55 protein-coding genes (2 of these 55 only partly in view) are annotated in these 57289 nt (G+C 67.9%); 31 read left to right on the forward strand and 24 right to left on the reverse strand.

Going from position 1 to position 57289, the window contains the following annotated elements; all coding sequences use genetic code 11:
* On the forward strand, window positions 1-1266 hold the 3' portion of the coding sequence (locus G154_RS24710) for an AarF/ABC1/UbiB kinase family protein (protein WP_023985462.1). The gene continues 60 nt to the left of window position 1, outside the view; the window shows 1266 of its 1326 coding nt (coding positions 61-1326); the start codon falls outside the window, past its left edge; its stop codon occupies window positions 1264-1266.
* 76 nt (window positions 1267-1342) lie between these two features.
* On the opposite strand, the gene G154_RS24715 is transcribed toward G154_RS24710, so the two are convergent.
* The 3 genes from G154_RS24715 to G154_RS24720 form a co-directional block, all read right to left on the reverse strand.
* Entirely contained in the window at window positions 1343-1621 is a 279-nt protein-coding gene (locus tag G154_RS24715; RefSeq protein WP_019511206.1) for a WhiB family transcriptional regulator, read from the reverse strand.
* 159 nt (window positions 1622-1780) lie between these two features.
* Window positions 1781-1966: a hypothetical protein gene (locus G154_RS26630; protein ID WP_131701332.1), complete on the reverse strand. Its 186-nt coding sequence runs from the start codon at window positions 1964-1966 to the stop codon at window positions 1781-1783.
* 132 nt (window positions 1967-2098) lie between these two features.
* Window positions 2099-4192, reverse strand: coding sequence for an ATP-dependent DNA helicase UvrD2 (locus G154_RS24720; protein ID WP_162269053.1), 2094 nt, complete (start codon window positions 4190-4192; stop codon window positions 2099-2101).
* A 90-nt stretch (window positions 4193-4282) separates the two neighbouring features.
* On the opposite strand from G154_RS24720, the gene mrx1 reads away from it, so the two are divergent.
* Window positions 4283-4525 carry a mycoredoxin Mrx1 gene (gene mrx1, locus G154_RS24725; RefSeq protein ID WP_019511204.1) on the forward strand — a complete coding sequence of 81 codons (243 nt, stop codon included), beginning with the start codon at window positions 4283-4285 and terminating at the stop codon, window positions 4523-4525.
* A gap of 38 nt (window positions 4526-4563) precedes the next feature.
* Here mrx1 and G154_RS24730 read toward each other — a convergent pair whose 3' ends face one another.
* Window positions 4564-6411 (reverse strand): sigma-54-dependent Fis family transcriptional regulator, encoded by a 1848-nt coding sequence (locus tag G154_RS24730; protein ID WP_036480635.1) that lies wholly within the window; start codon window positions 6409-6411, stop codon window positions 4564-4566.
* A 187-nt stretch (window positions 6412-6598) separates the two neighbouring features.
* Between G154_RS24730 and G154_RS24735 the strand changes: the two genes are divergently transcribed.
* The 5 genes from G154_RS24735 to G154_RS24755 are packed head-to-tail and all read left to right on the forward strand — an operon-like array spanning window position 6599 to window position 14311.
* The gene (locus tag G154_RS24735; RefSeq protein WP_019511203.1) at window positions 6599-8506 is read left to right on the forward strand and encodes a hydantoinase/oxoprolinase family protein; all 1908 of its coding nucleotides are present in this window, start codon (window positions 6599-6601) and stop codon (window positions 8504-8506) included.
* A gap of 32 nt (window positions 8507-8538) precedes the next feature.
* Entirely contained in the window at window positions 8539-8967 is a 429-nt protein-coding gene (locus tag G154_RS24740; RefSeq protein WP_023985459.1) for an acetone carboxylase subunit gamma, read from the forward strand.
* Window positions 8968-8992: 25 nt separating this feature from the next.
* The gene (locus G154_RS24745; protein WP_019511201.1) at window positions 8993-11122 is read left to right on the forward strand and encodes a hydantoinase/oxoprolinase family protein; all 2130 of its coding nucleotides are present in this window, start codon (window positions 8993-8995) and stop codon (window positions 11120-11122) included.
* 24 nt (window positions 11123-11146) lie between these two features.
* Entirely contained in the window at window positions 11147-13459 is a 2313-nt protein-coding gene (locus tag G154_RS24750; protein ID WP_019511200.1) for a hydantoinase B/oxoprolinase family protein, read from the forward strand.
* Window positions 13460-13519: 60 nt separating this feature from the next.
* Window positions 13520-14311 carry a hypothetical protein gene (locus G154_RS24755; protein WP_023985458.1) on the forward strand — a complete coding sequence of 264 codons (792 nt, stop codon included), beginning with the start codon at window positions 13520-13522 and terminating at the stop codon, window positions 14309-14311.
* Between the two features lie 29 nt (window positions 14312-14340).
* On the opposite strand, the gene G154_RS24760 is transcribed toward G154_RS24755, so the two are convergent.
* A complete protein-coding gene (locus G154_RS24760) occupies window positions 14341-15099 on the reverse strand; it encodes an IclR family transcriptional regulator (RefSeq protein WP_110807134.1) in 759 nt (252 codons plus the stop codon).
* 156 nt (window positions 15100-15255) lie between these two features.
* Here G154_RS24760 and G154_RS24765 point away from each other — a divergent pair, with 156 nt between their 5' ends.
* From G154_RS24765 to G154_RS24775, 3 genes are read left to right on the forward strand one after another with little or no spacing between them, the layout of a single operon-like run.
* Entirely contained in the window at window positions 15256-16041 is a 786-nt protein-coding gene (locus G154_RS24765) for a CoA transferase subunit A (protein WP_019511197.1), read from the forward strand.
* Complete coding sequence (locus tag G154_RS24770) at window positions 16038-16688, forward strand: 3-oxoacid CoA-transferase subunit B (protein WP_019511196.1); 651 nt, start codon at window positions 16038-16040, stop codon at window positions 16686-16688. The genes G154_RS24765 and G154_RS24770 overlap by 4 nt, the downstream gene beginning before the upstream one ends.
* On the forward strand, window positions 16685-17866 hold the full coding sequence (locus G154_RS24775; RefSeq protein ID WP_019511195.1) for an acetyl-CoA C-acetyltransferase: 1182 nt from the start codon (window positions 16685-16687) through the stop codon (window positions 17864-17866). The genes G154_RS24770 and G154_RS24775 overlap by 4 nt, the downstream gene beginning before the upstream one ends.
* A 44-nt stretch (window positions 17867-17910) precedes the next feature.
* Here the strand turns inward: G154_RS24775 and nudC are convergent, their stop codons facing one another.
* Window positions 17911-18834, reverse strand: a complete 924-nt coding sequence (gene nudC / locus G154_RS24780) for an NAD(+) diphosphatase (protein WP_019511194.1) — start codon at window positions 18832-18834, stop codon at window positions 17911-17913.
* Window positions 18835-19926, reverse strand: coding sequence for a TrkA family potassium uptake protein (locus G154_RS24785; RefSeq protein ID WP_023985455.1), 1092 nt, complete (start codon window positions 19924-19926; stop codon window positions 18835-18837). It abuts the gene before it with no gap.
* A gap of 42 nt (window positions 19927-19968) precedes the next feature.
* Here G154_RS24785 and G154_RS24790 point away from each other — a divergent pair, with 42 nt between their 5' ends.
* The gene (locus G154_RS24790; protein ID WP_023985454.1) at window positions 19969-20364 is read left to right on the forward strand and encodes a membrane protein; all 396 of its coding nucleotides are present in this window, start codon (window positions 19969-19971) and stop codon (window positions 20362-20364) included.
* Here the strand turns inward: G154_RS24790 and G154_RS24795 are convergent.
* Both G154_RS24795 and G154_RS24800 read right to left on the reverse strand, forming a co-directional pair.
* Window positions 20349-23603, reverse strand: a complete 3255-nt coding sequence (locus tag G154_RS24795) for an ATP-dependent DNA helicase (protein WP_031601386.1) — start codon at window positions 23601-23603, stop codon at window positions 20349-20351. The two genes, G154_RS24790 and G154_RS24795, sit on opposite strands and share 16 nt — an antisense overlap.
* On the reverse strand, window positions 23600-26701 hold the full coding sequence (locus tag G154_RS24800) for an ATP-dependent DNA helicase (protein ID WP_019511190.1): 3102 nt from the start codon (window positions 26699-26701) through the stop codon (window positions 23600-23602). Before G154_RS24800 ends, G154_RS24795 begins: the two co-directional genes overlap by 4 nt.
* Before the next feature lie 59 nt (window positions 26702-26760).
* Here G154_RS24800 and G154_RS24805 point away from each other — a divergent pair, with 59 nt between their 5' ends.
* Together G154_RS24805 and G154_RS24810 are read left to right on the forward strand one after the other, a co-directional pair.
* A complete protein-coding gene (locus G154_RS24805) occupies window positions 26761-27552 on the forward strand; it encodes an alpha/beta fold hydrolase (protein ID WP_023985453.1) in 792 nt (263 codons plus the stop codon).
* A 1-nt stretch (window position 27553) separates the two neighbouring features.
* Complete coding sequence (locus G154_RS24810; protein WP_019511188.1) at window positions 27554-27850, forward strand: MGMT family protein; 297 nt, start codon at window positions 27554-27556, stop codon at window positions 27848-27850.
* A gap of 76 nt (window positions 27851-27926) precedes the next feature.
* On the opposite strand, the gene G154_RS24815 is transcribed toward G154_RS24810, so the two are convergent.
* From G154_RS24815 to G154_RS24825, 3 genes are all read right to left on the reverse strand, one after another.
* Window positions 27927-28781, reverse strand: a complete 855-nt coding sequence (locus G154_RS24815) for a TIGR02569 family protein (RefSeq protein WP_023985452.1) — start codon at window positions 28779-28781, stop codon at window positions 27927-27929.
* Between the two features lie 37 nt (window positions 28782-28818).
* Entirely contained in the window at window positions 28819-29994 is a 1176-nt protein-coding gene (gene moeZ, locus G154_RS24820) for an adenylyltransferase/sulfurtransferase MoeZ (RefSeq protein WP_019511186.1), read from the reverse strand.
* Between the two features lie 102 nt (window positions 29995-30096).
* A complete protein-coding gene (locus tag G154_RS24825; RefSeq protein WP_023985451.1) occupies window positions 30097-31089 on the reverse strand; it encodes a DUF3152 domain-containing protein in 993 nt (330 codons plus the stop codon).
* Window positions 31090-31546: 457 nt separating this feature from the next.
* Between G154_RS24825 and G154_RS24830 the strand changes: the two genes are divergently transcribed.
* Window positions 31547-32203, forward strand: coding sequence for a TetR/AcrR family transcriptional regulator (locus tag G154_RS24830; protein WP_019511184.1), 657 nt, complete (start codon window positions 31547-31549; stop codon window positions 32201-32203).
* Here G154_RS24830 and G154_RS24835 read toward each other — a convergent pair.
* A complete protein-coding gene (locus G154_RS24835) occupies window positions 32200-32448 on the reverse strand; it encodes a DUF3107 domain-containing protein (protein ID WP_019511183.1) in 249 nt (82 codons plus the stop codon). The genes G154_RS24830 and G154_RS24835 overlap by 4 nt on opposite strands.
* Window positions 32449-32671: 223 nt before the next feature.
* On the opposite strand from G154_RS24835, the gene G154_RS24840 reads away from it, so the two are divergent.
* Entirely contained in the window at window positions 32672-33595 is a 924-nt protein-coding gene (locus tag G154_RS24840; RefSeq protein WP_031601385.1) for a hypothetical protein, read from the forward strand.
* A 4-nt stretch (window positions 33596-33599) separates the two neighbouring features.
* On the opposite strand, the gene G154_RS24845 is transcribed toward G154_RS24840, so the two are convergent.
* Together G154_RS24845 and G154_RS24850 are read right to left on the reverse strand one after the other, a co-directional pair.
* Window positions 33600-34286, reverse strand: coding sequence for a ferritin-like fold-containing protein (locus tag G154_RS24845; protein WP_019514660.1), 687 nt, complete (start codon window positions 34284-34286; stop codon window positions 33600-33602).
* A gap of 9 nt (window positions 34287-34295) precedes the next feature.
* On the reverse strand, window positions 34296-35528 hold the full coding sequence (locus G154_RS24850; protein WP_023985449.1) for an FAD-dependent monooxygenase: 1233 nt from the start codon (window positions 35526-35528) through the stop codon (window positions 34296-34298).
* 301 nt (window positions 35529-35829) lie between these two features.
* On the opposite strand from G154_RS24850, the gene G154_RS24855 reads away from it, so the two are divergent.
* The gene (locus G154_RS24855; RefSeq protein WP_019514662.1) at window positions 35830-37374 is read left to right on the forward strand and encodes a DEAD/DEAH box helicase; all 1545 of its coding nucleotides are present in this window, start codon (window positions 35830-35832) and stop codon (window positions 37372-37374) included.
* Window positions 37371-38621, forward strand: coding sequence for a hypothetical protein (locus G154_RS24860; RefSeq protein ID WP_023985448.1), 1251 nt, complete (start codon window positions 37371-37373; stop codon window positions 38619-38621). The genes G154_RS24855 and G154_RS24860 overlap by 4 nt, the downstream gene beginning before the upstream one ends.
* Before the next feature lie 19 nt (window positions 38622-38640).
* Here G154_RS24860 and G154_RS24865 read toward each other — a convergent pair whose 3' ends face one another.
* The gene (locus G154_RS24865; protein WP_019514664.1) at window positions 38641-39435 is read right to left on the reverse strand and encodes a ParA family protein; all 795 of its coding nucleotides are present in this window, start codon (window positions 39433-39435) and stop codon (window positions 38641-38643) included.
* A 58-nt stretch (window positions 39436-39493) separates the two neighbouring features.
* Here G154_RS24865 and G154_RS24870 point away from each other — a divergent pair, with 58 nt between their 5' ends.
* The 3 genes from G154_RS24870 (at window position 39494) to G154_RS24880 (ending at window position 41690) form a co-directional block, all read left to right on the forward strand.
* A complete protein-coding gene (locus G154_RS24870) occupies window positions 39494-40111 on the forward strand; it encodes an acid phosphatase (protein ID WP_019514665.1) in 618 nt (205 codons plus the stop codon).
* Window positions 40090-41187 (forward strand): isochorismate synthase MenF, encoded by a 1098-nt coding sequence (locus G154_RS24875; protein ID WP_036480640.1) that lies wholly within the window; start codon window positions 40090-40092, stop codon window positions 41185-41187. Before G154_RS24870 ends, G154_RS24875 begins: the two co-directional genes overlap by 22 nt.
* Before the next feature lie 62 nt (window positions 41188-41249).
* Complete coding sequence (locus G154_RS24880; protein WP_045546593.1) at window positions 41250-41690, forward strand: GNAT family N-acetyltransferase; 441 nt, start codon at window positions 41250-41252, stop codon at window positions 41688-41690.
* Here the strand turns inward: G154_RS24880 and G154_RS24885 are convergent.
* Together G154_RS24885 and aroQ are read right to left on the reverse strand one after the other, a co-directional pair.
* Window positions 41687-42064 carry a hypothetical protein gene (locus G154_RS24885; protein ID WP_019514668.1) on the reverse strand — a complete coding sequence of 126 codons (378 nt, stop codon included), beginning with the start codon at window positions 42062-42064 and terminating at the stop codon, window positions 41687-41689. The two genes, G154_RS24880 and G154_RS24885, sit on opposite strands and share 4 nt — an antisense overlap.
* Window positions 42061-42501 (reverse strand): type II 3-dehydroquinate dehydratase, encoded by a 441-nt coding sequence (gene aroQ, locus G154_RS24890; protein WP_019514669.1) that lies wholly within the window; start codon window positions 42499-42501, stop codon window positions 42061-42063. Before aroQ ends, G154_RS24885 begins: the two co-directional genes overlap by 4 nt.
* Before the next feature lie 124 nt (window positions 42502-42625).
* Between aroQ and G154_RS24895 the strand changes: the two genes are divergently transcribed.
* The 8 genes from G154_RS24895 to whiB1 all read left to right on the forward strand — a co-directional run bounded on the left by G154_RS24895 (window position 42626) and on the right by whiB1 (window position 50742).
* Window positions 42626-43717: an acyl-CoA dehydrogenase family protein gene (locus G154_RS24895; protein ID WP_019514670.1), complete on the forward strand. Its 1092-nt coding sequence runs from the start codon at window positions 42626-42628 to the stop codon at window positions 43715-43717.
* A 3-nt stretch (window positions 43718-43720) separates the two neighbouring features.
* Complete coding sequence (locus G154_RS24900) at window positions 43721-44923, forward strand: acyl-CoA dehydrogenase family protein (protein ID WP_019514671.1); 1203 nt, start codon at window positions 43721-43723, stop codon at window positions 44921-44923.
* A gap of 7 nt (window positions 44924-44930) precedes the next feature.
* On the forward strand, window positions 44931-47309 hold the full coding sequence (locus tag G154_RS24905; protein ID WP_019514672.1) for a CoA transferase: 2379 nt from the start codon (window positions 44931-44933) through the stop codon (window positions 47307-47309).
* A 36-nt stretch (window positions 47310-47345) separates the two neighbouring features.
* Entirely contained in the window at window positions 47346-48257 is a 912-nt protein-coding gene (locus G154_RS24910; protein ID WP_019514673.1) for a LysR family transcriptional regulator, read from the forward strand.
* Complete coding sequence (locus G154_RS24915; protein WP_019514674.1) at window positions 48247-48630, forward strand: YchJ family protein; 384 nt, start codon at window positions 48247-48249, stop codon at window positions 48628-48630. The genes G154_RS24910 and G154_RS24915 overlap by 11 nt, the downstream gene beginning before the upstream one ends.
* A gap of 9 nt (window positions 48631-48639) precedes the next feature.
* The gene (locus G154_RS24920) at window positions 48640-49134 is read left to right on the forward strand and encodes a M15 family metallopeptidase (protein WP_031601382.1); all 495 of its coding nucleotides are present in this window, start codon (window positions 48640-48642) and stop codon (window positions 49132-49134) included.
* Window positions 49135-49265: 131 nt separating this feature from the next.
* Entirely contained in the window at window positions 49266-50210 is a 945-nt protein-coding gene (locus G154_RS24925) for a diacylglycerol kinase family protein (protein ID WP_019514676.1), read from the forward strand.
* Between the two features lie 277 nt (window positions 50211-50487).
* Complete coding sequence (gene whiB1 / locus G154_RS24930) at window positions 50488-50742, forward strand: transcriptional regulator WhiB1 (RefSeq protein ID WP_019514677.1); 255 nt, start codon at window positions 50488-50490, stop codon at window positions 50740-50742.
* A 114-nt stretch (window positions 50743-50856) separates the two neighbouring features.
* Here the strand turns inward: whiB1 and G154_RS24935 are convergent, their stop codons facing one another.
* The 4 genes from G154_RS24935 to G154_RS24950 all read right to left on the reverse strand — a co-directional run bounded on the left by G154_RS24935 (window position 50857) and on the right by G154_RS24950 (window position 53872).
* Entirely contained in the window at window positions 50857-52356 is a 1500-nt protein-coding gene (locus G154_RS24935) for a sensor histidine kinase (RefSeq protein WP_019514678.1), read from the reverse strand.
* Between the two features lie 20 nt (window positions 52357-52376).
* Window positions 52377-52592, reverse strand: a complete 216-nt coding sequence (locus G154_RS24940; RefSeq protein WP_023985445.1) for a biotin/lipoyl-binding carrier protein — start codon at window positions 52590-52592, stop codon at window positions 52377-52379.
* Window positions 52593-52934: 342 nt separating this feature from the next.
* Window positions 52935-53237 (reverse strand): mycothiol system anti-sigma-R factor, encoded by a 303-nt coding sequence (gene rsrA, locus G154_RS24945; RefSeq protein WP_019514680.1) that lies wholly within the window; start codon window positions 53235-53237, stop codon window positions 52935-52937.
* Entirely contained in the window at window positions 53234-53872 is a 639-nt protein-coding gene (locus tag G154_RS24950) for a sigma-70 family RNA polymerase sigma factor (protein WP_019514681.1), read from the reverse strand. The genes rsrA and G154_RS24950 overlap by 4 nt, the downstream gene beginning before the upstream one ends.
* Window positions 53873-54095: 223 nt before the next feature.
* On the opposite strand from G154_RS24950, the gene G154_RS24955 reads away from it, so the two are divergent.
* Genes G154_RS24955 through G154_RS24965 form a run of 3 tightly spaced genes read left to right on the forward strand, consistent with a single transcriptional unit; the run spans window position 54096 to window position 55772 of the window.
* The gene (locus G154_RS24955) at window positions 54096-54587 is read left to right on the forward strand and encodes a YbaK/EbsC family protein (RefSeq protein WP_019514682.1); all 492 of its coding nucleotides are present in this window, start codon (window positions 54096-54098) and stop codon (window positions 54585-54587) included.
* Window positions 54588-54620: 33 nt separating this feature from the next.
* A complete protein-coding gene (locus tag G154_RS24960; RefSeq protein WP_019514683.1) occupies window positions 54621-54938 on the forward strand; it encodes a GNAT family N-acetyltransferase in 318 nt (105 codons plus the stop codon).
* A gap of 60 nt (window positions 54939-54998) precedes the next feature.
* Window positions 54999-55772, forward strand: coding sequence for a class I SAM-dependent methyltransferase (locus G154_RS24965; RefSeq protein ID WP_019514684.1), 774 nt, complete (start codon window positions 54999-55001; stop codon window positions 55770-55772).
* On the opposite strand, the gene G154_RS24970 is transcribed toward G154_RS24965, so the two are convergent.
* Window positions 55760-57235: a class I SAM-dependent methyltransferase gene (locus G154_RS24970; protein WP_019514685.1), complete on the reverse strand. Its 1476-nt coding sequence runs from the start codon at window positions 57233-57235 to the stop codon at window positions 55760-55762. The two genes, G154_RS24965 and G154_RS24970, sit on opposite strands and share 13 nt — an antisense overlap.
* Window positions 57232-57289: the 3' portion of an SOS response-associated peptidase gene (locus G154_RS24975; protein ID WP_023985443.1), read on the reverse strand. It continues 752 nt past the right edge of the window; only the last 58 of its 810 coding nucleotides appear in the window; its start codon lies beyond the right edge, outside the window — the gene reads right to left on this strand; the stop codon is at window positions 57232-57234. The genes G154_RS24970 and G154_RS24975 overlap by 4 nt, the downstream gene beginning before the upstream one ends.

Raw genomic sequence — 57289 nt, forward strand, 5'->3', positions numbered from 1 at the left:
GCCACCCTGCCTGTCGGCTTCGCCGGCCGGGCCGCGCTCGGGTTCGGCAAGCGGCTGACCGGGAAATCCAAGGACGAAGTCACCGCAGAACTGATGGACAAGGCTGCCCAGCAGCTGTTCACCGTCCTCGGCGAGCTCAAGGGCGGCGCCATGAAGGTCGGCCAAGCGCTCTCGGTGATGGAGGCCGCCATCCCCGAGCAGTACGGCAAGCCCTACCGCGAGGCGCTGACGAAGTTGCAGCGCGAGGCTCCTCCCCTGCCCGCGGCGAAGGTACATCGTGTGCTCGATCAGCAGTTGGGCACCAAATGGCGGGAGCGTTTCCAGAGTTTCGACGACACCCCGGTGGCATCGGCGAGCATCGGGCAGGTGCACAAGGCGGTGTGGTCGGATGGCCGAACCGTCGCGGTGAAGATCCAGTACCCGGGTGCCGATGAGGCGTTGCGCGCCGACCTGAAGACCATCCAGCGTCTGACCTCGGTGTTCAAACAGCTGGCGCCGGGGGCGGATATCGAGAGCGTGGTCGCCGAACTCATCGAGCGCACCGAGATGGAACTGGACTACCGACTGGAGGCCGACAACCAGCGGGCCTTCGCCACCGCATACGACAACGACCCGCATTTCAAGGTGCCACGCATCGTGGCCAGCGCGCCCAAGGTCGTGATCGCCGAGTGGATGGACGGCATCCCGATGTCGGTGATCATCCGCGAGGGCACACCCGAGCAGCGCGATCTGATGGGAACGCGGCTCACCGAGCTGACCTTCGGCGCACCCAAGCGCCTGGAGATGATGCACGGCGACGCGCATCCGGGAAACTTCATGCTGCTGGCCGACGGCCGGATGGGTGTCATCGACTTCGGCGCGGTGGCGCCGCTGCCGGGCGGTTTCCCGGCGTCATTGGGCAACTGCATCCGGCTGGCACGGGACAAGAACTACGCCGAACTGCTGCCCGCCATGGAGGCGGCCGGGTTCATCCAGAAGGGTGAGCAGGTGTCGGTCGAAGAGATCGACGACATGTTGCGTCAGTACGTGGAACCGGTGGAGACCGAGGTGTTCCACTACACGCGCCGCTGGATCCAGAAGATGGCCGCGGGCCAGATGGACAATTCGGTCGCGCAGATCAAGATGGCCCGGCAACTGGATCTTCCTGCCAACCTTGCCATTCCGCTGCGCGTGATCGCCTCGACCATCGCGATCTGCTGTCAGCTGGATGCGCACGTGCCGGTGCGGGCCATCGCCAACGAGTACGTCCCAGGCTTCGTCGACTGAACGGATCGCCGAGACCACGGGTTCTGGCGGGATTGTCGGGTTTCCCCGCCAGAACCCGTGGTCTCGAGCGTCGGCATCACGCCGCCTGACCGGCGTCGGCCTCCTTGCGCGGACGTCCGCGCGGCCGCTTACGGGCCACGATCGCCCCGCGCTCGATGATCTCGCCGCCCCAGACGCCCCACGGCTCCTGGCGCTGCAGCGCTTCACTCAAGCACAGACTGCGAATCGGACAATCCGCACACAACGCCTTGGCCCGCTCCAGTTCGGACGGGCTCTCGGCGAACCACAGATCCGGATCGGCCTCGTGGCACGGCACCGCGGGCAGTGTGCGTTCTAGGCATGCCTGGACGGACATGTCTTGTCCCCTACTTCCTGGTCGTGTTCTCTCGGTGTCGGTCTTGTTCGGACCGGTGACCAGGTGTCTGGGGGTTCCTGTGCGGGTGTCCCCAAAACCAGAATGGCCACGGATCCGGTGAGTTCGGGTCCGTGGCCTTTTCGGCGGTGCTGGGGTTACCTAGGCGGTACCCCGCTTCACGGACGCGACGATCTCGCGGGCGGTACGGCGCTTATGCTGCGGCGCGGCGGCGGCAGCAACGGGCGCCCAACCGGCTCGATGGGCGGCAGAAATGCCGGCGACAGCAGCGAGGGTCAGCGGCATACCGCTGACATTTACGCCGCTGGGCATAGTGATGATCGACATCGGACCGCCTCCTCTCGTGGAATCGTCTGGCAAAAAGCTGGTGATCTTGAGGCTAGAGCCTAACAGCCCGAAACCACAAGCGATTTTCTGACCTGGGGTTTTGGCGGAATTTATGCGAGCGTAGGCAGCCCGTCAGGACCGGGCGTTGACCAGGGCCAGCACATCGGGTCCGTACCGTTCGAGCTTGCGCGCGCCGATGCCGGGGATGGCCACCAACGCGGCGGCATCGGTGGGCAGCGTCTCGGCGATGGCGATGAGCGTGTTGTCGGTGAACACGACATAGGCGGGCACCTTCAACTCCTGCGAGGTGCGCAGCCGCCATTCCTTGAGTTCGACCAGCAGTTGCTCGTCGATATCGGACGGACAATTCTCGCAGCGGCGCAGCATGATCGCCGTCGGTGTGGTCAGCGCGCCGTTGCAGACCCGGCAGCGCGGGGTGGCTCCCCTGGCGCGTTTCGGGCGGGCGGGCGCGTTGTCGGCCGGGGTCTGCGGGGCGATCCCGTTGAGGAACCGCGAGGGCCGCCGCCCCTGCCTGCCGCCGGGCGTGCGGGCCAGCGCCCAGCTCAGGCTCAGATGCACCCGGGCGCGGGTGACCCCGACGTAGAGCAGGCGACGCTCCTCCTCGACGGCTTCGCTGTCGGGCCCGTGGGCCAGGGCGTGCGAGATCGGCAGCGTGCCGTCCGCCAGACCGACGAGGAACACCGCGTCCCATTCCAGGCCCTTGGCGGCATGCAGCGAGGCCAGCGTCACGCCCTGCACCACCGGCGGATGCCGCGAGTCGGCACGTTGGCGCAGCTCACCGACCAGTGCGCTCAGATCCAGCGAAGGGCGTTGTGCGACTTCGTCATCGACCAACTCGGCCAGGGCGGTCAACGCCTCCCAACGTTCGCGTGCCTTGGTGCCCGACGGTGGCTCCTCGGTGAGGCCCAGCGGTTCCAGGATGCCGCGCACGAACCCGGGAAGATCATCCGGTGTTTCGCGACCGACGTTGCGCTGCAAGGCGATCAGCGCCTGACGGATCTCCTGCCTGCTGAAAAATCCCTCACCGCCGCGCACCTGGAAGGCGATACCCGCCTCGGTGAGCGCCTCCTCGTACACCTCGGACTGAGCGTTGATCCGGTACAGCACCGCTATTTCCGCCGGCTCCGTGCCGTTGTCGATGAGCTTGGCGACCTTCTTGGCGACGGCGGAGGCCTCGGCGACCTCGTCGGGATGTTCGGCGAAGGTCGGTTTCGGGCCGGGATCGCGCTGACCGATCAGATGCAGCTTGCTGCCGGCCATCCGACCGCGCGCGGCGGCGATGACCCGGTTGGCCAGCGACACCACCTCGGGTGTGGACCGATAGTCGCGTTCCAGCCGAACGACGGTGGCCTCCGGGAAACGCCGGGAGAAGTCGAGCAGGAACCGCGGGGTGGCACCGGTGAACGAATAGATGGTCTGGTTCGCGTCGCCGACGACGGTGAGGTCGTCCCGGTTCCCCAGCCACGCGTCCAGGACGCGCTGCTGCAACGGGGTGACGTCCTGGTACTCGTCGACGACGAAGCAGCGGTAGCGATCCCGAAATTCCTGGGCGACCGCGGCGTCGTTCTCGATGGCGGCGGCGGTGTGCAGGAGCAGGTCGTCGAAGTCGAGCAGCGCGGTGCCGTCGCGGTGGGTCTTGAGCTTCTCGTACCCGGCGTAGACCTTGGCCACCGTGTTCGCGTCCATCGGCACGTCGCGGCGGGTCCTGGCCACCGCGGTCACGTACTGCTCAGGGGTGATCAACGATGCCTTGGCCCACTCGATTTCGCCGGCCAGATCACGCACGTCGTCGGTACTGGCCTGTATCGCGGCGCGGTTGGCCGCCTGCGCGACGACGGCGAACTTGCTGTCGAGCAGTTGCCACGCCGTGTCCCCGACCACCCGCGGCCAGAAGTACTGCAGCTGACGGCGTGCGGCGGCGTGGAACGTGACGGCCTGGACCGCGGCCGTCGGCACCCCGGCCTGATCGCCGAGCGCACGCAACCTGCTGCGCATCTCGCCCGCCGCACGCGCGGTGAAGGTGACCGCCAACACCTGGCCGGGTGCGACATGCCCGCCGACCACCAGGTTGGCGATGCGGCGGGTGATGGTCCTGGTCTTACCGGTGCCCGCTCCGGCGAGCACACACACCGGACCGCGGGGCGCCACGACGGCCTCGCGCTGTTCGTCGTCGAGGTCGCCGAGGAGACTGTCGACGGACGGCATGGCCTCCATCATGGCAGGGGTGTCCGACATGTTCTCGGGGCGCATAGGGTGCAGGGAATTGCGTACCGACGTCGATAGGTTGATTCACCCATGAGCAATGCTGAGCTGACGATGTACACGACCTCGTGGTGTGGTTACTGCGCCCGCCTGAAGACCGCGCTCAAGGCCGAGGGCATCGCGTGGACCGAGATCGACATCGAAGGTGATCCGGCGGCCGCCGAGTTCGTCGGTTCGGTCAACAACGGCAATCATGTGGTGCCGACGGTCAAGTTCGCCGACGGCTCGACGCTGACCAACCCGAGCGCCAAGCAGGTCAAGGCCAAGCTGGGCTGAGCCGACCACAGCACACGTCGCCGGGCGAATCCGTCACGTCACGCCGTGATGCCGTAGGCCTTGATCTTCCGGTACAGGCTGGACCGCGCCATCCCGAGATGTGTCGCCGCCGCGACGCGGTTCCCACCGACGTCCCGCAGGGCCGCGACGATGGCGTCGCGTTCGGCTGCTTCCAGCGGGGTCAGCGCGTGCCGTGACGCAGTCTGGCAGTACCCGGGCAAATCGGACTCCTGAATCTCACCGACCGGCCTGCGCCGCACCGCGTAGACCAACGCCTCGCGCAACTGGGTGATGTTCCGCGGCCAGGAATATCGCGCTATCAGCCGTTGCGCTTCTGGGCTGAGTCGGACCTTGCGTGCCGGGGCGATCCCGCGCAACAACGCCCCCGTCAGCGCCGCGAGATCATCGGTGCGGCACCGCAGCGGCGGCACCTGTATCGACACCTCGAAATGGTGCAAGAGCTGCCCGAACGGAAGATCCGTCGTGACCGCGGAATCGCACCCCGTGGCGACCACCCAGGCCGGCCCCTCCAGATCGGTGATCGCGCTCAGGTAGGACTCCAGGCGTTCCACGGCAGCCGTGCTCGCCTGGTCGATATCGCGGACGATGTGCAGTGTCGGCTCGGCCGGGTTCGTCAACAGCGAGTCCAGATCGGGGGCCGGGGTGTCCAGTGCCAGCTGGGCGGCATCGACCGAGATGGCGCGACCCCCGGGATGGACCGCGTGGAACAGCTCGGCCACCAAGGTGAACTTGCCCGACCCGGGCTCACCGACGACCAGCGCGGGCCGACGTTGCTCCAGCGCACGATACAAATCGGTGCACCCGCGCACCCAGGCCGGTGATGTCCCACCGGCCATCGCCTCCCGCGACCGCGACAGACCGCCGACGATCTGCGACGTGTGCGGTGTGGCGACGGCCACCTCGGGTAACAGCTGCTCGCTGAAGTCGGCCGGTGAACCCGGACTGTGCATCGTCACGACATCGGCGACCACGACCATCCCCGCGATTTCCGCGCCGGTCACGATCCGGGTGCCGCGGATTCTGACCAGCCGGTGCCCGGGAAGCGTGACGGTGTCACTGACCCGGTCCTTGCCGGCCATCAGGAACACCGCATGCTCGCGCAGGACCCGCTGTTCGTCGGTGTCGAACATCTGCTGTGCCACCGGATTGGCCATGAACACCGAATCGCCGAAGCCGAACACCGCCTGCCGCGGGGCCCGCGTGGTGACCTTCAGGTAGGTGTCGAAGATCGCGCGCTGCGCCTGCCCGCGATCCAACAGCAGATTCTGGCCGATGTCCTTGGCGGCGCTCTTGACCAGCGCATGCATCAGCGGACTCCAGGACGATGACAACGTCGAGATGTCGAGCACCCCCTCCAGCCGCCCGGTCATCGGATCGATGACCGGTGCCCCGGTGCACGCGAAGAGATGCAGGTTCTCACTGAAGTGTTCGGGGCCCACGACGCTGATCGGCTGCCCCGCCTCGAACACCGTGCCGATGCCATTGGTGCCCATGGTCGACTCCGCATAGCTGAAACCCGGTGCCAGATGCACCCGGTCGAGCAGGCGCGCCACCGCCGTCGAGCTGTCGATCCGTTCGACCACGCGGGCCTTCTTGTCCGTCAACGCGATCACCAACGGCATGTCCGCGGTCTCGATCTCCAGTTGTTGCAGCACCGGCCGCGCACAGCGCACCAACAGCGATGCCGTGTCGATCTCGTCGGTGAACTGGGCGTTCGGATGCGAGGCATCCACCCCGGCCGCCTGGCTGCGCTCCCACGACGCGGCGACGACCTCGGAGACGCCCGCGGTGCCGTTACCGCCGTACTCCAGGAAATCCGCGCGTGCAGCAGCGGTCCGCAGCAAGCGTGCGGAGCTGTTGGGCATCTGCCACCTCCCGATCCGGTCAACCAAGTGTGAATGAGACCCACACCACAGCCAAGGCCCCCGATGTCCGAACTTGGGACACCTGGCCCCGTGAGACACAGACCACGCTGATCCAAGCGGTGTGGCGTACAGCACAGAGCCGCTCGATCAACGCATTCACATATGCGAATTCCACGAACGGAGTGCCATGGGGACCCTGATCAACATCGACAACGGTGGAACGCTCACCGACATCTGCGTATGGGACGGCGATGCCTTCACCTTCACCAAGACGCTGACCACACCGCACGATCTGTCGGAATGCCTGTTCAGCGGCATCGAGAAGGCGTCCGCGGCGATGTACGGCGACGCCGACACCACCCGGTTGCTGCACGCGACCGAACACATCCGCTACTCCACCACCCAGGGCACCAACGCCCTGGTACAGCGGCGCGGCCCGATGATCGGGATCCTCTCCAGCATCGAGAGCCTGCAGACCCAGATGCGTAGTGACCCGGCGCAGGAGAAGCTGTTCGGCGGCCTGGTGGCCGACCGCTATCTCACCGTCGACCCACAATCGGAAGATTTCGAGTTCGACGCGGTGCAGAAGGTCAATCGGCTGACCACGCTCGGGGCCGCCCGCGTGGTCATCGCCGCGCCGTCGGCCGAGGAGGAACGCCGACTGCGCCATGTCCTGTTGCGCAAGTTCCCGCGCCACCTGCTCGGGTCGGTTCCACTGCTCTACAGCTGGGAGCTGGCAGGTGACCGCGACGACGCCCGCCGGGTGTGGTCGTGCGTGGTCAATGCCTTCCTTCATCCGACGATGGAACGCTTCCTCTACGCCGCCGAGGGACGCCTGCAGGACTACCGGGTGGTCAACCCGCTGCTGGTGTACCGCAACGACGGCGCATCCTCTCGCGTCGCGAAATCGGTTGCGCTCAAGACGTACTCGTCCGGCCCACGAGGAGGACTGGAAGGAACGGCGGCGCTGGCCAAGGTCTACGGATTGTCGCACGCGCTGATGATGGACATCGGCGGCACGACCACCGATGTGGGCGTGGTGAAGAACGGGTCGGTCGCGGTGTCCGACCGCGGATCGATCGAAGGCGTGCACATCTCCTACCCGATGAGTGCGGTGACCTCCGCCGGAGTCGGAGGCTCCTCGGTCATCCAACTCGTCGACGACGAGATCACCGTCGGACCGCAATCCGTCGGCGCCGCACCGGGTCCCGCGTGCTTCGGATTCGGTGGCAAGCAGGCCACGATCACCGATGTCAACCTGCTGCTGGGTATCCTGGACGCCGACACCTACCTCGACGGCACCTTCACTCTCGACCCGTCGCGATCACGCGCGGTGATCACCGAGACCATCGCCGAGCCGCTGGGAATCTCCCTTGAGGAGGCACTCGTGCGGATGGAACACGCCTACTTCCAGGCCTTGTCGGCATCATTCGCCCGGCTGGTCACCGAGCAGACCACATTGCTGGCGTTCGGCGGGGCCGGGCCCATGAGCGCGACCGGTGCGGCCGCCATGGCCGGCGTCGGACAGGTGCTCGTACCGCGCACCGCGGCGGTGTTCTCAGCGTTCGGAATTTCGTTCTCCGATATCGGCAAGACCTATGAGGTGCTGATCGAGGAACCGAGTACCGACGCCGCGCGCGCCACCCACGACGCACTGTTGGCCAGGGCACGACGAGACATGTTCCAGGAGGGCTACGACCTGTCGGACTGTCAGACCTCGTGGCAGCTGCTGGTGGAGAATCTCGACGACACCGGCATCTCCCAGTTGCCCTACACCCCCGGTGACGAGGTCGACTACCCCGGCGCGGCGGTGACCCTACAGCTCAGTGCCGCTGCGGCACTTCCGCATCCGGATCTCGACCCCGACACCGAACTGACACCGCGGCCGGCCGAGGTGCACGGCACGCGGTCGGTGCGATCCACCACGGATCGGGTCGACGAGATCGCCGTGCACGTGCTCGACCGGTTGGCCCCCGGCGATACCGGCCACGGCCCGGCGATCGTCGAAGGGCCGTTCTTCACCGCCCGGGTCCTGCCCGGCTGGTCATTCCGGGTCACCTCCGCGGGTGACCTGATGCTCACCGCCGACAACTGATTCCAATCCATCTCAGTGAAGGGAGGATTCGCATGCGAGTCCCCATGACCGAATATCTCGTGATCGACCTCGACACCGAACGATGGGTCTGCCGTGTGTGCGCCCACGATATCGGCTCGGCACACGAGAACTACAAGCCGGGAACGCTGGTCTACGACCGCGATCCGCGGGAGATCCACCAACCGATCATCGATCCCGATCGCTACGAGTACACCTTCAGTCCCGACCCGGCCTACTGCCGCATCCTGGAGTACTACTGCCCCGGGTGCGGGACACAGATCGAATGCGAGTACCTGCCGCCGGGACATCCCCCGGCAGTGGACATCCTGATCGACATCCCCGCCCTGCGTGCGCAATGGGCACAGCGCGGCACCGACGCGGAGACCGTGCACAACTACGGACCCGGCGAGGACGCCCAGAAGTACACCGCGGCCCTCAAAGCCGCCGGCCACATCCACTGACCCGAGAACCAGGAGATCTACTGGCATGAAACGAATATCGGTCGACATCGGTGGCACCTTCACCGACTGCTTCTTCGTCTGGGACGACATCTATGTCGATGCCAAGGCGCTGACCACCCACCACAATCTGGCCATCGGCTTCAACGACGCCCTCGACCTGGCGTGCAAACGCGCCGGCCTGGACCGCTCGACGGTGCTCTCGGAGGTCGATTCGGTGCGCTACGCAACCACCTTGGGTACCAACGCGCTCATCGAGCGCAACGGGCCCAAGGTCGCGGCAATCGTCACGCACGGTTTCGAGGACACCATCCCACTCTCCCGCGGCCGCGGTTACGGCGAGGGTCTGGACTACGCGATGCAACAGAACCTGCCCGCGGCCGAGCGACCGGAACCGTTGGTGCCGCGCGCGATGATCCGCTCTGTCAAGGAACGGATCAACTCGGCGGGCAAGGTCGTGGCTCGGCTGGATCCCGATGACGTCCGGGCGATGGTTCGCGAACTCGTCGACGCCGGCGCCGAGGCGATCGTGGTGTCGCTCGTCAACGCCACCGAGAACCCCGAACACGAACTCGCGATCCAGGAGATCATCCTCGACGAGTTCCCGCCGCACGAGCTGGGCGCCATCCCGGTGCTCCTCGGCCATCAGGTGTCGGGCCGAAAGGGCGAATACGTGCGCGCCACGTCGACGATCATCGACGGCTACCTGCACGAGATCATGTTCCACGCGCTGGCGCAGTTGTCGAGCAACCTGCGCGACTTCGGTTACGACAAGCCGATGCTGGTGATCCATAACTCGGGCGGCATGGCCCAGATGAACTCCACCGACGCGCTGCAGACCATCCACTCCGGCCCGATCGCCGGGGTGGGCGCCGCCGAGCACCTGTCAAATGAGACCGGCCTCGGACATGTCATCGCCACCGACATGGGAGGCACCTCCTTCGATATCGGGCTGGTCCCTGAGGGCGGGGTCAAGCATTACGACTTCCTGCCCACGATCGACCGGTGGCTGGTCTCGGTGCCGATGGTGCACCTGGACACGCTCGGCGCCGGCGGTGGCTCCATCGCCAGCTACGACCGCATCCACAACTCGGTCAAGATCGGACCGAAATCGGCGGGATCGAATCCCGGCCCGGCCTGTTACGACCGCGGCGGGCTCAAGCCGACGGTGACCGATGCCGATCTGGTGCTCGGTTACCTCGACCCCGACAACTACGCCAACGGCTACATCAAGTTGAACCCCAAGCGGTCGCTGTTCACCATCGAAGAAGAGCTCAGCGACCACCTCGACATGGACCCCATCGACGTCGCACGCGTGATCAAGGACGGGGTCGACGAGCAGATGGCCATCGGCATCGGCAAGGAGCTGCGGGTACGCGGGTACCTTCCGGAGGACTTCACGATGTTGGCCTACGGTGGTAACGGACCCCTGCACGCATGCGGGGTCGCCCGGCACGCCGGAATCAAGCGGGTTCTGGCGCCGCCCTTTTCGTCGGTCTTCTCGGCCTGCGGAGCAGGCAACATGAAACAGCTGCACTTCCACGAACGCGGCGTGCACATCACGCTGTACAACGCCACCACCCGGGCGCTCTACTCCGACTACGACGAGTTCAACGCGATTGTCCGAGAGCTCGAGGCGCGCGGCTGCGAGGACCTGGTGCGGCAGGGGTTCTCGGCAGATGACGTGCGATACCGCCTGGAGCTCGACATGCGCTATGGCAACCAGCTGCTGACCCAAGCCGTGGCGCTATCCGAACTGCACCGGATCTCCGGTGTCGGCGACGTGCTCGAGGTCATCAAGACCTTCGGTGATGTGTACAGCCACCGATTCGGTGCGTCCTCCGCCGCCCCGGAGGCCGGAATCCGCTGCAGCACAGTGCGAGTTGCTTCCTATGTCGATGGTGACGTGGTGAACTTCGAATCACTGCAACCCGGTGGACAGCGCAGCGCACCGGAGCCGGTCGGTAGTCGTAGCGCCCATTTCATCGGTATCGACAAGCCGGTCGACACGCCGGTCTTCGACGAGAGCGCATTGGCCCCGGACAAGGTGATCGCCGGCCCGGCGATCGTCACCACCGAAAACACCACCTTCCTCGTCGAACCCGGTTGGCGACTGGAGCCCACGGCCCAGGGCGCTGTCTGGTTCCTGCAGGACTGACCTCACACTAAGGACGAACAAAAGATGACCACAGTCAACGACCGCCCGGCCGGGCAGCTCACCGAGCAGGAACAGCAGTGGGTGGACCGGTTCATGGACGAGACCACCCTGTTCCTCGGACCCGATCCGGAAATCATGCGCAGTCACCAGATTTCGCAGCGCTCACCGCACGAGGACGCGGCGATCGCCGTGGGGGTGGACCGGCTCCAGGTCGAACGCATCCGCAAACGCATCGCCGGGGCGCTCGACGAGGGCTATGAGATGTGCGAGGCGCAGGGCGCCGCACCGGGAGCAAAGTGGGGCGACCTCACCACCGCGATCTACACCGCCTCCGGCGATGTCTCCTATCTGTCCTGCCACGGAGTCATCGCGTTCAGCGCGATCCTGCACCATCCGATCCGGTACATCATGAAATACTGGAAGGACGAGCCGACCGTCGGCATCCACGCCGGGGATGGGTTCATCCACAACGACGCGCGCTATGGCAACGTGCACAACACCGATCAGTCGATGATCATGCCGATCATCCGCGACGACGAGATCATCGCGTGGGTGGCCGCCACCATCCACGAGGGTGAAAACGGTGCCTGCGAGCCAGGGGGGATGCCCTCTGGCTCGGAGACCGCCTTCGACGACGGGTTGCGGATGAGCCCGTTCAAGATCGTCGAACGCGGCGAACTGCGTCGGGACCTGTTGACCTTCCTGCAGCACTCGGTGCGCGATCCCAAGTTGCAGCTCGCCGATCTCAAGGTCAAGATCACCGCGGTCCGCAAGATCATGGAGCGTATCGACAAGGTCATCGACGAAGTCGGGATCGACACGTTCGTGGCCGCATTGCGCACCACCGTCGAGGATGTCGACGCCGAGGTCCGCCGCCGGATCTCTGAATTGCCGGACGGCACCTACCGTTTCGACCAGTTCATGGACAGCACGCTCAAAGAGAACATCCTGATCAAGTTCGCCTGCAAGATCACCGTCAAGGGCGACACGATGACCGTCGACCTGCGCGGCACCGGACCGGAGATTCTCAACCGAGCCATCAACTCACCCCTGTGCAGCGTGAAATCGATGATGATGCAGGCAATCCTGGCCTTCTGGTGGCCCGATCTGCCGCGTTGCACCGCCGCGATGAGCTGTATCGAGATCATCTCCGACGAGGGCACCTGGGCCGACGCCTCCTACGATGCGCCCATGGGGCAATCGCTGCAGGCCTCGTTTCGCGGATTCTCCTGCATGCAGGCGCTCTACAGCCGGATGTCGTTCTCCACGCCGAACAAGTACAGCAATGTGGTGGCCAACTGGTTCAACCAGATCAACACCTTCCTGTGGGGCGGGGTCACCCAGCACGGCGACATGGTGGGCAACCTGTGCGCAGATCTCAACGGAATGCCCGGTGGTGCCAAGCCTTTCCGTGATGGCGAGGATGCCATATCGCCCCTGTTCTGCGCGATGGCCGATACCGCCGAGCAGGAGGTGATGGAAGAAGAGGTGCCGTTCATGCAGCTCGTGGCCAAGCGACTGGTCCGCGACAACATGGGCTTCGGAAAGTTCACCGGCGGGATGGGCTACGAGATGATCGTGTCCGCCGAGGGCACGCCGCAATGGGGTTTCATGACGGTGACCTCGGGTGCGAAATTCTCTTCGATCTATGGCATGTTCGGCGGATACGGCTGCGGCACATATCCGCTCGCGATGGTCAAGGGAACGAACGTCTACGAGCATTTCCGCAAGGACAACACGAAGTTCGATCTGTCGATCGAAAAGGTCATGAACGAGCGACCGTTCCCGGACGGGCGCTACTCCACCTCGCACATGGGCCTGCAGTTCGATCTCGCCAAGGACGGCGAGCTCTACATGATCAGCCAGGGCGCCGGTGGAGGATACGGAGACCCGTTGGAGCGCGACCCGGAGTCGGTGGTGCGGGACGCCGAGCTCGGCCGGATCAGCCAGCGCGTGGCCGAGGACATCTTCGCGGTGCGCTACGACCCCGCCACGTTCCGGCTCGACCACGAGGCGACCACGTCGGCGCGCGCCGCGGCCCGCGCCGACCGCCTGCAACGGGGCAAGCCCTTCGCCGAGTTCTGCAAGGAGTTCGTCACCTCCGAACCGCCGAAGGACCTGCCCTACTACGGATCATGGGGCACCTGGACGCCCCAGGAGCGGGATATCACCGCCACCGTGTACACGATCGACGGCCCCGAACGGGTATGTGCGCCCTTGGAAGAGCTTCCGATCGTCATGGTCCCGGACCGACGCGAGGTCAAGATCGGCAGGCTCGAGGCCCGTATCGCCGAGCTCGAGGCCAAGTACGGCGAGACGGTCACCCGACTCACCTGATACCGGTGGCGGCCCCGGTCGTCCCCGGGGCCGCCACCACCCCTCTCGAAAGGCATGTCCATGAGCGCGAAAACTCCGACACCGGCCGGCCCCAGCGGACGCACCAGCGTGCTACTGATCGATGACGGCGCATACTCCACCTCGGTGATCCGCCAGGGTGCCTCCATTCCCTGGACCGACACCACACTCACGGCGGGGCACTTCGGCCAGGTGACGGCACTGTTGAATCCCGATGCACTCTGGATCGACATCGACAGCGTGCTCACCGCTCATACCGATTCACGCCCCGATCTGGTCGCGGCCATGGGCGCCAAGACGCGCGTCGGCTATCCGCTGCGCACGCTGCTGACCGATTCCGATGTGCTCGAGTCGGCTCGTGAGGTCTTGGCGACGGCAGCGAAAACGACCCGCCGCCAACTACTCCTGCATCTCCCCTCGCCCGCCCGCTGGCTGGCCGGCGCACATGCGATCGCAGGTAACCCACTCGGTGAGATCGACCCCGATCGCGCCGACAACGCCTCGATGTATGTCGCCGAGTGGCTCGGTCAGCTGGGATCGCTGCCCGTCTCCTTGGTGCTGCTCGACAGCAGGGGCTCCGCACTGCCCGAGGCGCTGGCCGACTACACGGCGGTGACCAATGTGACGGCGCATTTCGGCTGGCCGACCGCGATGTGGGGCGAACATGAGATATCCACTCCGCCGGGGGATCCCAGTATTGGAATGATCGAACGCACCTTCTGGACCGACCACGATGCCGACGTCCCCGTGGCCGGCACCGACATGGTGGTGACATCGATCCCGGCCACCGCATCCCCGGAACGTGTCCTGGAACAACTGGCGAAACTGCGTTGAGCGCCATACCGGGCGACCAATTCCGGCGGTCAATGTTGGCGTAGACGCACCGACAACCGGTGCGCCTGCGCCAACAGCAGCTGCCCCAGGACGGGTCGCCGGTCGGCCCGAAAGCGCGTCTCGACGCCCGTCACGCTCAACGCCCAAGCCGGTTGACCATAACGGTCGAAGACCGCGGCGCCCATCCCCCAGCTGCCCTCCACCAACAGCGCCGGATTGACCGCATAACCGGTGGATCGGGTCGCGGCAATACGCTCTCGAATCCGCGACTCGGAATGCTCTGTACCCCAACGGGTATGTGGCGACTGACGGGCGAAGAAGTCGTCGACCTCCCGTTCGGTCAGATGGCTGAGGATGGCCAGCCCGGCGGACGCGACGCCGAGTGGGAACCGCACGCCGACATGTAAGACGTGCGAGCGCAGCGGGAAACTGCCCTCCTCTGCGTAGACGCAGACGGTCTCGTCACCGCGGCGGGCCGATAGGAACGCGCTTTCTCCGGACTCCTGGGCCAACACCGCGACCAAGTCACGGGCCTGGTCGACGATGTCGTACCGGTTGGCCGCCGCGGCGCCGAGCAAGTACAGCTCGGGCCCGAGGTTCCACCTGCCGGTCTTGCGATCACGGTCGACCAGTCCCTGCTCGTTCAGCGCCGTCAACAGGCGATGCACCGTGGGGCGAGCGAGTCCGGCTGCCGATGCCAGCTCGGTGGTGGAGGCGCCCGCGGGCTCGGCGGCGCTGACCGCCCGCAGGAGCAGGCCGGCCCGCGCGATCACCCCCGGACCGCTCATGGAATCTGTCACGAACCGAGAGTAGGCGTTCACTGAATGAACGTCGAATCCGAAGTCGATCACCATTCGAGCAGATTGCCGCCGCTGCTGGTCAACGACTTCCCCTGTGAATTGCCGTGATCCACACTTGTCGATGTCAGATTGATCGTTTGAATAATGGACGAAAGTGGTGATCACGTGTCCTCGAAGGTGTACTCCACCGCCGCGGAGGCGGTCGTCGACATCAGCGACGGCGCCCGCATAGCGGTCGGCGGGTTCGGGCTGTGTGGCATACCCGATGCGCTCATCCGGGCCATCGCCGATACCACGACCACCAACCTGGAGGTGTACTCCAACAATTGTGGCGTCGACGATCACGGTCTGGGCATCCTGCTGGCGCTCGGACGCATCAGACGCGTCACCGCGTCCTATGTCGGTGAGAACAAGGAATTCGCCAGGCAGTACCTGGCCGGTGAACTCGAGGTCGAACTGACACCGCAAGGCACTTTGGCCGAAAGGCTTCGCGCCGGAGGGGCGGGCATACCGGCGTTCTACACACCGGCAGGTGTCGCAACCCCGGTGTCCGACGGCGGAATCCCTTGGCGCTACGCGCCCGACGGCTCGGTGCTCATCGCCTCGCCGCCGAAAGAGACCAGGGTCTTCGACGGCAGACGCCACGTGCTGGAGGAGTCGATTCGCGCCGACTTCGCACTCGTCCACGCCAAGGTCGGGGACACCGCGGGGAATCTGGTGTTCGACAAGACCGCCATGAATTTCAACCCGCTGGCCGCCATGGCGGGCAAGGTGACCATCGCGCAGGTGGAGAACCTGGTCGAGGCGGGCGATATCGATCCCAACAACGTCCACCTGCCCGGTGTGTTCGTGCAACGCATCGTGCACACCGGCCCCCAGGACAAACGCATCGAGAAGCGCACCGTGCGCAACCAGGAGGGCGAAAGATGACCACCACTCTCACCGGCTGGTCGCGTGACCAGATGGCCGCCCGCGCGGCCCGCGAGATGATCGACGGCCAGTACGTGAATCTGGGAATAGGTTTACCCACGCTCATCCCCGACCACCTCGACCCCGGCGTGCACGTCACCCTCCACTCGGAGAACGGGATCCTGGGCACCGGCCCCTACCCCACCGACGATGCCGTGGACGCCGACCTGATCAATGCGGGCAAGGAGACCGTCACCGTCGCCCCGGGTGCGGCCTTCTTCGATTCGGCTGCGTCGTTCGGGATGATCCGAGGCGGCCATATCGACACCGCGGTACTGGGCGCCATGCAGGTCTCCCGATGGGGGGATCTGGCCAACTGGATGATCCCCGGCAAGATGGTCAAGGGAATGGGCGGTGCCATGGACCTGGTACACGGTGCCGACCGGGTGATCGTGCTGATGGAGCACACCGACAAATCGGGCCAACCCAAGATCGTGAACTCGTGCACCCTGCCCCTGACCGGTGCCAGGGTGGTCGACCGCATCATCACCAACCTTGCCGTTCTGGACATCACCACCCACGGCACCCTCGCGGTGCGCGAGCTGGCCCCGGGGGTCGAGTTCGCCGATGTGGTCGCCGCCACCGAAGCTCCGCTGGACCTGTCATGACGGGCAGCACCTCGGTTCTGGTCGCGGGAGCGCGCACCCCGATCGGACGATTCATGGGCTCGCTGTCCTCGATGAGTGCGGCCGAGCTGGGCGGAGTGGCCATCGCCGGGGCCCTCGCGAAGGCCGGCATCACCGGCGCACAGGTTCAGTACGTGATCATGGGACAGGTGCTGACCGCCGGCGCGGGCCAGCTTCCGGCCCGCCAAGCCGCGGCCGCCGGCGGCATCCCGATGACCGTGCCCGCCCTGACCGTCAACAAGGTGTGCCTTTCCGGTATCGACTCGATCATTCTGGCCGATCAGATGATTCGTTGCGGCAGTGCGCAGATCGTGGTCGCCGGCGGCCAGGAATCGATGAGTCAGGCACCGCATCTGCTGCCGAAATCCCGAGCCGGTTACAGATATGGTGACGTCGCCGTGACAGACCATCTCGCCTTCGACGGCCTGCGTGACGTCTTCACCGACGAGGCGATGGGCGCGTTGACCGAAGACGCCAACGATCTCGACCGCCCCGCCCAGGATGCATTCGCGGCGCGCTCCCACACCCGCGCTGCAACCGCCTGGAAGGCCGGGCTTTTCGCCGACGAGGTGGTGCCGGTACAGGTCCCCGGGCGCCGGGGTGAGTCCCTTCCGTTCACTCATGACGAGAGCGTCCGGGCCGACACCACCATCGAGTCGCTGTCCCGGCTGCGCCCGGCCTTTCGTCCCGGCGGCACCATCACGGCCGGCAACGCATCACCGATCAACGATGGCGCCGCCGCCGTCGTCGTGATGAGCCGGCGCAAAGCCGAGGAACTCGGCGTGCCGTGGATCGCCGAGATCGGTACCCACGGCATGGTCGCCGGCCCGGATTCCACGCTGCAGTCGCAGCCTGCCAATGCCATCGCGGCGGCCTGCGCCCGCAGCGAGGTCGAACCGGCAGCACTGGATCTGGTCGAGATCAACGAGGCTTTCGCCGCGGTCGGTATCGCATCCGCAGCGGCACTCGGTCTCGACGAGGACCGGGTCAACGTCAATGGCGGTGCGATCGCGCTCGGGCACCCGCTCGGGATGTCCGGGACACGCATCGCCCTGCATCTGGCACTCGAACTGCGTCGCCGCGGCGGTGGCACCGGTGCCGCAGCGCTGTGCGGTGGAGGTGGTCAGGGCACGGCGCTGCTACTGCACTGCCGGACCTGATCGGCGGCCGATCGCCCCCGGCGTGGCGTCGGGTCCGTGCCGGCTCAGACGGCGTAGGCCCAGGACTCGATGATCTCGCGCGCGATCGAGATGGATCCGGGCAGCAGCACGCGCGACGGCGACGTCCTGCTCCAGTCCCCGTTCTCCAGCGCGTCGCGGATCTCCGCCCTGGTGAACCAGTCGGCCTCGGCGATCTCGCCGTCGTTGAAGGCGAACGGCTGCTCGGGATCGCCGAGCGCGTGGAAACCGACCATCAGCGAACGCGGGAACGGCCACGGCTGGCTGCCCAGGTACTGGACATCGGTGACGGTGAGGCCGATCTCCTCGGCGATCTCGCGCACCACACAGGTCTCGAAGGACTCACCGGCCTCCACGAACCCCGCCAGGATCGAGAACATCCGCTCCGGCCAGACCCCCTGGCGGGCAAGGACGGCGCGGTCGTGACCGTCATGCACCAGGCAGATCACGGCCGGGTCGATGCGTGGAAACTCCTCGTGACCGGTGGCCGGATTGATCCGCGACCAGCCCGCCTTGATCGGCTTGGTCGGGGCGCCGTCGACCGGGCTGAACCGAGAGTGGTCGTGCCAGTTCAGCAGCGCGGTGGCGGTCGACACCAACTGCGCGCTGGCATCGTCGAACACCGGTCCGGCGCGGCGCAGATCGAGCACCTCGGCCTGCAGCGACGGATCCTCGGGGGCTTCCAGCGCGGCACGAATGGCCCAGACATGCCGGCCGTCGGCGAGACGACCGAGGAACACCGCCTGCTCGGGCGGGGCGTCGCCGAGGCTCGTCGCGCTGCCCAGCACGACGCTGCCGCCGGCGATGAGCACCTGATTGCGGTGGTCCACCCGAAGTATCCGGGCATCCGGCCAGCCCGCGATAGCGGCGTCGACATCGGTGCGCAGGGTGTCGGCGCGGTCGGCGCCGACACGGGACAGCAGCGGGACATTGCGCAGGCTGAAATTCACTTACCGTTCCTCGTTCGAGCGGACGTAGAGCAGTCGGTCGCTCAGTTCCAGCGCATCGACGCGCTCGTCGTCGACACGCAACAGATCACCGCCGCGCACCACTCCGAGCACGATGTCGGTGAGATGGCGCGGCGAGCCGCCGGCCTCCTTGGGCTCGACCTGACGCTCGGCGATCGCGAAGCCGGCATCGGGGGTCAGCAGGTCCTCGATCATCTCCACCACGCTGGGGGTCTGGGTGGCCAGGCCTAGCAGCCGGCCCGCCGTCTCGGAGGTGACGACGGTGCTGTTTGCGCCGGACTGCTTGAGCAGGTGCTGGTTTTCGGCCTCGCGGACCGCGGCGATGATGGTGGCGGTCGGGTTCAGTTCGCGCGCGGTGAGCGTCACCAGTACGGCGGTGTCGTCACGGTTGGCGGCGACGATGATCGACTTCGCGTGCTGAACGCTGGCGAGCCGCAGTACCTCGGAGTCCTGGGCATTGCCACGGACGGTGACCAGCCCGGCATTCTTGGCCTTTTCCAGCGCCACGGGGTCCTGCTCGACGACGACGATGTCGGCGGGGGCGACGTCATCACCGATCATGGCGGCCACCGCGGTGCGGCCCTTGGTCCCATATCCGACGACGACGGTGTGGTTACGCACGCTTCTCCTCCATCGCTGGATCTTCAACGCCTGGCGCGACTGATTGGTCAGGGTTTCCACCGTCGTTCCGATCAGCACGATCAGGAAGGCCACCCGCAGCGGCGTGATCACCAGGACGTTGATCAGCCGGGCGGACGGGGTGACGGGCGTGATATCGCCGTAGCCGGTGGTCGACAGCGAGACCGTCGCGTAGTACAGACAGTCGAGGAACGACAGCGGGTCGTTCGCATCGGGGGCGGACTCGATATCGCGGTAGCCGTGGCGGTCGACGTAGACGATGAGCACCGCGGCGAACAAGGCGCCCAGTGCCAGCAGCACGCGCGTGAAGATCCGCCGCCAGGGGCTGACGAACCTCTCCGGAATGCTCAGGACGTCGACGAGGTCGGCGTCATGTCGCGAAGTCAGGTCCTGGTTGACCGCCGCCAAGCGCCGGCGCAATCTACCTTTGGCCACGATTCACCGATCGGCACGGGGTGGGCACGCCACAATGTAACCATGACGACCCCCATAACCGGAGTTGAGCAGCAAGCAACAGCATCGCGCGCCACCAAGATGGGCGTGTGGCTCGTCGGGATGGGGGTCTTGCATTTCGCCGCGCCGAAACCGTTCGACACCATCGTCCCCGTCGAACTGCCTGGTTCGGCGCGGTTCTACACCCTGGCCTCCGGAGTCGCCGAGGCCGCGGTCGGCGGCATGTTGATCGCGCCGAAGACCCGCAGGCTCGGCGCGCTGGGCGCCATCGCCCTGTTCCTCGGGGTACTGCCGGCCAACGTCAACATGGTGCGGTTGTGGAAGGAAAAGCCGTTGCCGATGCGGATCGGCGCGTGGGCACGCCTGCCGCTGCAGATCCCGATGATCACCCAGGCCTACAAGATCTATCGCAACTCCTGAGCCCTGGCGTCGGCCAGCAGGGCCGCGAGGTCCTCGGCGTCGGGTAGTTCGTCGGGAATGACCGTCACCCCGCTGCGGACGTAGTGGAACGCCGCACGCACCGCGTCGACCGGGCAGTCGTGCAGCCCGGCCCACGCCAACCGGTACACCGCGAGCTGCACGGCGGCGTGCTCGCGGGCCTCCGGCGTCGACGGTGGGTCGCCGGTCTTCCAGTCCACCACGATCACGCCGCCGTCGGATTCGGCGAAGACGGCATCGATCCGGCCGCGCACCACCGTCGGCTCGCCCGTGTCGTCGCTGCCCAGGAGCATGTCGAAGGGGACCTCCACATCGAGTGGGGTGCGCGCCGCCCATGGCGACGAGGCGAAGGCGGTCTGCAGTTCGGCTCGCTCCTCGGCGTGCGCGCGCCCCGCGTCGCCGTCGACCGCGCCGGGCAGATCATCGAGGTCGAACAACCGCTCGGCATGGAAGTAACGCTGCACCCACTCGTGAAAAGCGGTACCCAGTAACGCATGTGGGTCCGGACGGGACGGGAGCCTGCGCCGCAGCCTGCTCAGCGCGGCGGCGCGATCCTTGCCGAGATCGACCAGGGTGCTGACCGAGAGCTGCCCGGGCAGCACGACCGGCGCCGCGGCAGCTGCCCGTTCGCGTTCGGCGAGCAGGGCGTCCACATCGGCCGCCCAACCCTCGGGGTCGATCCCGGATTGCGCCTGTTCGGCTGCGTGCTCGACCAGCGCCGCGCCGCGCTCGACATCATGCGCGCGTGACCCTTCGACAGGCCAGACCGCTTCGACTGTGCTGCCTCGCAACGGGTTCGGCTCACCGTCGGCGGGCTCTGGATCCCATCGGTCGATGACACCGCAGCCCGACGTCTCGATGATCGCCTTGAGCTCGACCAGGAACTCCGACGGGCCACGAGGCTTGGACTCGGTGGGCCCCCAGTGATGCCCCGACAACAGTAGGGTGTGCTCGGATCGGGTCAACGCCACATACAGCAGTCGACGCTCCTCGTCACCGCGCCGCACGGCCAGGACATCCTTGTGCTGAGCAATCTTGTCGGACAGCGCTTTACGGTCGTTCACGTCGCTGGTGTCCAGCACCGGTACGCCGTGCTCGGACAGCGTGGCCCGGTCGCCACGCAGCAGCGGCGGCAACTCGCCGGCATCGGAGAGCCAGGTCCGTGCCATCGCGGTGGACGGGAAGATCCGTCCGCTCAGGTGCGGCACCGCGACGATCTCCCACTCCAGCCCCTTGGCAGCGTGCACGGTGAGGATCTGGACCCGGTCGGCGGCGACGCTCACCTCGGCCGGCGCCAGGCCGTTCTCGACATCGGCGGCCACGTCCAGATAGGCCAGCAGACCCGTCGGCGAGCCGTCGGAGCGCTCGGCGAACTCGGCCACCACATCACCGAACGCGTCCAGGTGTTCGGTGCCACCCCACCCCGCGGACACCGGACGGGCGGCCCGTGCCTCGGCGTCGACACCGAGCACACGCCGGATCTCGGCGACCAGATCCGGCAGCGGATAGCCCAGATGCGAACGCAGAACGGTCAGCTCACGCCCCAGCGCGACGAGGCGCGCATACCCGGTCGCCGAATACCGTTCCTCGGGGCCGGGATCGCAGATGGCATCGGCCAGGCAGGCGGTGTCGGCGTCGGGGGCGGCCTGCGCGACGATCCGCGCCGCGGTGCCGTGCTCGCCGGGGGCCGGATCGTCGAGTTCGGTGGCGCGCTGCCACAGTGCGGTGATGTCACGCGCCCCGAGCCGCCAGCGCGGACCGGTGAGCACCCGCATGGCTGCCGGACCACCGGTGGGATCGACCACCAGCCGCAGCATCGCCACGACATCGGCGACCTCCGGTATGGACAGCAGTCCCGCGAGCCCGACGACTTCCACCGGCACGCCGCGGGCGGTCAGCGCCTCGGCCATCGGCGCGGCATCGGCGTTGCGACGCACCAGGACCGCCGCCGTGGGCGGTGTCTCGACGGCCAGATAGCGGGCGGCGATCTGATCGGCGACCCAGTCCCGCTCGGTCACCACGTCATCGAGCAGTGCGGCGCGTACCTCCCCCGGAGTGGCGTCGGGCCGGGGCAGCAGCTCACGCACACTGACCGATCGTCGCCGGGCCTGCTCGGACACCGCGTTGGCCAGGTGCAGAGCCTCGGCGGGATTACGCCAGCTGGTGCGCAGTTCCAGCGTCGGCGCCGGCGTTCCGTCGGAGTGCGGGAAGTCGGTGGTGAACCGGGGCAGGTTCGTCGCCGACGCACCGCGCCATCCGTAGATCGATTGGATCGGATCGCCAACCGCGGTGAGCGCGAGACCGTCGTCCACACCGCCGCCGAACAGCGCCGACAGCGCGATGCGCTGGGCGTGGCCGGTGTCCTGGTACTCGTCGAGCAGCACCACCCGATAGCGTTGCCGCAGTTCGGCTCCCACCTGCGGGGCGGCGGCCGCCAACCGGGCCGCGGCGGACATCTGCGCGCCGAAGTCCATGACCCGCTCCGCGCGCATCCGCCGATGCAACTCGTCGATCAGCTCGATGAGATCGGTGCGTTCGGTCTGGGTGGCCAGCAGCTTCAGTAGCCATTGAGCGGGTCCGCCACGCTGATTCGGGCCGGCGGGCAGATGGTGGATCAGTCGTTCGAGTTCGATGTGCGTATCGCGCAGTGCCGCGGTGTCGACCAGGTGCTCGGACAGCGCGCCGGACAGTCGCAGCACCAGAGCGGTGATCGCCGCCGGGGTCTTCTCGGTGTCGAGCACCCGGGGATGCTCACACACCACCCGAAACGCCAACTGCCACAGCTCGGTCTCGCCGATCAACCGGGTGTCCGGCTCGATCGGGAGCAGCAGTCCGTGCTCGCGCAGCAGGTTGCCCGCGAAGGCGTGATAGGTGCTGATGGTGGGCGGCTCGTCGGTGCGGACATCGCGGCCGAGTCCGGTGCCGGCCAACCGGGCCAGCCGGGTCCGGACCCGCCGCAGCAGCTGTCCGGCGGCCTTGCGGGTGAAGGTGAGACCGAGCACCTGGTCGGGTCGTGCGTACCCGTTGGCGACCAGCCAGACCACCCGCGCGGCCATCGTCTCGGTCTTACCCGCACCGGCCCCGGCGATGACCACCACCGGGCCAGGTGGTGCGGCGATCACGGCGGTCTGCTCCGGGGTCGGGGTGAACAGTCCCAGTGCCTCGGCCAATTCGGCGGGGCTGTGCTGGGCCGTCGGTGGCGGTGTGGGGGTCGCGGTCATGGGCGGTTCTCCTGTGCGGGGCACATGGACCGTACCGGGCAGTGCGCGCACCCATCGTTGACCCGGGCCACGAAGTCCGGCCCCTGCGTTGCGGCGGCCGCCTCGGTGACGGTCTCGCGCCACTGCTGCGCCGCGGCCGGGGTGAGGGCGTCCTGGTGCCGCTCGGTGGCCCCACCGGCACTTGCCTTGGCCGGATACACGAGCACCCCGCCACCGGGTTCCTCACCGTCACCGAGCACGCCCTGGGCAACCGCCAGCTGGTACATCGCCAACTGGGCATGCCGCTGCGCATCATCCTTGGTCACCGGACTCTTGCCGGTCTTGACGTCGACGATCACCAGCCGGTCGGCGTTATCGCGTTCCAGCCGGTCGATGCGGCCGCGCACCCGAACCCCGGGCGCCACCATGCCCTCGACCTCGACCTCGGTGCCGACCTCGGTGTAGTCCCGTCGGGTCAACTCGCGCCACTGCACGAATGTCGACAGCATGGCGCCGTGCCGGGCCAGCTCGTTGTCGGCGTACCACTGCGACTCATACGGCAGTGCCGACCAGATGCTCTCCAGCTCGGCCAGCAGCTGGTTCTCGGTCTTGCCAGGATCGGCCACCAGGGCATGCACGAGCGTGCCGACCGCGGAGCGGACATCGCGGCTGTCGGAGCCGCCGTGGCGCTCCAGCAGCCAGCGCAACGGGCAATCCACCAGGGTCTGCAGCGTCGACGGTGACAATGTGCTGACGTGGTCCTCGTCCGACCACAGCGGCTCACTGGTCGACGCGGCCGTGCGAGTGTGCCACTGGGCCGGATCGGCGCCGGCCACCCCGGCTGCGGCCAGCCGAGCCAATTGCGTTGCCGCACAAACCCGAGTGTCCTCGTCGACCTCGCCGTCGGGTGCGCACACCACCGACCGCAGGCGGCCGACCAGCGCCGAAGGGGTCAGCACCCGGGGCGCCGGGATGGGTGCGGGCGGTATGACGGCGCCCGGCTCCCCTGTGACCAGAGCGGCGAGTTCGGTACAGAACGGCGACGGCAGCATCGCGGCGTCGCCGGTCTCGCTGTCGACGGCCGTCACGAGCAATCGGTCGCGGGTACGGCCCATCGCCGCGATGAGCAGTCGGCGCTCTTCGGCAAGCAGCGGGGCACGGGCGGACAACCGGGCGGTCGGGCAGTCGTCGGTGTCGGCGACACCGTCGAGCACATCGATCAGCCGACCGGTGCTGAGCACGCCCCCGCGCGGAACAGTGTTGGGCCACAATCCTTCCTGCACCCCGGCGAGCACCACGACATCCCACTCCCGGTCCAACGCAGCGTGCGGTGTGCACACCGTCACCGCATCGGTCCCGGCGGTCGACGCCGCTGCCGTGGGCAATGTCAGCGTGCCGACATGAGCGACCAGACCGGCCAGCGTGGCCCCGGTGGTGGTAGACACGTACTGATCGGCGATGTCGAACAGCGCCGTCACCGCGGCCAGATCCCGTTCGGCCACGGCAGCACCCGGACCGCCACGGTCGGCGATGCTGACCCAGCGACGTTGCAGGCCACTGCGACTCCACGCCTGCCACAACGTGTTCCGTGGGTCCATCCCGGCGCGATGACTGCCGCGGGCGGCTCGCAACACCGACTGCACGCGGGCAAGGCTGTGGCTCAGTTCGGCGGGCAGACCTTCCGGAATCCGGTGCAGCGCGGCCACCAGCAACTCGCCGAACTCGCGCTGGTGGCCCGAGATGCGACGCAACGCGCGGCGCAGTTGGCGCAGTGACACCGGATCCACCCGGCCGACCGGTCCGGTCACCAATTCCAGTGCCGCCGAACCGGTGAGCGAGCCCGCGGTGGCCTCCAGCACAGTCAGCAGTGCCCGCACCGCAGGCTGCTGGGCAAGTCCGGTGTCGGCGGCCGGTAGGTCCACCGGGACACCCGCGGAGACCAGAGCGCGCCCGATACCCGCGCCCACCCGCGGCACGGAGCGCACGATGACGGCCATCTGGGACCACGGCACACCGTCGACCAGATGGGCGCGGCGCAGCGCGTCGGCGATCAGAGTGGCCTCGGCGTGCGGCGACGCGGCGATCCGGACGGTCACCGACCCGGTGCGTTCCGGTGCGCCGGTCAACGCGCGCGGACGGTCCGCTCCCGGCAGCCGCGCCGCCACAGCGGTGATCGCCCCGGCCACCGCGGACGGGCAACGGCGCGACTCGGTGAGTTCGACGACCGGGGTGTCCAGTCGCAACAGCGCAGGGTCGGCACCGCGGTAACCGAACACGGCCTGGTTCGGGTCACCGGCGAGCACGGTGAGATCGGCACCGGCGGCCAGCACCCGAACCAGCAGGGCGGCCTGCGGATCCAACTGCTGGGCATCATCGACGAGCAGCACCCGCACCCTGGCACGTTCGGCGGCCAGCAGATCGGCATCGACGGCGAAGGCATCGAGGGCCGCGCCCACCAATTCCGCTGCGCCCAGTGCGGGCACGGTGGCCTGCGGGGCGGCCATCCCGACCGCCGAGCGCAGCAGCATCACCTGCTCGTAGGTAGCGGCGAACCGGCCGGCCGCGATCCATTCGGGCCGACCGGAGAGCCGGCCCAACCGTTGCAATGCCAGCGGGTCGACACCGCGTTCGGCACAGCGCGCCAACAGGTCCCGCAGTTCGGTGGCAAAACCGGCGGTCGCCAGCGCGGGATGCAACTCCGGCGGCCAGTTCATCGCACCATCCTCGAGCTCGCCGGCGAGCAGTTCGCGGATGATGCCGTCCTGTTCGGCGCTGGTGATGAGGCGTGGTGGCGGCCCACCGGTGCGCTGGGCGGCCAACCGCAACACCGCGAAGGCATAGGAATGTACCGTGCGCACCAACGGTTCGCGGACCACACCGCGCACACCGGCGGACAGCAGCGCGGCGGTGACCGCGGCGCGGGCCGTGGCACCGAGCTTGGCCGAACCGGTCAGCAGCAGAACCGATTCCGGATCGGCACCGGCGGTGATATGCGCGGTCGCGGTGTCGACAAGCAGGCGGCTCTTGCCGGTTCCAGCGCCGCCGAGGACGCGCACCATACCGCGCCTGCCGGGCCGGGCAAGGGCCTCCGGGGTGAGCTCGGTGTGTGGTGCGGACATGACTGCATCACAGCACGGGGGTCCGACAAGTGGCTCTGACGTGGGCCTACGATCGAACCGTGACCGCAGCCCTGCACAGCTACCGCTTCGGACCGTCGGGTCCGGCACAGATCCTGGCCATCCACGGCCTGACCGGCCACGGCCGTCGCTACGAGGAGATCGCCGACTCCCATCTTGCCGAGTTCACCGTGTTGGCACCGGATCTGATCGGGCACGGCCGCTCCGAGTACGCCGCACCGTGGACCATCGAGGCCAATGTCGCGGCACTGGCGGCGCTGCTGGACGCCGAGGGTGGCGGCCCGGTCCTGGTGGTGGGGCATTCGTTCGGCGGAGCGGTGGCACTGGCACTCGCCGCGGCACGCCCGGAACTGGTGCGGGGACTGGTGCTGTTGGACCCGGCCGTCGCGCTGGACGGCGGCTGGATGGCCGAGATCGCCGATGCCATGTTCTCCTCCCCCGATTATCCCGACCGTGAGCAGGCGCGCGCCGACAAGCTCGCCGGATCGTGGCGCGAGGTCGCCGAGCGCGATCCGGCGGTGCTGGAGGGCGAACTCGACGAGCATCTGATCACCCTGCCCAATGGTCGCCTCGGTTGGCGGATCAGCGTGCCCGCGACGATGTCCTACTGGAGCGAGTTGACCCGGCCGGTGCCGTTGCCCCGCAGCGGAACTCCGACGACGCTGATCCGCGCCACCCGCACCACGCCGCCGTATGCGACCGACGAACTGATCGCCACCCTGCGCGACGCCGTCGGCGAGGAATTCACCCTGACCGAACTGGATTGCGATCACATGGTGGCCCAGGCGTTACCCGCCGAGACGGCGGCCGTCATCCGCGGTCACCTGGGCTGAGATGGCCGCGGTCACCGAGGAGCAGGTCGAGGCGGTGCGCGCACTGGTGGACCGGATCCCGGCGGGTCGCGTCAGTACCTACGGTGACATCGCCGCCGAGGCCGGGTTGTCCAGCCCGCGGATCGTCGGCTGGATCATGCGCACCGATTCTTCGGATCTGCCCTGGCACCGGGTTGTTCCGGCCTCGGGACGACCGGCGCCGCATCTGGCGACCCGGCAGCTGGAGCGGCTTCGCGCCGAGGGTGTGCTGGCCGTCGACGGCCGGGTGTCGCTGCGCGCGTACCGCCACGACTTCTGACCGCGAGCAGACGCGTATACCCCCGGATCACGACGAAAATGGGGGTATACCAGCCTGCTCGCGAGAGGAGAGCAACTCAGACGGCGAGGCGGACCAGCGCCGCGGTGCGGGCAAGCCCAGGGAAGGCCGCTGCGGTCGAGCGCGGGTGCAGCGCGTGCACGGCGAGCCGGAACATCAAGGCCCGCAACAACATCTGCGACCATTCCGGTAATGCACTCCACCGCTCGACCAGACCGTCATCGGCCTCGCCCCAGGCCAGCGCGTCCACGACGACCACGCCGGCCGCCCAGGAGGCCGGCCGCCAGTACGGTGTGATGTCGGTGATACCCGGTGCGGCGGTGCCCGCGAAAAGGACTGTGCCGTAGAGGTCTCCGTGCACCAGCTGACTCGGACTGCGGGTCGGGGTGCGCAATGAGGCCAACTGGTTGAGCAGTTCGACGGACTTCTGGCCGTCGACCGTGCCGGGTGCCACCCGGGCACCCGCGGGCAGGGTGTGCAGCGGACGGTCCTCCCAGGCCGCACGATCGGCGGCGATGAACACATCGACATCCGACCATGGCGCCACCGGCGGCTGGGTCAGGAACCGGGGCCGTTCCAGCTTGGCCGTGGCCTCGTGCAGGCGCACCGCAGCCGACACCACCTCGTCATGGCGTGGTTCCGGGGTACCGGCGACGAAGGTGTCGGCGCGCCAACCGGCCACCACATAGCGGCCGTCGGTGGAGCGCACCGGTCGTGCCAACCGGATCCCGTCGGCGAACAGCGTTTCGCGTACCTTGGCCGACCAGGCGGCGCGCGCATGGTCGGCGACCATCGACAACACCACTTCGCCACACCGCCAGCCGCCCTCCCAGGACGAACCCAGCGGCACCGGCCGCACACCGGCCAGCCCAAACGCCGCCATCACATGGTCGGGTGGCAGATCGTCAGTCACGCACGCCAGCCTAAGCGGTGCCGGCCTGCAGACACCGTCAGTACATGACCATGTCGGGTTCGAGTTGCTTGGCCCATGCCACGATGCCGCCCTGCAGATGCAAGGCGTCGGAGAAGCCGGCCTTCTTCAGCACGGCCAGCATCTCGGCGGAGCGGACGCCGGTCTTGCAGTACAGAACCGGGGTCTTGTCCTGCGGCACGGTGGCCAATCCCTCGCCCGCCTCGATCACCGACTTCGGGATCAGCGAGGCGCCGTCGATGTGGTTGATCTCCCACTCGACGGGCTCGCGGACGTCGATGAGTGCGACCGGCTTGCCCGAATCGAGCAGCTCACGCAGTTCCTTGGGCGTCACCGTCGATCCGGCCGACGCGGCGGCGGCCTCGTCCGAGACCACACCGCAGAACGCTTCGTAGTCGATCAGCTCGGTGATCTTCGGCGTCGCCGGATCCTTGCGGATCTTGATGGTGCGGTAGGTCATGTCGAGCGCGTCGTAGACCATCAGCCTGCCCAGCAGCGGGTCACCGATACCGGTCAGCAGCTTGATGGCCTCGGTGCCCATGATCGAGGCGATCGACGCGCACAGGATGCCCAGCACGCCGCCTTCGGCGCAGGAGGGCACCATGCCCGGTGGCGGTGGCTCGGGGTAGAGATCGCGGTAGTTCAGGCCCAGACCGTCGGGGGCGTCCTCCCAGAACACCGACACCTGGCCCTCGAACCGGTAGATCGAACCCCAGACGTAGGGCTTGCCTGCCAGCACGGCGGCGTCGTTGACCAGGTAGCGGGTGGCGAAGTTGTCGGTGCCGTCCAGGATCAGGTCGTACTGGGCGAACAGGTCGACTGCGTTCTCGGGCTCCAGGCGCAGCTCGTGCAGCACGACGTTGACCAGCGGGTTGACCTCCAGCACCGAGTCGCGCGCGCTCTGCGCCTTGGAGCGGCCGATATCGGACTGGCCGTGGATGATCTGACGCTGCAGGTTCGACTCGTCGACGACGTCGAATTCGACGATGCCGATGGTGCCCACCCCGGCGGCGGCCAGATAGAGCAGGGTCGGCGATCCCAGCCCGCCGGCGCCGATGACCAATACCTTGGCGTTCTTCAGCCGTTTCTGACCGTCGACCCCCATGTCGGGGATGATCAGATGCCTGCTGTACCGCGCGACTTCCTCGCGGGTCAGTTCGGCGGCCGGCTCCACCAGCGGGGGCAGTGACGTCACCGTGCGCTCCTTGCATTGGACGACGAATTCCTGGCCTCAATCAGACCAGGCACAGCTATCCAACAGCAAAACCGGGCCATCCGTTCCCGGCGTCGGGCGTGGTCAGGCGATCGGGTAGGGCCACGGGTTGAACCGACAGGTGAGCCCGTCGGCCGGAACGGATTGCGGGTCGAACTTGGCACCGTCGTTGTTGCTGGTCGAGAACGTCTGCTGCATCATGATCGGCGCCAGCGCCCCGTTCTCCGGGCACGGTTCGTGCTGGCGATAGCCGATGGCGTGACCGACCTCATGGTTGATGACGTACTGGCGGTAGGAGCCGATATCGCCCTGGAACGAGGTGGCACCGCGGACCCAGCGGGCCTCGTTGAGAAACACCCGCGCCTGGTCGCCGAGATAGGCCGGGTTGTAGCAGGACGCTTCCAGCGGGATGTCGTAGCCGCAGCCCTCACGGATGGTCAACGGGGAGGTCAGCGAGACGCGGAAATCCGGGGGGCCCTCGGTGTCGTTGTCCACGCGCAGGAAGGCGAACTGCGGGTTGTGGGTCCAGCTCTTCGGGTTGGCCAGGGTCTCGCTGACCATGGTGGCGAATCCCTCGTCGCCGCCGAAGGTGGCGGTGTCCAGCCCGTCCTCGACCTCGACGGTGTAGGTGAAGGTGCGTTCGGTTCCCTGCCCGACCTTGGGCGTGGTGCCCGGCACGATATGCCAGGTCTTCGCGCCCGCCTCGGTGAACGGTCCGCCGCCGGGCAGGATGCCGGTCGGCAGGTTCGCGTCGAACTGGGTCAGGCCTTTGGGCGGGGCGCCGACGATCTCGGTGCTCGGCGATTCGACCGGCGCCTGGACCGGACCTTCGGCATTGACCGGTGTGGGCGCGGGCGGGCCGGCGATCGTCTGATAGATGACCACGACGGTCACGATGGCAAGGATCGGTAGGGCGTAGGCGCGCCAACCGTAGGTGGAGACGAATCGTCCTAGCCAGGTCTGCTTGCGGAACTGGGCGCGCTCATCGCGATTTGACCGGACCCGGCCGAGGTCCTCGGCCAGCGGGTCACGCTGGGCACGCAACGGTTCGCGCCACTGATCGCGGGCGGCAGGCACCCGGTGCGGATCGGTGCGCTGTGCGGCGCTCTCGGGCGGTTCGCGGCGGGGCTGGCCGTGGTTGACGTGGGTGGGGCGGCGGGGCTGTGCGCGCTGCTCACCGCGCGGCGCTGCGCGGCCGGCGTTCACAAAACCGGACTCGCTCGGATCTTGGCCGTCGGCCCGAAATCCCGAGTCGCTGCGCTCTTGCCCGCCGAGGCCACGGTTGCCCCCGCGGCGCCCCGGGTCATAGGTCACCGCACCAGAATGGCATAACCCCGCGCGCATCCCATTCCGGCGCGCCACCGACATGAGCACCACGACGACACCTTCACCTACGGGCGGTAGTAATGTCGTGGCGATCAGGGGGTGCCGGCTGCTTAGGCGTGAACGCCCGAACGGAACACCCGAACGTACGCAGTGGCCGCGGTACAAATGGAAAGCAGTACCCGCGGTACGGAGTGAAATTGAGGACGTCATGAGCGATCTCGCCAACGCCGCCGGAGCGCGGGGCGCCAAGACGGGGCCCGGTAATCGGCGCGGGAACCGGCTGCCCCGCGATGAGCGCCGTGGTCAGTTGCTCATCGCCGCCAGCGAGGTCTTCGTCGACCGCGGGTATCACGCGGCAGGCATGGATGAGATAGCCGAACGCGCTGGCGTCAGCAAACCCGTTCTGTATCAACACTTCTCGTCGAAGCTGGAGCTCTACCTCGCGGTGCTGCAGCGGCACGTCGACAACCTGGTCTCCGGGGTGCGCCAAGCGCTGCGCACCACCACCGACAACCGCCAGCGACTGCGCGCCGCCGTGCAGGCCTTCTTCGAGTTCGTCGAACACGACAGCCAGGGTTATCGGTTGATCTTCGAGAACGACTACGTCACCGAGCCACAGGTGGCCGCACAGGTGAAGGTGGCCACCGAATCCTGCACCGACGCGGTGTTCGATCTGATCAGCCGGGACTCCGGGCTGGAGGCCCACCGCGCCAGGATGATCGCGGTGGGACTGGTGTCGACCAGCGTCGACTGTGCCCGCTACTGGCTCGACAACGACCGGCCGATCTCCAAGGATGCGGCCGTGGAGGGCACGGTGCAGTTCGCCTGGGGCGGACTGTCACACGTGCCGCTCACCAGGTCCTAGTCCTTGAGCGCTTCGGCGCCGACGGTGCCGAAGCCGACGCGCCGGGCGTCGCTGGGGCCGATCTCGACGTAGGTGATCTTCGCCGACTGCACGAGGTAGCGGCGACCCTTCTCGTCGGTCAATGAGAGCACGGACGAGGACGCGCCCAGCGCGTCGACGATCGCCTTTTCCACCTCGTCGGGTGTCTGCGCGCTGCTGATGACCAGCTCTCGCGGGCTGTCGGCGACCCCGATCTTGATGTCCACGCTTGAGACCCCTTCGGTTGTTTGGCGATGCGTTCAATCAGGCTAGTGGACAGCGCCACGCGGATCGCAGCGAGGCGGGCTGCGACCGTTGCGCCGTGAGCGAATCGGGCTGACCAGACCGACGCCGGACCGTTATCGGACCGAGAGCGAGTCAGCATCATCCGTAACTTTTGCACTACTAGCATCGGCCGGGTACGTACCGAAACGATCTGGGAATTACGTGATGAGCAGGCAATACTCACCATATTCGACAACGCGTGACGGATACTCGGGCAATAGCTACCGGTCCGGCCGCGACTCCGGCGTGGGCATCGAGGACGAACCGCGGTTCGGCTCGGACTACCCCACCGATCGGCAGCGCCGGTACGGCGATTCCGGCCCGGCCTACGGCAGGGGCACCTACCGCAGCCCCGATTACGCCGAGGACAGCTACTCCGGCGGTCACTACGAGGCCCGCGACTACGAGGCCGACGGCTATGGCACTGACGGGTATGACGCCGATTACGAATACCCCGCGGACTATCACGAGAAGCTGGACCGTCGCTGGATCTGGGTGGCCGGGGTGGCCGGCGCCATCCTGATGGTCGCCGTCATCTGCACCGGGGTGATCCTCGGTGGCGGCGATAGCGGCACCGTCACGTCGGCCAACTCGGGGGCCACCACATCGGCGACCCCGGCCGACGACGCCGTCACCACCACGGCCGCGGCGCCGAGCGCCGCTCCTGGGCGCGCAGACACCAACCCCGAACGCGTGACCACCGTGACCCCGACACCGGCGGCCACCGCCACTCCCGAGGTCGTGCCGACGCCCGTCGCGCCCGCACCGGCCGCTCCCGCGCCGCCCGCACCCCCGGCCGCCGTCGACCCGGCCGCGGCCGCGCGCACCATCACCTACCGCGTGACCGGCAACCGCCAGCTCATCGATCTGGTGACGATCATCTACACCGACCAGCAGGGCGCTCTGCAGACCGATGTGAACGTCGCCCTGCCCTGGACGAAGTCGGTGACCCTGAACCCCGGAGTCACGCTGTCCTCGGTGACGGCCACCAGCGTCGGCGGTCAGCTCAACTGCGCGATCCTCGACGGCAACGGCACCGCGCTGGCGCTGCAGACCAACAACTCGATGATCGCCACCTGCACCAGGTAGCGCCTCAGGCCAGCCCCAGCTCCTGCATCCGACTGGCGTGGGTCTGCTGCAGCTTGTCGAAGAACTCGGAGAGCTGACCCAACCCGTCGCTGCTGCTGATCACCAGATCGACCAGATCGTCGCGGTCGGCGAGCACGTACTGGGCCTGGGTGATGGCCTCGCCGAGCAGCCGCCGCGACCACAGCGCCAACCGGTGACGCTGACGGTCACTGGCCGTGACGGCGGCGCGGACCTCGGCCACCACGAACTGCGAGTGTCCGGTCTCGGCGAGCACCGAACGCACCACCTCGGCCGCCTCCGGCGGCAGGGCGTCGGAGATCTGCAGATAGAAGTCGGCCGCCAGCGCGTCCCCGATATAGGTCTTGACCAACGCCTCCAGCCAGGTACTCGGCGTGGTCAGGCGGTGATAGTTCTCCAACGCGGGGGCGTACTTGGTCATGGCGGGCACGGTGTCCACCCCGCGGGCCGACAACGCCTCGTTCAGCAGCTCGTAGTGCCGCATCTCGGCGGCGGCCATGCTGGCCATGTTGATCCGGCCCGCCAGGTTCGGCGCCATCCGCGCCTCCTCGGTCAGCCGATAGAAGGCCGCCACCTCGCCGTAGGCCAGCAGGGCGAACAGCTCGGTGACACCGGGATGATCGGCCGGGACACGGGAAATGCCGGCGGCGGCGTCGGACGGCGTCGAGGTCATGGGCCAACCTTAATCACGAGCCACCGGACCGATACCTGCAGTCGTGCCGGTCGGGGGGTAATCGGGCGGCCTGAGCCCGGCACCGGCGATATCGGAGAAGCGGTCACCGACCAGGGAGCTGATCCTCCGGCCGACCGGCCCGGCCGACACGGCGGCGACGGCGCGCACCGCACGAACGCCCAGCCCGGAATGCGGATTGGCCAGCCGCAACATCGATTCGCTGAGCTCCGGAGCGGTGTCGAGGAACGGCTGCATGGTGCGCCGATAGGCCGCCAGCGCGCCGGCGATATCCGGTGCGACGGCCAGCTCGCCGGCCAACACGTACCCACCGATGAGCGCCAGACTGGTCCCCGCTCCCCCGAAGGTGCCGTTACAGAACGCGGTATCGCCCAGCAGGGTGATCCGCCCCCGGCTCCACACCGGCGCCCGCACCTGGCCCACCGCCGAGAAATACATCGGAGCCCCGGCGTCGATATCGGCGAGGATGCGCGGCGCTGCACCCCCGACATCGGCGAAGGTACGCCGCAGGATGGTCAGCTGGCCCTGGCGATCCAATTCCTCGAAACCCCGCACGTCGGACATGAAGGTCAGGATGGCCCGGGTGGTTCCCAGATTGTCGGGTCGCAGATGCACCGACCGGCGTCTGGTGGCGTGCTGCCAGTTCCACCACAGATCGTCGTCATCGCGGCGCGGGATGGTGGCGTAGGCGAGGTACATGCCGAGTTCGCCGACACCGACATCGGTGACGAACCGGCGCGAGCGGGAATGCAGGCCCTCCGCGATCACCAGCAGATCGGACTCCAGCACCGAACCGTCCTGCAACACCGTGCTCACCCCGTCACCGTGGTCGGTGACATCGGCGATCTGGCGGTCGAAGAGATACTCGGTACCGGGGGTGTGCTCGATCAGGATGCGTGACAGCTCCCCACGGAGGATCTCCAACTCGGCCGTGGGGCCGTCACTGCCTCCCGGCTCGCCGACCGGGAACGACGCGGCGGGACGGCCGTCGGCGGTGACGAACCGGGTACCGATCTCACCGGTCCCGGCGGCCCGGACGTCGGCTTCGATCCCCATCCTGCGGATCACCTCGCGGGCCGCACCGCGGATGTCGACGTTCTGCCCCTCCTCACGCCGCCGCGGGAACCGTTCGATCACGGTCGTCCGCCACCCCCGCGCATGGAGTTGATGGGCCAGTGCGGGCCCGGCGATACCGGCGCCGGAGATCACGACATGAGGAGTCACGACCTGGTTATATCCCCGCTGCGCGACACCGCGAAACCGCCACAATGCGCGCTATCGAGGCGTGACCGGCTACCATGGGTATTCGGTAGCGATGTCACCGGCACTCCCGGGTGCGCATCACCACCGAAAGAAATGTGCGTGCACGTGGTTCGGCCCGCTGTCCAATTGCTGGGCCCGACGGAGCGGTATCGCCCGCCATCTGGGGATATCCGCCTTTTACTCGTCATCGTCGTGCGCGCGTGGACGCGACGAGGAAAGACAAGCGAAAGGCTGACGGCGGCCCAAGCCGCCGGACCACACTATGACTGCACAGACAGACACGACCGCACAGACGGACACGACCGCACCGGTCGAAGCCCCCAAGACTTCCTTCGCCGACCTGGGCGTTCGCGACGAGATCGTCCGCGCACTGGCCGAGACCGGTAAAGAACACGCTTTCGCGATCCAGGAGCTGACCCTGCCGCTCGCGCTGGCCGGCGACGATCTGATCGGCCAGGCCCGCACCGGCATGGGCAAGACCCTGGCCTTCGGCGTGCCCCTGCTGCACCGCATCAGCAGTGACCAGGGACGCCCGCTCAACGGCACCCCGCGGGCGCTCATCGTGGTTCCCACCCGCGAGCTGTGTCTGCAGGTCTACAGCGATCTGGAGATCGCCTCGAAGTACCTGCGGGCCGTCTCCGAGGACTCCGATCGCAAGTTCGTGGTGACCTCGATCTACGGCGGTCGCCCGTACGAACCGCAGATCGAGGCCCTGCAGAAGGGCGTCGACGTCGTGGTCGGCACCCCGGGACGGCTGCTCGACCTGGCCCAGCAGGGCCACCTGCAGCTCGGCAGCCTGTCGGTGCTGGTGCTCGACGAGGCCGACGAGATGCTCGATCTGGGATTCCTTCCCGATATCGAGCGCATCCTGCGCCTCACCCCCGATGACCGGCAGTCCATGCTGTTCTCGGCGACCATGCCCGGCCCCATCATCACGCTGGCGCGCACCTTCATGAACCAGCCGACCCATATCCGGGCCGAATCGGCGCAGTCCTCGCAGACCCACGACACCACCGAGCAGTTCGCCTACCGGGCGCACGCCCTCGACAAGGTGGAGATGGTGGCGCGGATCCTGCAGGCCGAGGGCCGTGGGGCCACCATGATCTTCACCCGTACCAAGCGCACCGCACAGAAGGTCGCCGACGAACTCGGCGAGCGCGGCTTCAAGGTCGGCGCGGTGCACGGCGACCTCGGCCAGATCGCACGGGAGAAGGCGCTGAAGGCTTTCCGCACCGGTGAGGTCGACGTGCTCGTCGCAACGGATGTCGCGGCACGCGGCATCGATATCGATGACATCACCCACGTCATCAACTACCAGATCCCCGAGGACGAACAGTCCTACGTACACCGCATCGGCCGCACCGGGCGCGCGGGCAAGACCGGTATCGCGGTCACCCTCGTCGACTGGGATGAGCTGCCCCGCTGGACGATGATCGACAAGGCGTTGGGCCTGAACAACCCCGATCCGGTCGAAACCTATTCCAGCTCAGACCATCTGTACACCGAGCTGAACATCCCGACCGAGGCGACCGGCTCCATCGCCACGGCCCGCAAGCCTAAGACCCGCACCGAAGGTGAGCGTGTCGAGCGCACCGAACGCGCCGAGCGCCCGGCCCGTACCCGCAGCCGTCGCCGCACCCGCGGCGGCCAGGCGGCCACCGGACATCCCGAGAATGGCGATGCGGCAACGCCTTCGGAGTCCGGACCGGAGCCCCAGGCCGAATCTGAGGGTGGCGAGGCCACGCCGGCCAAGCGCCGCCGCCGTCGCAGGCCCCGCAAGGCCAGTGCTCCCGCCGCGGCTGAGTGACACCAAGAATCCCCGGGTCGCTGCGCTCCTGCCCGCCGCAGCCGGAACGCCGCACCCGCGGTGATGTGATCGCGGCCGTCGCCATCGCGTGCGCGGTCGCCGTCATCGCGGTGCTGGTCTGGTGGACCAGCGACGCGCGCGCCACGATCAGCCGCCCGGCCGCCGGCCAGGTCACCGCGCCGGCCCCGGCCACCGCCGTGCCGGAGCGGCTGCGGCAGCTGTGGACCGCGACGAGCCCGGAAACCACACAGCCCCTTGTCGTTTCGGGGGCCGTGGTGACCGGTGACGGTGCTGCGGTGATCGGCCGGGCACCGGACACCGGTGCCCAACTCTGGAGCTACGAGCGCGATCTGCCGTTGTGCGGCGTCACCTCGGTTTATCAGTACGCGGTCGCGGTGTACCCGGATTCACGAGGGTGCGGGCAGGTCAGCACCATCGACGCCGGTACCGGCAAGCGCGGCCCCGCCCGCACCGCCTACGCCGACCCCGAGGTGAAACTGTCCACCGACGGCACCGCGGTGCTGTCCTACGGGGACAGCAGGCTGGAACTGTGGCGCTCGGACATGGTGCGCATGCTCAGCTGGGGAGCGCTGGACGCCAGGGTCAAACCCGACGTGCCGGTGACCCCGCTGTGCCGACTGGTCTCGGCGCAGGCGAGTTCCTCGGCGGTCTCGATCATGGAGTCCTGCCCGGAACAGACCGAGATGCGACTGACCCTGCTGCGGGTGTCCGACGAAGAGGACGTTCCGGACGTCAAATACGAACAGCAACCCGGTGTTTCGGTCGACGCCGACGCCCGGGTGATCGCCGTCTCCGATACCACCACCGCGGTGTACCTTCCCACGCCGCGACCGGTGGTCAACATCGTCGACGACACCGGAACGGTGACGGCCAGCATTCCACTGGACGCCGCACCGTCGCGCTACGCCACCGCGTCGCGTGCCGGCGATCTGATCACCTGGTGGACCGGTGATTCGCTGCTGGTGTTCGCCGCCGACGGCCTGCGCTACAAGTTCACCGTCTCCCCCGCCGCCGGCGGCGCGCCGGTCGGCCCGGGCACGGTGATGGCCGGCGAGCTACTGGTTCCGGTCACCGACGGGTACGACGTCTTCGACCCCAAGACCGGTTCTGGAGTTCGTCATATCGAGTTGCGCCGCGAACCCGCCGAGACGGCGGTGGTCCCCGCCACGGCCGGACCGAACCTCATCGAGCAGCGCGGGGACACCGTGGTGGCGCTGGGCTCCTGAGTTCACCCAAGGGACAGGACTACACCTCGGGGGTGAAGGTGGCGAGCGCCTTACCGGACTTCCAGTGCTTCAGCAGGTTCTCGGCCAACTCACGGTAGGCGTTGGCGCCCTTGTTCTTTCGTCCCGCCAGCACCGACGAACCGGAGGCACTTGCCTCGGCGAAACGCACCGTGCGCGGAATGGGCGGCGCCAGGACCGGCAACTCGTAGCGGTCGGCGACATCGAAGAGCACATCGCGGCTGTGAGTGGTACGCGAGTCGTACAGCGTCGGCAGCGCACCGAGCAACGACAGGCCCGGATTGGTGATCTGCTGGACATCGTTGACCGTGCGCAGGAACTGCCCGACCCCACGGTGGGCCAGCGTCTCGCACTGCAACGGCACGATCGCCTCGTCGGCGGCCGTCAGACCGTTGAGGGTCAGCACGCCCAGCGACGGCGGACAGTCGATGACCACGACGTCGTAGTCGTCGGCCACCTTGTCCAGCGCGCGCTTGAGCGCGTACTCGCGGCCGGCCCGCATCAGCAGCATCGCCTCCGCACCCGCGAGGTCGATGTTCGCGGGCAACAGCGCCATCCCCTCGGGTGTCTGCACCAGCGCGGCGCTGGGTTCGACCTCACCGAGCAACACCTCGTGCACCGATACCGGCAGCGCATCCGGGTCATGGCCGAGGGAGAACGTCAGCGAGCCCTGCGGATCCAGGTCGACGAGCAGCACCCGGAGGCCCTTCTCCGTCAACGCCGCACCCAACGACGCCACCGTCGTGGTCTTGGCGACCCCACCCTTTTGATTGGCGACCGCCAATACCCGCGTCACACCTCCATCCAAGCACGCGAATGCAACAGATGCGGTTGCGTGCGGCAGAATCGCGACGGTGAGCGTCCACCAGCATCGGTTGTTTCTGCTGAGGCACGGCGAAACCGAGTGGTCGCGCAGCGGTCGACATACCGGGCGCACCGATCTGGAACTGCTCGACATCGGGCGTGATCAGGCTCGGCTGGCCGCGGCGGCATTGGCCGAACTGCAGTTGTCCGACCCGGTCGTCATCTCCAGTCCGCGGCGGCGCGCCCTGGAGACCGCCGAACTGGCGGGGCTGACCGTCACCGGTGTGTCCGCAGACCTCGCCGAATGGGATTACGGCGATTACGAAGGCTTGACCACACCGCAGATCCGCGAGACCGTGCCGGGCTGGACCGTCTGGACCCACGAATGCCCCGGCGGCGAGTCGGCCGCACAGGTCAGCGCGCGTGCCGACCGCGCCATCGCGGCGGCGTTGGGACATATGCAGACCCGCGATGTGGTGTTCGTCGGGCACGGACATTTCTCCCGAACCCTGCTGAGCCGGTGGGTCGAACTACCGGTGTCGGAGGGGGTGCGGTTCTCGATGGCCGCCGCCTCCATCGCGGTGTGCGGTTTCGAGAAGGGTGTCCGTCAGATCAGCGCGCTCGGGCTGACCGGGCACCCCAACCCATGCTTGCCGCCGCCGACGTGACGCCCTCCTTCGTGCTGTCCGGTCCGGCGGGCACGGTGCTGGCCGAGGGCATCGGCACCGCGTTCGCCGAGGTGGCCGCCGCGCGGGAGGCGCTGCGCGCCGGCACCACGTCGATGGTGGTGGGGGCTCTGCCGTTCGACCTCACCCGGCCCGCGGCGCTGCATGCGCCGATGACGGTCAGCCGGATGACGGCGCTGCCGGGCTGGACGCCCGTCGATCCGCCGCGGGTGCGCTCGCGGGAGACCCTGCCCGCGGGTTCCGAGCACCGCGACCGGGTCACCGAGGCGGTGCGCCGGTTACGTGCTCCCGGGTCGGCGTTGCAGAAGGTCGTGCTGGCCCGCGCGCTGCGGCTGATGGCCGAGTCGCCGTGGGACGCCCGATCGATACTGCTGCGGCTGGCCGCCGCCGATCCGATGGCCACCGTCTATCTGGCCGACCTGGCGCCGGCAACCCAAGGTGTGCTGGTGGGAGCGAGTCCGGAACTGCTGGTCGCCCGCTCCGGGGATACCGTGTCCTGCCAGCCGTTCGCCGGGTCGGCGCCGCGCTCGGCCGATCCGGAGATCGACGCGCGCAACGCCGCGGCCCTGGCGGCCTCGGCCAAGAACCGGCACGAGCACGCTCTGGTGGTCGACACGATGCGCGCGGCACTGGACCCGCTGTGCGCCGATCTGGACATCGCCGACGAACCGCAACTGCACGGCACCGATGCGCTGTGGCACCTGAGCACCCCGATCCGCGGCAGGCTGCGCTCGGCGGCGACCAGCGCCCTGGATCTGGCGCTGGCGCTGCACCCGACGCCCGCGGTGGGCGGCGTGCCGACGGATCTGGCCTCGGCGCTGATCAATGAACTGGAGGGTGACCGCGGGTTCTATGCCGGCGCCGTCGGCTGGTGTGATGCCTCCGGTGACGGCCGCTGGGTGGTGTCCATCCGGTGTGCGGTGTTGGCCGACGACGGGATGAGCGCACTGGCGCATGCCGGTGGCGGCATCGTCGCGGAGTCCGATCCCGATGACGAGGTCGACGAGACCACGACGAAGTTCCGGACGATCCTGACAGGACTGGGGGTTACACCGTGAGCAACGCTGCCAGCCAAGTGATCCGGCGGGCGCGCCCCGGCGACGAGGCCGAGATCGTGGCGATGATCCGCGAACTGGCCGAGTTCGAGAACGCCGCCGACGAGTGCGTGGTCACCGAAACCCAGCTGCACACGGCGCTTTTCGGCGACCAGGCGACGGCACACGCGCATATCGTCGAAATCGACGGACAGGCCGCGGCGACAGCGGTCTGGTTCCTGAACTTCTCGACGTGGGACGGGGTGTCCGGGATCTACTTGGAAGATCTGTTCGTGCGCCCGGCATTTCGCAGGCGCGGCCTTGCCCGCACACTGCTCGCCACCTTGGCCGCCGAATGCCGCACACACGGCTACACCCGGCTGAGCTGGGCGGTGCTGAACTGGAACGTCGACGCGATCGCGCTGTATGACGCCGTCGGCGGAGCAGCCCAGACGGAGTGGACCACCTATCGTGTCTCCGGCGCGCAGCTGGCGGAACTGGCGAGCGAATCCGATCGGCGGGTCTAGTCCCGGCCGGCCATCCATTGCACCGAGGACGGGCTGAACAACATCGCCAGCGCCGAGAGCGCCAGCAGACCGACCAGGACGCCGTACACCACATGGTGGCTGGTGATCACATACCAGGCGATGGGAAGCAGAAGCAGGTTGGTCGGCACCGCGATTCCGCGGCCCCAGCGTCGACCGGTCACCAGTGCCCACCCTCCGGTCAGCACGCCGGCTCCGATCAGGATGAACCACACCGCGGTGCCGTAACCGTTGACGATGTGCTGGTCAGCTCCGGCGAAGGCCCGCACCAGCAGCACCGCGGCCATCACGAGCGCCGCGACGCCTTGCGCCGCCACCAGATAACCGGCGTAGCGGACGATCGGTGGCTGCGTCACGACAACCGGCCCGCCAGATGCGCCACCGCGAACACATAGCCGCGCGGCCCGGCACCGGCGATCACCGCCTCGGCCACCGCCGAGACATAGGAATGATGCCGGAATGCCTCCCGGCGGTGGATATTGCTCAGATGCACCTCGACGACCGGCAGATCGACACCGGTCAGGGCGTCGGCGATGGCCACCGAGGTGTGGCTGTAGGCACCCGGGTTGATGATGATGCCTGCGCAATCGGCGCGCGCGGCATGAATGGCGTCGATCAGCACACCCTCGTGATTGCTCTGTACCGCGCGAACCTGCAGGCCGTGCTCGGCGGCGGCCTCGCTGACCTGCTGCTCGATCTGCGCGAGCGTGGTGGACCCGTAGATCTCCGGCTGCCTGGTGCCCAACAGATTCAGGTTGGGCCCGTTCACGAGGAGCAGTTGGCGTGCGGTCACGTCAGTACGGTACCTGCCGCACGCATGTCGACATCGGAAACGTATCGGTGTCGGCATGCGTGATTTACACGGCCGCCCGCACCACACAACATGGGATCCCGACAGCCAGGAAGGGCGGTGGAGCATGACGATCAGCGTGGCCGAACGGGCGGATCTACGATCCGCGGTCCGCGACCTGCTGCAGGAGAAATGTTCCGAGCAAGACGTGCGCGCGGCCATGGCGCCCGAGGATGGCTTCGACCGCGAGCTGTGGCGCCGGCTGGCCACCCAGGGTGTGCTCGGCATGCTTGTCGGCGACGAGCACGGCGGCCTCGGCTTCGGACCGCTGGAACTGGAGGCCGTCGCCGAGGAGACCGGCGCCGCGCTGCTGCCCGCCCCGTTCATCTCCAGCGCGGTGCTGACCGTCGCGCTGATCCAGGCGGCCGGTACCGAAGAGGACAAGCGCAGGCTCCTGCCGGGTCTTGCCGACGGCAGTTCGATCGGCACCGTCGCGGTGACCGGCGCTCGCGGGACCTGGACCCCGGCCGGTGTCGATGTCACCGCCGGAGCCGACGGCACCCTGACCGGCTCGGCGCACTTCGTCACCCACGGACAGCTCGCCGATGTGATCCTGGTGGTCGCGCAGAGCACCGACGGACCCGCGATCTTCCAGGTCGACGTCGATGCGCCAGGGTTCCGGCGCACGCCCGCTTCGGTTTTCGACCCGACCGTGCCGCTGTCGACCTACACCTTCGCCGACACCCCGGCCCGTCGCCTGGGTACCGCGGGGTGGGATGCGGTGCAGCAGGCCCTCGACCTCACCGTCGTCGCCCTGGCCGGTGAACAGGCCGGCGGCACCCGCCGCATCTTCGACATCACCATCGAATACCTCAAGACCCGCTTCCAGTTCGGCCGGGCGATCGGCAGCTTCCAGGCGCTCAAGCACATGGCCGCCGATCTGCTCCTGGAGGTCGAATCCGCCACCTCGGCAGCCCAGAACGCCGCAGCGCAGTTCGAGGACGAGCAGGCCCGCGCCGGCGCGGTCGCACTGGCCGGGTTCGCCTGCGCCGAGGCGTACGTGAGCACCGCGATGCAGGCCGTCCAGATGCACGGCGGCATCGGCTTCACCTGGGAGCACCCCTGCCACCTCTACGTCCGCCGGGCCCGTAGCGGCCTGCAACTGTTCGGCGACTCCGCATCGCACCGCGAACGCTACCTGGCCTCGAAAGGCGCATGAGTCATGAGCGAGATCAATCTGCCCAGCGCCGAGGAACTCCGGGCCGAGGTCCGCGGCTGGCTCGCCGACAACTGGACCGGCGTGACCCTGCCCACGTCCGCCGACCCGTGGGTCAGCTCCCCCGAGCGGGTCTCCTGGCTGGAGAAGGTCGTCGCGGCCGGCTACGGCGCCCCGACCTACCCGAACCAGTGGTACGGCCGGGACTATCCGAACACGCTGGCCAAGGTGATCGCCGAGGAGTTCCGCGCGGTCGGCGCCCCCGGCGCCTGCCAGGACAGGTTCAGCATCCCGGCCAACACCACGCTGGCGTTCGGCACCGAGCAGCTCAAGGCCGATCTGCTGCACGAGTTCCTGACCGAGAAGTCACGCACCTGCCTGCTCTACAGCGAGCCAGGCGCGGGGTCCGATCTCGCCGGTGTGCGCACCACCGCGGTCCTCGATGGCGACCACTGGATCATCAACGGCCAGAAGGTGTGGACCTCGGGCGCCAAGACCTCCGAGTACGCCCTGCTGATCGCGCGTACCGACTGGGATGTGCCCAAGCACAAGGGCATCACCTTCTTCATCGTGCCGATGAAGCAGCCGGGTATCGAGGTCCGACCGCTGGTGCAGATCACCGGCGACGCGCATTTCAACGAGGTGTTCATCACCGACGCCACGGTGCCCGACGCCTATGTCGTCGGCGGCGTCGGTAACGGCTGGCGGGTGTTGCAGACCGCGCTGGCCGTGGAGCGCGCCATCATGGGTTCCGGAACCAGCCTGCACCGCAAGCAGTCCCGCGGGAACAGCCTCGTCGAGATGGCCCGCGCGCACGGCAAGCTGGACGATGCCGCGATCCGCAGGTCGCTGGCCGAGGTGCTCGCATTGCGAGAACTCAACAACCTCAACAACGCACGCGCCAAGGCCGAGGCCAAGCAGGGCACCGCCAGCCCGGTGATGTCGCTGGGCAAGCTGGCGACATCGCGCATCCTGCACGCCGAGGCACGGCTGAAGACCGACATCATCGGCGCCGACGCGCTGCTGGCCGGACCGGACAACGCCGAGGCCGACGAGGTGAACTTCCTGAGTCTCAACGCGTTCTTCACCTCGATCGGCGGCGGTACCGACCAAATCCAGCGCAACATCATCGGCGAGCGGGTGCTCGGACTGCCCAAGGAGCCCGAGGTCGATCGCGACATCCCGTTCCGCGAGATCCGGAAGAACTAGCGCAGCTATGAACAACCCGAATGATTACGACCCACCGCTTTCCGGCGTGCGGATCCTGGATCTGAGCACCGGCCCGATGACCGCTGTCGGCCGCCTGCTGGCCGATCTGGGTGCGCAGGTGACGGTGGTGCGGCTCGCCGGTGTCAATGACAACTCCGGCGCACCGGGCGACGATATGCTCGACACCGCCATCAATCGGCGCGGCCTGCCCCGTGTCGACGCCGATGCCCGGCAGTGGCCGGACCTGATCGCGGGCGCGGACATTCTCGTCGAGAGCACCCGCCCCGGCTCGGAAAGCGAAGCACGGCTGGATGTTCGGCGGATCCGCGTCGAACATCCGGGGCTGGTCGTGCTGTCCATCAGCGATTTCGGCCGGGACAACGAGTTCCGCGAATGGCAGGCCACCACACCGGTGCTGCACGCGCTGAGCAGCGAGCTGACCCGGTCCGGCATCCCGGGGCAGGTCCCGCTGGTGCCGCCGGCCCGGCAGTTGCCCTACCACGTGGCGGCGGCACAGGCCGCGGTGCTGGTGCTCAGCCTCCACCTGGACAAACTGCGCACCGGTGCAGGCGATCTCATCGACTTCTCGGTACTCGACGGAGCCATGCAGACCCTCGACCCGCCCTATGGCAGCGCGGGCACCGCCTCGGCCGGTGTCGCCGTCAGCAAGCAGGAGCGCAACTGGGTCGCCGAGCAGTTGCGCTACCCGATCCTCAAGTGCGCGGACGGCTACATCCGGATCTGCCTGCTGGCAAAACGCCAGTGGCACGGCATGTTCGAGTGGCTGGGCCGGCCCGCAGAGTTCGCCGACCCCAAGTACGACAAGCTGCGGGAGCGCTTCATGTCCCCGACGCTGATGCCGGCGATCGCCACGTTCTTCCGGGACAAGACCCGGGCCGAACTGGAATCGGCGGCCCAGCGGTACCGGGTGCCCGCCGCCGCGGTGTTCACCCTTCCCGAGGCACTGTGCACCGATCAGATCCGACAGCGCGGCTTCCTGCGCGAGGTCGAGCTCGAGCCGGGCCTGACGGTCCCGGTCCCGGTCGGGGTGGCCGAGATCGACGGGCACCGGGCCAGCACGCTCACCGATTCCGTTGCCCCGCAGCACCGCCCGGAGTCGGCGCCCATCCTGGCCGGCCGGCCCCGTCGCAACGAGGGACTTCCGCTGGAGGGCCTTCGGGTACTGGATCTCGGCGTGATCGTGGTCGGCAGCGACACCGGACGGTTGTTCGGTGACCTGGGAGCCGATGTGGTCAAGATCGAGAACACGGCATTCCCGGACGGCCTGCGCGGCAACCTGACCTCGGTGTCGCAGACCTACGCCGCCGGGCAGCGCAACAAGCGCTCCATCGGCATCGACCTGCGCTCGGACGAGGGGCGCGCCCTGGCACACCGGTTGGCCGCCGAGGCCGATCTGGTGCTCACCAACTTCAAGCCTGGGGTGGCCGCCACGCTGGGCATGGATCACGACACCCTCAAGGCCGTGAACCCCGGCATCGTCGTGGTGGACAGTTCCGCGTTCGGCCCGACCGGTCCGTGGGCCACCCGGATGGGCTACGGACCGCTGGTCCGCGCCGCCGCGGGTTTCACCGACTTGTGGGTCTACCCCGAGGACCCGGAGAAGCCCGCCAAGCGCAAGGCCTTCTGCGACACCGTGACCGTCTACCCCGACCACGTGTCGGCCCGCATCGGTGTACTGGCCGCGTTGGCACTGCTGTTGCGCCGCGAACGCACCGGTGCCGGCGGTTCGGTCAGCATCGCGCAGTCGGAGGTGATGCTCAGCCATCTGGCCGCCGAGATCGCCGAGCAGTCGGCCGGTGCCACGTCGGCGTTCGAGCAGGATGCGCCCTGGGGCGTGTTCGAATCCGCCGGCGACGATCAGTGGGTCGCGGTGACCGTGCGCGGCGACGCCGACTGGCGGGCACTGTGCGCGACGATCGGGCGCGCCGATCTGGCGGCCGACCCGAAACTGGGCACCCGGGCCGGCCGGGTGGCCGAGCGGGCCCGCGTCGAGGATGCCGTGCGGGCCTGGACCGCCGAACGCTCCCCCACCGAGGCGATGACGACGCTGCAGCGCGCCGGGGTGCCCGCCGGGGCGGCGCTGCGGGCCGCCGAGCTCCTCGACTGGGACTACTACGTGGCCCGGCGCGCGTTCCGCGAAGAGCTGCACCCGCTGTGGACGACACCGTTCGTGATGGAGAACGTCATCATCCATTCCGAGCGGATCGCCGATCCGCCGCTGCGGCAGGCACCGCTGCTCGGCGAGCAGACCCGTGAGATCGCGGCCGACCTGCTCGGCCTCGATGACGAGCAGATCGACGACCTCCTGCGTAGCGGCGTCCTGGAGTCGATTCAACCGGCCGAGATCGACGGTGTCGGCGTCTAGGATCGAGCGACCCCTTCAGCCGTCCCGGAGTGCCGCATGCAAGTCGACTTCACCAGGCTCCGCTACTTCGTCGCGGTAGCCGAAGAGTTGCACTTCAAGCGCGCCGCCGATCGGTTGATGATCACCCCGCCCCCACTGAGCAAGCAGATCAAACTTCTCGAGCGTGAGCTCGGCGGGCCGCTGTTCGAACGGCAGTATCACCGGGTGGAGTTGACTGCACTGGGAGCGCAACTGCTCGAACCTGCTCGCGAGATCCTGCGCCGGGTCGAGGACCTGAAGGTGATCGCCACGCGAATCACCAAGGCCGGCAGGACTGTTCGAGTCGGCGCCACGGCGTACGCGCCGTCGGATTTCCTGGCCAGACTCGAGACGGCGGTGGCCGAGCTGCCCGTGCCTGCCGAGTTCGGTCTGCCCGGTTCGGCCGCCGAGGTCACCGCGAAGCTGGTCTCCGGGCATCTGGACATCGGGTTGATCCATCTGCCGTCCGCCGACAAGCGACTTCGACATCGTGTGGTGGCAACCTATCCCGGTGCGATAGCCGTGCGCTTCGACGATCCGCTGGCAGGCTCGGAAAGGGTGCGGATCGAGCAGCTTCGCGATCGTGATGTGGTGATCGATTTCGCCAGACCCAATCCGGTGGTCCTGGCCGGCCTGGCCCGTGGTCTGGCCACCCGCGGTGTCACCCGCATCGTCCGCGCGACAAAGGATCTCGGCGGCGAGCTGGAGATGGCAACACAGGTCTTCAATCGGCACCTGGTGGCACTGGTGACCTATGCGCCGAACTCGGCGATCGGCCGGATCTTCTCTCCGCCGGAGTTCGAACTGATCCCGATCGACGAAAGCACCTGGGCCCCGGCCCAGATCGCGCTGTCCTGGGTACCCGATCCGGCCGATGATTCCGGCATGATCGATTCGCTGGTCGAACGGATCGCCGACCGTGTCCGGTGATTGCCCGTGCGGATCGGCGCTCGCCTATGCGCGGTGCTGTGGCCCACTGCACGACGGGGCCGCGCCCGCGGTGACCGCGTTGGCACTGATGCGTTCGCGGTTCAGCGCCTTCGCCCTCGGCCACACCGGTTACCTGCTGTGGTCGTGGCATCCGCGCACCCGGCCCGGTGAACTCGAGCTCGACGACACCCTCACCTGGCGGCGACTGCAGATCGTGGACACCGAGGCCGGCGGAGCCGACGACGACGCGGGCATCGTGGAGTTCCGCGCCCAGTACGAACAGCACGGCCGGCGCCATATCCTGCATGAACGCAGCAGGTTCACCCGCGCCCGCGACGGCACCTGGCGCTATCTGGACGGTGAGATCTCCTAGACTAGGCCGATGCGTGCTGTGCTGATGGCGGGGTTGCTGGCCACTGCCCTTGTCCTCGCACCGGTTGTCCGCGCCGATCCCGCCGAACAGCCCGACCGGCCGCTGACCGCATTCGACACCGCCGATCCGGCGATAGGCAACCTGGAGCCGGCGCTGCGCACGGCCGTGCAGAACGCCACCACGGCGGCCGCGGCGCAGGGCATCAGCGTCACCGTCAACTCGGGCTGGCGCAGTCCGCAATTCCAGCGCCAACTCCTCGAGGACGCCATCGTCACCTACGGCAGCTTCGCGGCCGCCCGCCAGTACGTCCAGCTGCCCGAGCAGTCCCGTCACGTCGTCGGGACAGCCGTCGACATCGGTGGACCCGATGCCGCGCAGTGGATGATCGCCAACGGACCGCGCTTCGGGCTGTGCCAGATCTACGCCAACGAGACGTGGCATTTCGAGCTGGCGGCCGATGCCAACGGCATATGCCCACCGCTGCTGCCCACCGCTGCCGGCTGAACTCCGGTGCCCGCCAACACGATCATCGCCGGCGGCGTTCACCGAACGGTCATGCAGCCGAGCCGAACCGGCCGTGGACTGTTGTCATGGGTGGCCACCGGGCCCCGGACACATGGTTAGGCTGGTACCCCGTGCGTGCCGTGCTGATCGTCAACCCGAATGCGACCTCGACGACTCCGGCGGGTCGTGATCTGTTGGCCCACGCATTGGAGAGCCGGGTGGATCTGACGGTGATCCACACCGATCATCGCGGTCACGCCGTGGAGATCGGTGCGCGCGCCGCCGGCGACGGCACCGATGTGCTGATCGTGCACGGCGGTGACGGCACGGTGAACGAAGTGGTCAACGGCGTCCTGCAGGCGGGCGGAACAGGCGAACACACCCCGGCCGTGGGCGTGGTGCCCGGCGGTTCGGCCAACGTCTTCGCACGGTCCCTCGGCATCAGCCCCGACCCGATAGAGGCCACCAATCAGCTGGTCGACCTGCTCGGTGAGCGTCGTCGCGGCATGCCGTGGCGCCGTATCGGTTTGATGGACTGCGGGGAACGCTGGGGCGTGTTCACCGCGGGCATGGGGGTCGACGGTGATGTCGTGGCGGCCGTGGAGGCCCAGCGCGCCCGCGGGCGGAAGGTGACCGCCTCGCGCTACATCAGGGTTGCCATCCGGGAGATGTTGGCAAGTGCGCGGCGGGAGCCACTACTGACGCTGGAACTGCCCGACCGGGAGCCGCAGACGGGGGTGCATTTCGCTTTCGTGTCCAACTCCAGTCCGTGGACCTACGCCAACACCCGCCCGGTGTGGACGAACCCGGACACCACCTTCGACACCGGGCTGGGAGTGTTCGCGATCACCAGCATGAGCATCTGGCGCAATCTCGGTCTGGTGCGCCGGATGTTGTCGTCGACACCCGATATCACCGCCGGCCATCTCATCCGCGATGACGACCTGCCGTGGCTGCGGGTGAGCAGTGACACACCGGTGGCCTGTCAGATAGACGGCGATTACATCGGTTTACGTCAGGCGATGATCTTTACCTCGGTACCGAACGCCATCGGGGTCGTCGCTCCTGCTCCGTGATCCGGCCTACACCGCCGTGACCTGCTAGTTTGCTGTGAGCGGCAGATATTTAGAGCGCAAGTGAGCCCAGTGTAGTACAAACGGATGAGTGGACCGGTAACCCGGTAGCGCAGTGACATTGCCCACGTGTTAACGCAGTTCTATTGACATCTGTTCAGCCTGTGAAAGCATCGGATGCAACAGTGCAGAAACATTTCATGTGCACCCGTTAACAGCCGAGAAAAAGCTAGTGCGATTTTGTGCGCACAGGCGAAAAACTGACTAGGAGTTGGAAGCTATGGATTGGCGTCACAAGGCGGTCTGTCGCGACGAGGATCCGGAACTGTTCTTCCCCGTGGGGAACAGCGGCCCGGCCCTCGCCCAGATCGCTGATGCGAAGCTCGTCTGCAACCGTTGCCCGGTGACCACCGAGTGCCTGAGCTGGGCGCTTGAGTCCGGCCAGGACGCCGGCGTCTGGGGCGGGATGAGCGAGGACGAGCGTCGCGCACTGAAGCGTCGCAACGCGCGGACGAAGGCCCGCAGCAGCGTCTAGTCAGAACCGATAACGACTGCGGCCCCGACAACACTGTCGGGGCCGCAGTCGTTTCAGACCCAAAGGCTGTGTGCCTCATCACAATAGGCTGCAACTCCGGCGGGTCGCCGGCGTTCAGATCGGCATCCGCCGGTGCCTGCCGATGGGCACCCGCAGGACCACATCGGTTCCACCGCTGGCGACATCGTGCATGCCGAGTGAACCGTCCAGTTCGGCCGAGACCAACGTGCGCACGATCTGCAGACCCAGTCGATCGGACTTCTCCAGGCTGAATCCCTCGGGTAGGCCGCGGCCGTCATCGTGGACCACGACATCGAGCCACCGCGCCGAACGTTCGGCGCGAATGGTCACCGACCCCTTGGACACATCACCGTCGAAAGCATGCTCGAGCGCGTTCTGCACCAGCTCGGTGATCACCATGATGAGCGCCGTGGCCCGGTCGGCATCCAGCACGCCCAGGTCGCCCTCGCGGGTGATCCGGATCGGGGTGTCCACCGAGGCGACATCGTTCATGATCGGGACGATCCGGTCGACCACCTCGTCGAGGTTGACCTCCTCGTCGACCGACATCGAGAGTGCGTCGTGCACCAGCGCGATCGAGGACACCCGACGCACCGATTCGATCAGCGCCTCGCGACCCTCGGCGTTGTTGGTCCGCCGCGCCTGCAATCGCAACAGGGCCGCGACGGTCTGCAGGTTGTTCTTCACCCGGTGGTGGATCTCGCGGATGGTCGCATCCTTGGACAGCAGCGCGCGGTCACGGCGCTTGATCTCGGTGACATCGCGGATGAGCACGGCGGCGCCGGCGGGCTCCCCGCTGGCCAGCAGCGGGATGGTGCGCAGCAGCACGGCCGCGCCACCGGCATCCAGTTCCATCCGGGTGCTGGCCCCGCCGGCCACCGAGATGCGCACGTGGTTGGCAAGTTCCTGGACCTCGAAGGGATCCGACATCAACGGCCGGGTCACGCCGATCAGATTGTGACCCTCCAGTTCGGCATTCAAGCCCATCCGGTGATACGCCGAGAGCGCATTGGGGCTGGCAAAGGTCACATCGCCGTGGACATCCAGGCGGATGAAGCCGTCACCGACGCGGGGGCTGGACCGCGACATCGCGGCGTCACCGACATTGGGGAAGGTGCCCTCGCTGAGCATCAGGACGAGATCGCGCGCGCAGTCCAGATAGGCCCGTTCCAGCGGACTGGTCGTGCGCCGATCGGCAAGAGCGGTCTGATGCGTCAACACCGCGACCACCCGGTCGCCGTGGCGCACCGGCACCGCCTCGACGTTCAGCCACTGACCGTCCCCGGTTTCCGACCGCCCGACATCACTTTCCCTGCCGATCGCCCCCGAGGAGAACGCCGCACCCACCACCGGCATGTCGGTGGCATTGGACAGGGTTCCCACCGCATCGGCGAGCAGGACCGTCGGTGCGGTGTTGGGGCGCACCTGGGCGACACAGACCAGCACGTCATCGTCGCTGCGCACCCACATCAAGTAGTCGGCGAACGACAGATCGGCCAACAATTGCCACTCGCCCACCACGGCGTGCAGGTGGTCGACGGCATTACCCGGTAGGACCGTGTGCTCGGCGAGCAGATCACCGAGGGTCGACATGAGCCGGGTCGCCTTCGGGGCTAGCTGATCACCGCGATGAGGTCGCCGGCCTGGATGACATCGCCGACGGCAACGCTCACCTCGGTGATGGTGCCCGCGACCTCGGCAAGCACCGGGATCTCCATCTTCATGGACTCCAGCAGCACGAGAGTGTCGCCCGCTTCGATCTGGTCGCCCTTGTTCACCACGACCTCCAGCACACTGGCCACGATCTCGGCGCGAACATCCTCGGCCATCTTCACCCCACTCATCTGCGCTTCCGGCCGGCAACATTCGGCCCACCGGCCTATATCGAACCACAACCCCGGCGGCCCCCACGAACACCAGGTGGACAAAAGCACTCCCGCGGGCATGAGACAATGGTCGTCAGTATTCGTCTGACCCGGAGGTTCCATCATGGCCAAGCGTGGCCGCAAGAAGCGCGATCGCAAGCACTCGAAGGCCAACCACGGCCGTCGTCCCAACGCATAACCCCGACGCATAGGCGTACCGCCGCTTATCGCGACGCTGGGAAGCAAACCGCCCGAGCTCCTCGTAAGGAGCCCGGGCGGTTTATGTTTGACGCCTCTGGAGGGCTGTCAGCCCCGCACGATGGTGGTGCGGCTGATTTCCAGGCGCAACCTGGCGCGCAGACTGTCCGGAGCCTTCTCGCCGCTGCATTTGGTGGCGATCAGCGTCTTGACCCGCTCCTCGATGCCGTACTGACGCAGGCAGGTGGGGCACTCCTCCAGATGCTGGCGCAGCTTGTCGCGGGTCTCCACCGTGCACTCGCCATCGAGCAGGGTCCACACCTCGGCGATGACCGCCGCACACTCCGGGTGGTCGGGATCGACGGGGCCGATCGGGGGAACCCAGCGTTCCTCATCATGGGTGTCGCTCACGAAGAGACCTCCTCCGGCTCGTCCTGCTGCTGACCTCGTAGGAAGCCACGGTCGCGGGCCACATCGGCCAGCAGCTCACGTAATTGTTTCCTGCCGCGATGCAGTCGCGACATCACCGTGCCGATCGGCGTGTCCATGATCTCCGCGATCTCCTTGTACGGGAAACCTTCGACATCGGCGTAGTACACCGCCATCCGGAATTCCTCTGGCAGCGCCTGCAGCGCGGCCTTGATCTCGGTATCCGGGAGGGCTTCGAGCGCCTCGACCTCCGCCGAACGAAGACCCGTCGAGGAGTGCTCGGCGTTGGCGGCCAGCTGCCAGTCGGTGATCTCGTCGGTCGGGTACTCCGCAGGCTGCCGCTGCTTCTTGCGGTAGCTGTTGATGTAGGTGTTGGTCAGGATGCGGTACAGCCACGCCTTGAGGTTCGTGCCCGCGCGGAAGGAGCGGAAGCCGGCGTAGGCCTTGACCATCGTCTCCTGCAGCAGGTCCTCGGCATCGGCCGGGTTGCGCGTCATCCGCAGAGCGCCGCCGTAGAGCTGGTCGAGCAACGGGATGGCGTCGCGTTCGAAGCGCGCGGTGAGTTCGGCGTCGGTTTCTTCGGCCGGCGCGGCGGCCACATCGTCGATATCGGTCATTGCGGGAGACACCGTCCCTTCTGTTGCGGCGCCACCGAACCACTCCAGTGCGACCACCGGACGTTCAAGGCAGGCCGTTGGCACCAAAATCCCCTATCTGACGATCCTAAAGGCAATGACCGACACAACCTGGCTCGGGCCGCGTCAACTCCAACAACACGGGGTCGTGGCCCGCTCATTCCCGGACGGCCCGGGCCGGGGCACGACAGCTAAGGTCGGTCGGGTGGCACGCGCAGCTACCCCGGCCATCGGGGTCCTGGTCGACGATGGCGCCGCTCACGAGATCCTGCGGTATCAGCACGATCCGCGCGCCGAGTCCTTCGGTGACGAGGCGGTCGCCGCGCTGGCCGCCGCGCACGGGCTGGCCCCGGAACAGATCTTCAAGACGCTGGTGCTCGCCGTGCCCGGCGGCTTGGCGGTCGCCGTGCTGCCGGTGCCCGCCAAGTTGTCACTCAAGGCCGCCGCCGCCGCACTGGGCACACCGAAGGCCACGATGGCCGAGAAGGCAGCCGCCGAGCGGGCCACCGGCTACGTCCTCGGCGGGATCTCGCCGTTGGGCCAGCGCAAGGCATTGCCGACGGTCGTGGACTCCTCGGCGCTGAACTGGGATCGGGTGCTGTGCAGCGCGGGCAAGCGGGGCTGGGATGTCGCGCTGGCCCCCGGCGACCTCGTGCGCCTCACCGGCGCGCGCACCGCCGACATCCTGGCGCCGTGATCACCCGGCACGAGCCAGGGCCATGATGGAATCATGTCCGACACCGTCACCGTCACCCACGCATCCGAGCGAACCCGCTTCGAAATCCACCAAGGCCAGGATCTGGCGGGTTTCGCCGAATACCGCGATCATGGTCGGCAGCGGATCTTCCATCACACCGAGATCGGCGAGCAGTACGGCGGAAAGGGACTGGGCAGCAAGCTGATTCGCGGTGCGCTGACCGATACCGTCGCCGCAGGCATGCGCATCGTGCCGGTGTGTTCGTTCGTGGCGAAGTTCCTGGACACCCACGACGACTTCGCCGGCTCCGTCGACGAGGTGACGCCGGAGATCCGCACACTGCTCGACTGACCGTGCCGGCCGTGGGATCGTGGGCGCCCCCGCGCTCCCGCCGACGGCTAGGGTGACGACGTGTCCCTCTGGTCAGCAGGACGGTATGAGGCCGTCGCACAACAGATCTCTGCCATCGCCGCCCGCGTCGTGGACACCGCCGGTCGACTGCGGCCGCTACCGGATGCCGATATCGTCGACCTGGCCTGCGGCACCGGCAGTGCCGCACTCTCCGCCGCGGCGGCGGGCGCCACCGTGACGGGTGTGGACCTGACCCCGGAACTGCTGGCGATCGCGGCGGGTAAACCGGGCGGCGACGCGGTGCGCTGGGTGGCCGCCGATGCCGCCGCCACCGGACTGCCCGACGCGTCCTTCGACATCGCGGTGTCGAACATGGGCACCATCTTCGTCGAGCCGGCGGCGATGATGACCGAGGTGGCCCGGCTGCTCCGACCGGGCGGGGTGTTCGCCTTCTCGACCTGGGTGCGCGACGCCGAGAATCCGTTCTACGACCCGATCGTCGAGGTCCTCGGCCCACGCCCCGCGGGCACCCACAGCCCCGATCAGTGGGGTGACCCCGAGGTGGCCACCGCACGCCTGCTGACCGATTTCGACCGGATCACCATCGGACGCGGTGCGCATCCGTGGACCTTCGATTCGACGGCGCACGCCGTGCAGTTCATCACCGACGAGTCCCCCATGCACGTCGACATCCTGTCCCGACTCGACCAACCGACCGGCGCCCGTCTCGTCGAGGCGTTCCGGGCGGCATTGGATGCCCGCACGGCTGCCGACGGGACGGTCGGCTTCGAGGCCTCCTACGCGGTTGTCGCCGCCGTCCGTCACCCGGCCTGATACAGGATCCCGTGACCGATCGCCTCCCGGATCTCCGGCAGCGCGGCGTCGGCCAGCGCATCGGCCGCCACCCCGTGGTGCGCGGCCAGCAGGTCGATGAGGGTGCCGAGGGGCACCTCGCCGCGACACCCGGCCAGCAGCGCGGTGAAGACATCGTCGACGCCGATCACCGCACCCGGTCCGCCCGGACGGCGCACCGCCGCGCCGATCTGCTGCCAGCCATCCGGCCCCGGCAGCGAATGCTGTTCGAGCAGTACCGGTGCGGTCGACAGTCGGGCGGCGAGCAGGGCGTCATCGTCCGTGTCGCGCAGATAGGCGCGACGAGCGAGGAAAGCCTGCACCTCGACACCGGTCGGGGCCTCGTCGGCACCGGTGATCTCCTCGAGGATCTGTTCGGGCTGTTCACCGGCGGCCGGCCGGCGCACCGTGATCAGCCCCATCCCGATGGCCCGGACCCCCTCCTCGGCGAACCAGTCCAGCCACTGGCCGCCGCGGACCGCGGCCACCTCCGGCGGCTCGCCGGCGTCGGCCAACCACAGCGAGACATAGCTGACCGGATCGGCCAACTCCCGCTGCACCACCCAGGCGTGTAATCCGGTGCCTGCCAGCCACCCGGCCACCCGCTCGCGCCAGTCCTGTTCACCGACGATCCAGTTGGCCATGATCTGAGCCGTGCCACCGGGCTCAAGGTGATCGGGCAGCTGTTCGATCAGGTTGCGACACAACTGGTCGCCTGCCAACCCGGAGTCCCGATAGATGTAGTCGGTGGCACCCGAGCCGATGACGAACGGCGGATTGGACACGATCAGGTCGAACCGCTCACCGGCCACCGGCTCGAACAGGCTGCCCAGGCGCATATCCCAATTCATCCCGTTGAGCCGGGCGGTGGCCGCCGCCAACATCAGCGCCCGTTCGTTGGTGTCGGTGGCGACGATATCGGCACAGTGCGCGTCCAGGTGCAGCGCCTGGATACCGCACCCGGTGCCCAGATCCAACGCCCGGCGCACCGGGGTACGGATGATCGCCCGCGCCAACGACATCGACGCCCCGCCGATGCCGAGCACGTGATCGCGGCGCAACGGTCCGGCGCGCAGCGCGGCGTCCTGATCCGAGACCACCAGGTGATCGCGATCGCCGTCGCTGTGCGGGCGGATGTCCAGCGCCGCCCGCCATCCCCCGGGCCCCGCCGGCTCCAGTACCCCGGCCCCGATGAGCGCCTCCAGCGGCACCGATGGGAACGCCCGCTGCAATCGATCCCGCGATTCGACCGCACCGAGCAGGAACAACCGGACCAACACCGACAACCGGTCGGCGCCGGTGGCGCGCAGCGCCGGCCACCAGATGCCGCGGCCCAGCGCATCATTGGCCTCGGGCCCCAGTAGGGCGGCACCACCGTCGACGGTGAACCCTGCCGAGCGCAGGTCGGCACCCAGACCGTCGAGGAGCTGCGGTGTGAGTGTCAAAACAGGCCCTCGTCGTGCGTGGCGGGCTCGATGAGCTCCGGACCGTTGTTGCGC

The organism is Mycobacterium sp. VKM Ac-1816D (genome assembly GCF_000416385.1).
GTDB lineage: Bacteria > Actinomycetota > Actinomycetes > Mycobacteriales > Mycobacteriaceae > Mycobacterium > Mycobacterium neoaurum_A.

What these genes read in the sequence shown, in the direction of transcription:
- G154_RS24715 (WP_019511206.1), bottom strand. Translation starts at nt 1,621, where the DNA reads ATGTCCGTCCAGGCATGCCTAGAACGCACACTGCCCGCGGTGCCGTGC.
- G154_RS26630 (WP_131701332.1), bottom strand. Translation starts at nt 1,966, where the DNA reads ATGTCGATCATCACTATGCCCAGCGGCGTAAATGTCAGCGGTATGCCG.
- G154_RS24720 (WP_162269053.1), bottom strand. Translation starts at nt 4,192, where the DNA reads ATGCCGTCCGTCGACAGTCTCCTCGGCGACCTCGACGACGAACAGCGC.
- mrx1 (WP_019511204.1), top strand. Translation starts at nt 4,283, where the DNA reads ATGAGCAATGCTGAGCTGACGATGTACACGACCTCGTGGTGTGGTTAC.
- G154_RS24730 (WP_036480635.1), bottom strand. Translation starts at nt 6,411, where the DNA reads ATGCCCAACAGCTCCGCACGCTTGCTGCGGACCGCTGCTGCACGCGCG.
- G154_RS24735 (WP_019511203.1), top strand. Translation starts at nt 6,599, where the DNA reads ATGGGGACCCTGATCAACATCGACAACGGTGGAACGCTCACCGACATC.
- G154_RS24740 (WP_023985459.1), top strand. Translation starts at nt 8,539, where the DNA reads ATGCGAGTCCCCATGACCGAATATCTCGTGATCGACCTCGACACCGAA.
- G154_RS24745 (WP_019511201.1), top strand. Translation starts at nt 8,993, where the DNA reads ATGAAACGAATATCGGTCGACATCGGTGGCACCTTCACCGACTGCTTC.
- G154_RS24750 (WP_019511200.1), top strand. Translation starts at nt 11,147, where the DNA reads ATGACCACAGTCAACGACCGCCCGGCCGGGCAGCTCACCGAGCAGGAA.
- G154_RS24755 (WP_023985458.1), top strand. Translation starts at nt 13,520, where the DNA reads ATGAGCGCGAAAACTCCGACACCGGCCGGCCCCAGCGGACGCACCAGC.
- G154_RS24760 (WP_110807134.1), bottom strand. Translation starts at nt 15,099, where the DNA reads ATGAGCGGTCCGGGGGTGATCGCGCGGGCCGGCCTGCTCCTGCGGGCG.
- G154_RS24765 (WP_019511197.1), top strand. Translation starts at nt 15,256, where the DNA reads ATGGACGAAAGTGGTGATCACGTGTCCTCGAAGGTGTACTCCACCGCC.
- G154_RS24770 (WP_019511196.1), top strand. Translation starts at nt 16,038, where the DNA reads ATGACCACCACTCTCACCGGCTGGTCGCGTGACCAGATGGCCGCCCGC.
- G154_RS24775 (WP_019511195.1), top strand. Translation starts at nt 16,685, where the DNA reads ATGACGGGCAGCACCTCGGTTCTGGTCGCGGGAGCGCGCACCCCGATC.
- G154_RS24790 (WP_023985454.1), top strand. Translation starts at nt 19,969, where the DNA reads ATGACGACCCCCATAACCGGAGTTGAGCAGCAAGCAACAGCATCGCGC.
- G154_RS24795 (WP_031601386.1), bottom strand. Translation starts at nt 23,603, where the DNA reads ATGACCGCGACCCCCACACCGCCACCGACGGCCCAGCACAGCCCCGCC.
- G154_RS24800 (WP_019511190.1), bottom strand. Translation starts at nt 26,701, where the DNA reads ATGTCCGCACCACACACCGAGCTCACCCCGGAGGCCCTTGCCCGGCCC.
- G154_RS24810 (WP_019511188.1), top strand. Translation starts at nt 27,554, where the DNA reads ATGGCCGCGGTCACCGAGGAGCAGGTCGAGGCGGTGCGCGCACTGGTG.
- G154_RS24830 (WP_019511184.1), top strand. Translation starts at nt 31,547, where the DNA reads ATGAGCGATCTCGCCAACGCCGCCGGAGCGCGGGGCGCCAAGACGGGG.
- G154_RS24840 (WP_031601385.1), top strand. Translation starts at nt 32,672, where the DNA reads ATGAGCAGGCAATACTCACCATATTCGACAACGCGTGACGGATACTCG.
- G154_RS24845 (WP_019514660.1), bottom strand. Translation starts at nt 34,286, where the DNA reads ATGACCTCGACGCCGTCCGACGCCGCCGCCGGCATTTCCCGTGTCCCG.
- G154_RS24855 (WP_019514662.1), top strand. Translation starts at nt 35,830, where the DNA reads ATGACTGCACAGACAGACACGACCGCACAGACGGACACGACCGCACCG.
- G154_RS24875 (WP_036480640.1), top strand. Translation starts at nt 40,090, where the DNA reads ATGCTTGCCGCCGCCGACGTGACGCCCTCCTTCGTGCTGTCCGGTCCG.
- G154_RS24880 (WP_045546593.1), top strand. Translation starts at nt 41,250, where the DNA reads ATGATCCGCGAACTGGCCGAGTTCGAGAACGCCGCCGACGAGTGCGTG.
- G154_RS24895 (WP_019514670.1), top strand. Translation starts at nt 42,626, where the DNA reads ATGACGATCAGCGTGGCCGAACGGGCGGATCTACGATCCGCGGTCCGC.
- G154_RS24900 (WP_019514671.1), top strand. Translation starts at nt 43,721, where the DNA reads ATGAGCGAGATCAATCTGCCCAGCGCCGAGGAACTCCGGGCCGAGGTC.
- G154_RS24905 (WP_019514672.1), top strand. Translation starts at nt 44,931, where the DNA reads ATGAACAACCCGAATGATTACGACCCACCGCTTTCCGGCGTGCGGATC.
- G154_RS24910 (WP_019514673.1), top strand. Translation starts at nt 47,346, where the DNA reads ATGCAAGTCGACTTCACCAGGCTCCGCTACTTCGTCGCGGTAGCCGAA.
- G154_RS24920 (WP_031601382.1), top strand. Translation starts at nt 48,640, where the DNA reads ATGCGTGCTGTGCTGATGGCGGGGTTGCTGGCCACTGCCCTTGTCCTC.
- whiB1 (WP_019514677.1), top strand. Translation starts at nt 50,488, where the DNA reads ATGGATTGGCGTCACAAGGCGGTCTGTCGCGACGAGGATCCGGAACTG.
- G154_RS24935 (WP_019514678.1), bottom strand. Translation starts at nt 52,356, where the DNA reads ATGTCGACCCTCGGTGATCTGCTCGCCGAGCACACGGTCCTACCGGGT.
- G154_RS24940 (WP_023985445.1), bottom strand. Translation starts at nt 52,592, where the DNA reads ATGGCCGAGGATGTTCGCGCCGAGATCGTGGCCAGTGTGCTGGAGGTC.
- G154_RS24950 (WP_019514681.1), bottom strand. Translation starts at nt 53,872, where the DNA reads ATGACCGATATCGACGATGTGGCCGCCGCGCCGGCCGAAGAAACCGAC.
- G154_RS24960 (WP_019514683.1), top strand. Translation starts at nt 54,621, where the DNA reads ATGTCCGACACCGTCACCGTCACCCACGCATCCGAGCGAACCCGCTTC.